48 protein-coding genes and 2 pseudogenes (1 of these 50 only partly in view) are annotated in these 57,671 nt (G+C 67.8%); 16 read left to right on the plus strand and 34 right to left on the minus strand.

The window, feature by feature from the left end:
• Together carB and carA are read right to left on the minus strand one after the other, a co-directional pair.
• Positions 1–2,847, minus strand: partial view of a carbamoyl-phosphate synthase large subunit gene (gene carB, locus F817_RS0106915; protein WP_024326961.1) — the 5' portion only. It extends 387 nt beyond the left edge of the window; 2,847 of the gene's 3,234 nt are visible here — the first part of the coding sequence; its start codon is at positions 2,845–2,847; its stop codon lies off the left edge, out of view.
• A 60-nt stretch (positions 2,848–2,907) separates the two neighbouring features.
• Entirely contained in the window at positions 2,908–4,041 is a 1,134-nt protein-coding gene (gene carA, locus F817_RS0106920; protein ID WP_024326962.1) for a glutamine-hydrolyzing carbamoyl-phosphate synthase small subunit, read from the minus strand.
• Positions 4,042–4,702: 661 nt separating this feature from the next.
• On the opposite strand from carA, the pseudogene F817_RS14835 reads away from it, so the two are divergent.
• Positions 4,703–4,907, plus strand: a pseudogene (locus tag F817_RS14835) (hypothetical protein).
• A 275-nt stretch (positions 4,908–5,182) separates the two neighbouring features.
• Here F817_RS14835 and ruvA read toward each other — a convergent pair.
• The 7 genes from ruvA to F817_RS0106955 all read right to left on the minus strand — a co-directional run bounded on the left by ruvA (position 5,183) and on the right by F817_RS0106955 (position 10,832).
• Complete coding sequence (ruvA, locus tag F817_RS0106925) at positions 5,183–5,791, minus strand: Holliday junction branch migration protein RuvA (protein WP_024326963.1); 609 nt, start codon at positions 5,789–5,791, stop codon at positions 5,183–5,185.
• On the minus strand, positions 5,788–6,303 hold the full coding sequence (gene ruvC / locus F817_RS0106930) for a crossover junction endodeoxyribonuclease RuvC (RefSeq protein WP_024326964.1): 516 nt from the start codon (positions 6,301–6,303) through the stop codon (positions 5,788–5,790). The genes ruvA and ruvC overlap by 4 nt, the downstream gene beginning before the upstream one ends.
• A gap of 21 nt (positions 6,304–6,324) precedes the next feature.
• The gene (locus F817_RS0106935) at positions 6,325–7,065 is read right to left on the minus strand and encodes a YebC/PmpR family DNA-binding transcriptional regulator (RefSeq protein ID WP_019583966.1); all 741 of its coding nucleotides are present in this window, start codon (positions 7,063–7,065) and stop codon (positions 6,325–6,327) included.
• 288 nt (positions 7,066–7,353) lie between these two features.
• Positions 7,354–7,983, minus strand: a complete 630-nt coding sequence (locus F817_RS0106940; RefSeq protein WP_024326965.1) for a triacylglycerol lipase — start codon at positions 7,981–7,983, stop codon at positions 7,354–7,356.
• Between the two features lie 21 nt (positions 7,984–8,004).
• Entirely contained in the window at positions 8,005–9,789 is a 1,785-nt protein-coding gene (gene aspS / locus F817_RS0106945; protein WP_024326966.1) for an aspartate--tRNA ligase, read from the minus strand.
• A 101-nt stretch (positions 9,790–9,890) separates the two neighbouring features.
• On the minus strand, positions 9,891–10,541 hold the full coding sequence (locus tag F817_RS0106950; protein WP_024326967.1) for a DUF502 domain-containing protein: 651 nt from the start codon (positions 10,539–10,541) through the stop codon (positions 9,891–9,893).
• Positions 10,542–10,544: 3 nt separating this feature from the next.
• Positions 10,545–10,832, minus strand: a complete 288-nt coding sequence (locus F817_RS0106955; RefSeq protein ID WP_024326968.1) for an FmdB family zinc ribbon protein — start codon at positions 10,830–10,832, stop codon at positions 10,545–10,547.
• A 173-nt stretch (positions 10,833–11,005) separates the two neighbouring features.
• On the opposite strand from F817_RS0106955, the gene F817_RS0106960 reads away from it, so the two are divergent.
• Genes F817_RS0106960 through F817_RS0106970 form a run of 3 tightly spaced genes read left to right on the plus strand, consistent with a single transcriptional unit; the run spans position 11,006 to position 13,644 of the window.
• A complete protein-coding gene (locus F817_RS0106960; protein WP_024326969.1) occupies positions 11,006–11,383 on the plus strand; it encodes a DsrE family protein in 378 nt (125 codons plus the stop codon).
• Positions 11,384–11,393: 10 nt separating this feature from the next.
• On the plus strand, positions 11,394–12,248 hold the full coding sequence (locus F817_RS0106965; RefSeq protein WP_024326970.1) for an SDR family NAD(P)-dependent oxidoreductase: 855 nt from the start codon (positions 11,394–11,396) through the stop codon (positions 12,246–12,248).
• Between the two features lie 19 nt (positions 12,249–12,267).
• Complete coding sequence (locus tag F817_RS0106970) at positions 12,268–13,644, plus strand: nucleoside recognition domain-containing protein (RefSeq protein ID WP_024326971.1); 1,377 nt, start codon at positions 12,268–12,270, stop codon at positions 13,642–13,644.
• Positions 13,645–13,694: 50 nt separating this feature from the next.
• On the opposite strand, the gene F817_RS0106975 is transcribed toward F817_RS0106970, so the two are convergent.
• The 5 genes from F817_RS0106975 to F817_RS0106995 all read right to left on the minus strand — a co-directional run bounded on the left by F817_RS0106975 (position 13,695) and on the right by F817_RS0106995 (position 22,452).
• Positions 13,695–17,486 (minus strand): PAS domain-containing protein, encoded by a 3,792-nt coding sequence (locus F817_RS0106975; RefSeq protein ID WP_024326972.1) that lies wholly within the window; start codon positions 17,484–17,486, stop codon positions 13,695–13,697.
• Positions 17,487–17,514: 28 nt separating this feature from the next.
• Positions 17,515–17,721, minus strand: a complete 207-nt coding sequence (locus tag F817_RS0106980; RefSeq protein ID WP_018143899.1) for a hypothetical protein — start codon at positions 17,719–17,721, stop codon at positions 17,515–17,517.
• 42 nt (positions 17,722–17,763) lie between these two features.
• Positions 17,764–17,982, minus strand: coding sequence for a hypothetical protein (locus F817_RS0106985; protein WP_024326973.1), 219 nt, complete (start codon positions 17,980–17,982; stop codon positions 17,764–17,766).
• A 142-nt stretch (positions 17,983–18,124) separates the two neighbouring features.
• The gene (locus F817_RS0106990; RefSeq protein ID WP_024326974.1) at positions 18,125–21,430 is read right to left on the minus strand and encodes an efflux RND transporter permease subunit; all 3,306 of its coding nucleotides are present in this window, start codon (positions 21,428–21,430) and stop codon (positions 18,125–18,127) included.
• Positions 21,427–22,452, minus strand: coding sequence for an efflux RND transporter periplasmic adaptor subunit (locus F817_RS0106995; protein WP_024326975.1), 1,026 nt, complete (start codon positions 22,450–22,452; stop codon positions 21,427–21,429). The genes F817_RS0106990 and F817_RS0106995 overlap by 4 nt, the downstream gene beginning before the upstream one ends.
• 266 nt (positions 22,453–22,718) lie before the next feature.
• Between F817_RS0106995 and F817_RS0107000 the strand changes: the two genes are divergently transcribed.
• The 5 genes from F817_RS0107000 to F817_RS0107020 all read left to right on the plus strand — a co-directional run bounded on the left by F817_RS0107000 (position 22,719) and on the right by F817_RS0107020 (position 28,323).
• Positions 22,719–23,060: a phenylpyruvate tautomerase MIF-related protein gene (locus F817_RS0107000; RefSeq protein ID WP_024326976.1), complete on the plus strand. Its 342-nt coding sequence runs from the start codon at positions 22,719–22,721 to the stop codon at positions 23,058–23,060.
• A 33-nt stretch (positions 23,061–23,093) separates the two neighbouring features.
• Positions 23,094–24,806: a proline--tRNA ligase gene (locus F817_RS0107005; protein WP_024326977.1), complete on the plus strand. Its 1,713-nt coding sequence runs from the start codon at positions 23,094–23,096 to the stop codon at positions 24,804–24,806.
• 197 nt (positions 24,807–25,003) lie between these two features.
• Positions 25,004–25,702 (plus strand): DUF3800 domain-containing protein, encoded by a 699-nt coding sequence (locus tag F817_RS0107010; protein ID WP_024326978.1) that lies wholly within the window; start codon positions 25,004–25,006, stop codon positions 25,700–25,702.
• A gap of 76 nt (positions 25,703–25,778) precedes the next feature.
• Positions 25,779–27,641 carry an SLC13 family permease gene (locus F817_RS0107015; protein ID WP_024326979.1) on the plus strand — a complete coding sequence of 621 codons (1,863 nt, stop codon included), beginning with the start codon at positions 25,779–25,781 and terminating at the stop codon, positions 27,639–27,641.
• Positions 27,642–27,708: 67 nt separating this feature from the next.
• Positions 27,709–28,323, plus strand: coding sequence for an Hsp20/alpha crystallin family protein (locus F817_RS0107020; protein ID WP_024326980.1), 615 nt, complete (start codon positions 27,709–27,711; stop codon positions 28,321–28,323).
• An 11-nt stretch (positions 28,324–28,334) separates the two neighbouring features.
• Here F817_RS0107020 and yccX read toward each other — a convergent pair whose 3' ends face one another.
• Positions 28,335–28,625 (minus strand): acylphosphatase, encoded by a 291-nt coding sequence (yccX, locus tag F817_RS0107025; RefSeq protein ID WP_024326981.1) that lies wholly within the window; start codon positions 28,623–28,625, stop codon positions 28,335–28,337.
• Between the two features lie 23 nt (positions 28,626–28,648).
• Here yccX and arsC point away from each other — a divergent pair, with 23 nt between their 5' ends.
• The 3 genes from arsC to F817_RS0107040 are packed head-to-tail and all read left to right on the plus strand — an operon-like array spanning position 28,649 to position 29,966.
• The gene (arsC, locus tag F817_RS0107030) at positions 28,649–29,005 is read left to right on the plus strand and encodes an arsenate reductase (glutaredoxin) (RefSeq protein ID WP_024326982.1); all 357 of its coding nucleotides are present in this window, start codon (positions 28,649–28,651) and stop codon (positions 29,003–29,005) included.
• Positions 29,002–29,613 carry an NAD(P)H:quinone oxidoreductase gene (gene wrbA / locus F817_RS0107035; protein WP_024326983.1) on the plus strand — a complete coding sequence of 204 codons (612 nt, stop codon included), beginning with the start codon at positions 29,002–29,004 and terminating at the stop codon, positions 29,611–29,613. The genes arsC and wrbA overlap by 4 nt, the downstream gene beginning before the upstream one ends.
• The gene (locus F817_RS0107040; protein ID WP_024326984.1) at positions 29,610–29,966 is read left to right on the plus strand and encodes a DUF2069 domain-containing protein; all 357 of its coding nucleotides are present in this window, start codon (positions 29,610–29,612) and stop codon (positions 29,964–29,966) included. Before wrbA ends, F817_RS0107040 begins: the two co-directional genes overlap by 4 nt.
• Before the next feature lie 385 nt (positions 29,967–30,351).
• Here the strand turns inward: F817_RS0107040 and hda are convergent, their stop codons facing one another.
• The 4 genes from hda to F817_RS0107060 are packed head-to-tail and all read right to left on the minus strand — an operon-like array spanning position 30,352 to position 33,840.
• Positions 30,352–31,086, minus strand: a complete 735-nt coding sequence (hda, locus tag F817_RS0107045; protein WP_024326985.1) for a DnaA regulatory inactivator Hda — start codon at positions 31,084–31,086, stop codon at positions 30,352–30,354.
• Positions 31,083–32,201 (minus strand): AI-2E family transporter, encoded by a 1,119-nt coding sequence (locus F817_RS0107050; RefSeq protein WP_024326986.1) that lies wholly within the window; start codon positions 32,199–32,201, stop codon positions 31,083–31,085. The genes hda and F817_RS0107050 overlap by 4 nt, the downstream gene beginning before the upstream one ends.
• On the minus strand, positions 32,198–32,788 hold the full coding sequence (locus F817_RS0107055) for a CDP-alcohol phosphatidyltransferase family protein (protein ID WP_024326987.1): 591 nt from the start codon (positions 32,786–32,788) through the stop codon (positions 32,198–32,200). The genes F817_RS0107050 and F817_RS0107055 overlap by 4 nt, the downstream gene beginning before the upstream one ends.
• A gap of 20 nt (positions 32,789–32,808) precedes the next feature.
• Entirely contained in the window at positions 32,809–33,840 is a 1,032-nt protein-coding gene (locus tag F817_RS0107060; RefSeq protein WP_024326988.1) for a DUF2066 domain-containing protein, read from the minus strand.
• A 234-nt stretch (positions 33,841–34,074) separates the two neighbouring features.
• Between F817_RS0107060 and purM the strand changes: the two genes are divergently transcribed.
• The 4 genes from purM to F817_RS0107080 are packed head-to-tail and all read left to right on the plus strand — an operon-like array spanning position 34,075 to position 38,051.
• On the plus strand, positions 34,075–35,133 hold the full coding sequence (gene purM / locus F817_RS0107065; RefSeq protein WP_024326989.1) for a phosphoribosylformylglycinamidine cyclo-ligase: 1,059 nt from the start codon (positions 34,075–34,077) through the stop codon (positions 35,131–35,133).
• Positions 35,130–35,858: a phosphoribosylglycinamide formyltransferase gene (purN, locus tag F817_RS0107070; RefSeq protein ID WP_024326990.1), complete on the plus strand. Its 729-nt coding sequence runs from the start codon at positions 35,130–35,132 to the stop codon at positions 35,856–35,858. The genes purM and purN overlap by 4 nt, the downstream gene beginning before the upstream one ends.
• A 7-nt stretch (positions 35,859–35,865) precedes the next feature.
• Positions 35,866–36,639, plus strand: coding sequence for a DUF3108 domain-containing protein (locus tag F817_RS0107075; RefSeq protein WP_029681057.1), 774 nt, complete (start codon positions 35,866–35,868; stop codon positions 36,637–36,639).
• Positions 36,640–36,644: 5 nt separating this feature from the next.
• Positions 36,645–38,051, plus strand: coding sequence for an NAD(P)/FAD-dependent oxidoreductase (locus F817_RS0107080; RefSeq protein WP_024326992.1), 1,407 nt, complete (start codon positions 36,645–36,647; stop codon positions 38,049–38,051).
• Between the two features lie 30 nt (positions 38,052–38,081).
• On the opposite strand, the pseudogene F817_RS13750 reads toward F817_RS0107080, so the two are convergent.
• From F817_RS13750 to F817_RS0107155, 15 genes and pseudogenes are all read right to left on the minus strand, one after another.
• Positions 38,082–38,653 (minus strand): annotated as a pseudogene (locus tag F817_RS13750) (diguanylate cyclase); the annotation flags it as partial.
• A 67-nt stretch (positions 38,654–38,720) separates the two neighbouring features.
• A complete protein-coding gene (locus tag F817_RS0107090) occupies positions 38,721–41,081 on the minus strand; it encodes a bifunctional diguanylate cyclase/phosphodiesterase (protein ID WP_196801208.1) in 2,361 nt (786 codons plus the stop codon).
• A 67-nt stretch (positions 41,082–41,148) separates the two neighbouring features.
• Positions 41,149–41,574, minus strand: coding sequence for a rhodanese-like domain-containing protein (locus F817_RS0107095; protein WP_024326996.1), 426 nt, complete (start codon positions 41,572–41,574; stop codon positions 41,149–41,151).
• A 237-nt stretch (positions 41,575–41,811) separates the two neighbouring features.
• Positions 41,812–42,015 carry a cold-shock protein gene (locus F817_RS0107100; protein WP_018140642.1) on the minus strand — a complete coding sequence of 68 codons (204 nt, stop codon included), beginning with the start codon at positions 42,013–42,015 and terminating at the stop codon, positions 41,812–41,814.
• 365 nt (positions 42,016–42,380) lie between these two features.
• Entirely contained in the window at positions 42,381–44,297 is a 1,917-nt protein-coding gene (locus F817_RS0107105) for a M48 family metallopeptidase (RefSeq protein ID WP_024326997.1), read from the minus strand.
• Positions 44,298–44,438: 141 nt separating this feature from the next.
• Positions 44,439–45,827, minus strand: a complete 1,389-nt coding sequence (gene pmbA, locus F817_RS0107110) for a metalloprotease PmbA (RefSeq protein WP_024326998.1) — start codon at positions 45,825–45,827, stop codon at positions 44,439–44,441.
• Between the two features lie 90 nt (positions 45,828–45,917).
• A complete protein-coding gene (locus F817_RS0107115) occupies positions 45,918–46,181 on the minus strand; it encodes a hypothetical protein (protein ID WP_024326999.1) in 264 nt (87 codons plus the stop codon).
• Between the two features lie 40 nt (positions 46,182–46,221).
• Entirely contained in the window at positions 46,222–47,664 is a 1,443-nt protein-coding gene (tldD, locus tag F817_RS0107120; RefSeq protein WP_024327000.1) for a metalloprotease TldD, read from the minus strand.
• A 153-nt stretch (positions 47,665–47,817) separates the two neighbouring features.
• Positions 47,818–48,648, minus strand: coding sequence for a carbon-nitrogen hydrolase family protein (locus F817_RS0107125; protein WP_024327001.1), 831 nt, complete (start codon positions 48,646–48,648; stop codon positions 47,818–47,820).
• Positions 48,649–48,704: 56 nt separating this feature from the next.
• Positions 48,705–52,634 carry a YhdP family protein gene (locus F817_RS0107130; protein WP_042799109.1) on the minus strand — a complete coding sequence of 1,310 codons (3,930 nt, stop codon included), beginning with the start codon at positions 52,632–52,634 and terminating at the stop codon, positions 48,705–48,707.
• A gap of 129 nt (positions 52,635–52,763) precedes the next feature.
• Positions 52,764–54,296: a ribonuclease G gene (gene rng, locus F817_RS0107135; protein WP_024327003.1), complete on the minus strand. Its 1,533-nt coding sequence runs from the start codon at positions 54,294–54,296 to the stop codon at positions 52,764–52,766.
• Between the two features lie 103 nt (positions 54,297–54,399).
• The gene (locus F817_RS0107140; RefSeq protein WP_024327004.1) at positions 54,400–55,497 is read right to left on the minus strand and encodes an AI-2E family transporter; all 1,098 of its coding nucleotides are present in this window, start codon (positions 55,495–55,497) and stop codon (positions 54,400–54,402) included.
• The gene (locus tag F817_RS0107145) at positions 55,494–55,982 is read right to left on the minus strand and encodes a hypothetical protein (protein ID WP_024327005.1); all 489 of its coding nucleotides are present in this window, start codon (positions 55,980–55,982) and stop codon (positions 55,494–55,496) included. The genes F817_RS0107140 and F817_RS0107145 overlap by 4 nt, the downstream gene beginning before the upstream one ends.
• The gene (locus tag F817_RS0107150) at positions 55,979–56,725 is read right to left on the minus strand and encodes a type 1 glutamine amidotransferase (protein WP_024327006.1); all 747 of its coding nucleotides are present in this window, start codon (positions 56,723–56,725) and stop codon (positions 55,979–55,981) included. The genes F817_RS0107145 and F817_RS0107150 overlap by 4 nt, the downstream gene beginning before the upstream one ends.
• 42 nt (positions 56,726–56,767) lie before the next feature.
• The gene (locus F817_RS0107155; RefSeq protein ID WP_024327007.1) at positions 56,768–57,661 is read right to left on the minus strand and encodes a LysR substrate-binding domain-containing protein; all 894 of its coding nucleotides are present in this window, start codon (positions 57,659–57,661) and stop codon (positions 56,768–56,770) included.
• Positions 57,662–57,671 lie beyond the last annotated feature (10 nt).

The following is a 57,671-nucleotide window of genomic DNA, read 5'->3' on the forward strand; positions in this document are numbered from 1 at the left end:
GCGCACCGACACGAAGGCCTTGCCGGTGGACGGCAGCAGCACGCCCGCACCCAGCTGGCTCTTGGCGAAGGCCTCGGCGAAGCTGCGGCCGACCCCCATCACCTCACCGGTGGATTTCATCTCCGGCCCCAGGATCGGGTCCACGCCCTGGAACTTGGCGAACGGGAAGACCGACTCCTTCACCGAGTAGTAGTCGGGGTAGACGGCGTCCCCCACGCCCTGGTCGGGCAGGGTCTGGCCGGCCATGCAGCGCGCAGCGATCTTGGCCAGCGGGCGGCCGACACTCTTGGAGACGTACGGCACGGTCCGCGAGGCGCGCGGGTTCACCTCCAGCACATAGATGTCGTCGCCCTTGATCGCGAACTGGGTGTTCATCAGGCCCACGACTTTCAGCCCCAGTGCCATCTTGCGCACCTGCTCGACCATCTCGTCCTGCAGCGCCATGGACAGCGAGAACGGCGGCAGCGAGCAGGCGGAGTCGCCCGAGTGCACGCCGGCCTGCTCAATGTGTTCCATGATCCCGCCGATGATCACGTTCTCGCCATCCGAGATGGCATCGACATCGACCTCGATCGCGTCATCCAGGAAGCGGTCCAGCAGCACCGGGGCATCGTTGGAGACGGACACCGCGTTTTGCATGTAGCTGCGCAGGTCCTCGCGGTCGCGCACGATCTCCATCGCGCGCCCACCGAGCACGTAGGACGGGCGCACCACCAGCGGGTAGCCGATCTCCTCGGCCAGCTTCTCCGCCTCTTCCTCGCTGCGCGCGGTACGGTTCGGCGGCTGCTTGAGCCCCAGCTTGTTCAGCAGGGCCTGGAAGCGTTCGCGGTCCTCGGCCAGGTCGATGGAATCCGGGCTGGTGCCGATAATCGGCACGCCGGCGGCCTCCAGATCGCGCGCCAGCTTCAGCGGGGTCTGCCCGCCGTACTGCACGATCACGCCGGCCGGGTTCTCGGTCTCCACGACCTCCAGCACGTCCTCCAGCGTCAGCGGCTCGAAGTACAGCCGGTCGGAGGTGTCGTAGTCAGTGGAGACGGTCTCCGGGTTGCAGTTGACCATGATGGTCTCGTAGCCGTCCTCGCGCATCGCCAGGGCTGCGTGCACGCAGCAGTAGTCGAACTCGATGCCCTGGCCGATGCGGTTGGGCCCGCCGCCCAGGACCATGATCTTCTGCTTGTCGGTCGGCTCCGCCTCGTTCTCCTCTTCATACGAGGAGTACATGTAGGCGGTGGTGGTCGCAAACTCGGCCGCACAGGTATCCACCCGCTTGTACACCGGGCGCACGCCGAGGCCATGGCGATGCTTGCGCACCGCCTTTTCGGTCTCGTTGAGGATCGTTGCCAGGCGCAGGTCGGAGAAACCGCGCTGCTTCAGCCGGTACATCTCCTCGGCCTTGATGTCGCCGAGGATGCGGTCGCGCAGACCCTTCTCGACGTCCACCAATTCCTGGATCTGCGCCAGGAACCAGGGGTCGATCGCCGTCAGGTCGAAGATATCCTGGATCGAGAAACCGGCACGGAAGGCGTCGGCCACGTACAGCACCTGCTCCGGGCTGGGGTTGGCGAGCTTCGTGCGCAGCTGATCCACCACGTCGGCAGCGTCCAGGTCAATGCGTTCGTCGAGGCCGTCCATACCGGTCTCCATCGAGCGCAGCGCTTTCTGGAACGACTCCTGGAAGGTGCGGCCAATGGCCATGGCCTCGCCCACCGCCTTCATCTGCGTGGTCAGGCGCGCCTCGGCCTGCGGGAACTTCTCGAAGGTGAAGCGCGGGATCTTGGTGACCACGTAGTCGATGGACGGCTCGAACGAGGCCGGGGTCAGCCCGCCGGTGATCTCGTTTTTCAGCTCGTCGAGGGTGTAGCCCACGGCCAGCTTGGCGGCGACCTTGGCGATCGGGAAGCCGGTCGCCTTGGACGCCAGCGCGGAGGAACGCGACACCCGCGGATTCATCTCGATCACGATCATGCGCCCGTTTTCCGGGTTGATCGCGAACTGCACGTTGGAGCCACCGGTCTCCACGCCGATCTTGCGCAGCACCGCCAGCGAGGCGTCGCGCATGATCTGGTATTCCTTGTCGGTCAGGGTCTGCGCCGGGGCCACGGTGATCGAGTCGCCGGTGTGGATGCCCATCGGATCGAGGTTCTCGATCGAGCAGATGATAATGCAGTTGTCCGCCTTGTCGCGGACCACCTCCATCTCGAACTCCTTCCAGCCGAGCGCGGATTCCTCCAGCAGCACCTGGTTGACCGGCGACAGGTCGATCCCGTTCTTGACGATGTACTCGAACTCCTCGCGGTTGTAGGCGATGCCACCGCCCGAACCACCGAGGGTGAACGACGGCCGGATGATCACCGGGAAGCCGATCTTCGGCTGGATCTCCTGCGCCTCCTCCCAGGAGTGCGCGAGCATCGCCGTGGGAGTATCCAGGCCGATGTCGGCCATTGCCGCCTTGAAGTGATCGCGGTCCTCGGCCATATCGATCGCCGCCTCGTTGGCGCCGATCATCTCCACGCCGTACTTCTCGAGCACGCCTTCGCGCGACAGGTCCAGCGCGCAGTTCAGCGCGGTCTGCCCGCCCATGGTCGGCAGCACGGCGTCCGGGCGCTCCTTCTCGATGATCTTGGCGACCGTCTCCCACTCCACCGGTTCGATGTAGGTGGCATCCGCCATCTCCGGGTCGGTCATGATCGTCGCCGGGTTGGAGTTCACCAGGATCACCCGGAAACCCTCCTCGCGCAGGGCCTTGCAGGCCTGGGCACCGGAGTAGTCGAACTCGCAGGCCTGACCGATCACGATCGGGCCGGCCCCGAGGATCAGGATGCTCTGGATATCGGTACGCTTGGGCATGTGACGGCTCTCGCAGGCTGTCGAAATCGGAAATTCGGTCGTGAAAACGGGGGGAAGGCGTTAGCTGCGCGCCGTGCGCATCATCTCGACAAAGTCGTCGAACGCCGGGGACACGTCATGCGGACCCGGACTCGCCTCCGGATGGCCCTGCAGGCTGAAGGCCGGGCAGTCGGTGCGGGCGATGCCCTGGAGCGTGCCGTCGAACAGCGAGCGGTACGTCGGCGTCAGCGTCTCCGGCAGGTTGTCCTCGTCGATCGCGAAGCCGTGGTTCTGCGACGAGATCATCACCCGCCCGCTGGCCTCGTGCCGGATCGGGTGGTTCGCCCCGTGGTGGCCGAACTTCATCTTCACGCTCTTGCCGCCACTGGCGATACCCAGCAGCTGATGCCCCAGGCAGATCCCGAACAGCGGCAGCTTGCGCTCGCAGAAGTCGCGGATCGCATTGATCGCATAGGTGCAGGGCTCGGGGTCGCCCGGACCATTGGACAGGAACACGCCATCCGGCTTGAGTTCCATCACCTCGTCCACCGGCGTCTCGGCCGGAACGACGGTCACGCGGCAGCCGCGATCCGCCAGCATGCGCAGGATGTTTTGTTTCATGCCGAAATCGTAGGCCACCACATGGTAGTCGGCGGCCTTCGCATCAACCCGGGCCGGCTCCTCGCCCAGCTGCCAGGTCCCCTCCAGCCACTCGTAGCGGCTGCGCGTGGTCACCTCGCGCGCCAGGTCCATGCCCTTGATCCCGGGAAACTCGCGGGCCGCCGCCAGGGCCGCAGCCTCGTCCACGTCACCGGCCTGGATGCAGCCGTTCAGCGCGCCCTTCTCGCGCAGGATGCGGGTCAGCTTGCGGGTATCGATCCCGCTGATCGCCACGATGCCGTGACGCAGCAGATAGTCGGGCAGCGACTCGCGCGAGCGCCAGTTGGACACCAGCGGCGGCAGATCACGGATGATCAGCCCTGCGGCATGTGCCCGCGAGGATTCGTCGTCCTCCGGGTTGGTCCCGGTATTGCCGATATGCGGATAGGTCAGCGTAACCATCTGCCGGTGATAGGACGGATCGGTGAGGATCTCCTGATACCCGGTCATCGCGGTGTTGAACACCACCTCGCCAACCGTCTGGCCCAGGGCGCCAATCGCCTGACCATGAAACACAGTGCCATCTTCCAGGACGAGCAGAGCAGGCGCGGACACGGGGGACCTCCGGATGGTCTGGGTCGGGGCCGCCAGGCCTTTGCCGGCGGCGATACTGCGATTCATTCGGGATCTTCGACCCGGCCTTTCCCGCACCGTTTCACCGGGGGACTGGACCCCGTTCACGGACAACGGTTCGGAGCTTCAGGACGGGTACGGATACGCCCTCAAGTGTACGCGAGCGCCGCGCGCGGCGTCCAACGAGATCCCCGCTTTCGGCGTCATCCGCCTCTCCGCCCCAGGCTGGCAATCGCTCACCCTTGGGCGTTGATGGCTGGTCCCCGTTCGTCGCCCGGTGTTTCGCCTGCCTTCGGCCCGCCGCCTGCCTCGTGGTGGCTGGCCCTGGTTCGGCATCGGTGTTTACGTGCCTTCGTCCGGCCGCCTGCCAGGCGCTGACTCGCCAGCGCGCCGCGAGGCACTTCTTTGCTCGTGCAAAGAAGTGCCCAAGAAACACGCCCGACTGCCGCGACCCCGGCCCGCTGTGCGGGCCGGGGTTTCCCTCGCTCCGAGGGTTTTCGCGGGCGGCGCTGAACTCGCTGCGCCTACGGCTCCGCTCAGACATCCAGCCCCTTTTCTCCCGCGAAAACCCTCTCCACTCGGCGCGACGACAACGGGGGGTTCAAGGTCAAGACAACGGCGATCCACACGTGCGCGCCAGTAGATGAAGGCTGGGTCTTCCGGCATCTGGGCACGCTCGGCCTGCGGCCATAGCGTGCCGCGCCCGCAAGCGGGCGCCGGGGGCTTTCGGGCGGCGATGCCTATGGTTAGGCAGAAGCGTGAGGATACGTTCGGTTTTGACCTTCCTCTCCCGTATGGAGCCCCTTGCGGAAGGGTTCTCGGGCCGGGAGAAGGCGCTGGATGTCTGAGCGGAGCCGAAGGCGTAGCGAGTTCAGCGCCGCCGGCCCGAGGGCCCTGGAGCAAGGTTCCTGGGCGGAATCCGGGTGCCCTTCTTTGGGTCCTTTCTTGGACAAGCAAGAAAGGACCTCGCGGTGCGCTGGCGAGAGAGCGCGTGGCAGGCGGCAGACCGGAGCCACCGTAAACAACCCAGGACGAACCGGGGCCAGCCTGCATGGGGCGAGACAGGACACTGAAGCAAAAGGCTCGTGAAACGGTAGCCAGCGAGCGCGCAGCCGGGTGTGCGCTAGCGCTTGACGGTGGAGCGCAGGGCGAGCCGCACCAGCGTCTCCACCGAATCCGCCTGGTCGCGGACCGCCGCGACCATCTTCTCGGCGCTGGCCCGCGGATAGCCCAACGACTCCAGCGCGGCCAGTGCCTCGCCCTCCATCGCGGCGGCGGGCGTCGGCTCGCTGCCGGCCACGCCCCCGGCGGGTGCAGCGGCAAAGCCCATCTCTACGAGACGCTCGCCCAGTTCCAGCACGATGCGCTCGGCCGTGCGCTTGCCGATGCCCGGCACCTTGGCCAGGCCCGTGACGTCACCACCACTGATCAGACCCGCCAGCTCGTCGCCGGCATAGGTGGAGAGCATCGCGAGCGCGAGCTTGGCGCCGATGCCGTTCACCCGGATCAGGCGCCGGAACAGGTCGCGATCGCGCTTGTTCAGGAAGCCGAACAGCTGGTGGGCATCCTCGCGCACGACGAGGTGGGTGGCCAGCACGACGGTTTCGCCCGGCTCTGGCAGGGCCGCCAGCGTGGACAGCGGGACATCGACCTCGTAGCCGACCCCGCCGGTGTCGATCACAACACCACCCACCTCGCGGCTGATCAGCCGGCCTTCCAGCCGGGCAATCATGGACGCCCCCCGATCATGGCGGAGGCCGAACCCAGCAGGCGCGCCTCATTCTGCTGGGTGTGGGCATGGCAAAGCGCGACGGCCAGGGCGTCGGCGGCATCGCTGCTGGCCGGTTCGGCCAGGCGTAGCAGTTGCTGCATCATGTGCTGGACCTGTTCCTTGTCCGCCCCGCCGATGCCGACCACGGCCAGCTTGATCGCGCGCGGGGCGTATTCGTGTACCGCAAGGCCGGCCTGGGTGGCGGCGCAGATGGCCGCGCCCCGGGCATGCCCCAGCTTGATCGCGGACTGGGCATTGCGCGCGACGAACACCGATTCGATGGCCAGCACGTCGGGCTTGAGCTCGTCGATCACCTCGACCACCCCCGCGAAGATCTCGCCCAGGCGCTCGGGAAAGGCCTTCGCCTTCGGCCGGATCACCCCGTGGCCGCAGGAACGGCCGCGGCTTCGGTCATACTCGATCACGGCGAAACCGGTGACCCGGGAACCGGGGTCGATCCCGAGGATGCGCACGCCGCTCACACCGCGTCCGGATCAGTCACCGCTGACCTCTTCCGGGAAGTCGGCGTTGGTGTAGACGTTCTGCACGTCGTCCAGGTCATCGAGCATGTCCAGCAGCTTGAGGACCGACTCAGCGGTTTCCGCATCCAGCGGTGCGAGGGTCTCCGGACGCCAGGTGACTTCGGCGTTTTCCGGCTCCAGGCCGCGCTCCGTCAGCGCGGCGCGCACGTCCTGGTAGGTCTCCGGCTCGGTGATCACCTCGATGGCACCGTCGTCCTCGACCTGGACGTCCTCGGCCCCGCCCTCCAGCGCGGCCTCCATCACCACCTCGTCATCCAGCCCGGGGGCGAAACGGATCACGCCCTTGTTCTGGAACAGGTAGGCGACCGAGCCGTCGGTGCCAAGGTTGCCGCCCATCTTGGAGAAGGCATGACGGACCTCGGCGACCGTGCGGTTGCGGTTGTCGGTCATGCAGTCGACCAGGACCGCCGCGCCGCCCGGGCCATAGCCCTCGTAGCGGATTTCCTCGACATTGTCGCCATCACTCTCGCCGGCGCCGCGCTTGGCGGCCCGCTCGATGGTGTCGCGGGTCATGTTGGAACCCAGCGCCTTGTCGATCGCCAGGCGCAGGCGCGGGTTGGTCTCCGGGTCCGAGCCACCCTGGCGCGCGGCGACGGTGATCTCGCGGATCAGCTTGGTGAAGAGTTTGCCGCGCTTGGCGTCCTGGGCATTCTTGCGATGCTGGATGTTCGCCCACTTGCTGTGGCCTGCCATTCGGTCACGACTCCTTGGGTTGGGTTCGGTTATACCGACCCGGCATGCCGCCGGGCACCGGAATGCGCACAGTCTAATCGCTGGGGCCGTGCTAATCACGGATGCGCGTGGCGGCATGCCCACCCCACCGTCACCGTCGCCCTGTCATTGCGAGACACTCAGCGGCGAAGCAATCGCCTGACGAAACCGTAGCGTTCGCATCGTCGCCGGGGCACCCTGGGAGATCGCCACGGCGCTGCGCGCCTCGCGATAACGGTTCTTGTTGCCCCTGACCGGGCTAGCCAGGCGTCAGGGCAGGAACTCGCCCGCCTCCAGAAAGTGCAGGGTCTCGTGCGCCACCACGGTGTCGAACAGCATGCCCATGTGCGTGACCGGAAGGGTCAGGTGGCGCGAGACGTCGGGGCCCTGCGTCTCGTCCACCGCAATCAGGCCGTCATGCGGATGCGGCAGACGCGCGATCAGCGGGCCCGGCCCGAGCGAGCGGCTGCCGGCCAGCATGCCGATGTCGCGCCCGCGCAGGATCGGGCTGCCCCCGAGCAGGCCGCGATCCAGCGCCGCACCCAGCCACCAGCGCCCGGCCCGGTTCCGCGCCAGGCGTGCCGCCACGCGGCTTCCAGCCAGGGGGGAGCCGAGCATCACGATGCGACCGGGGCGTTGCACAGGAGCGGCCTCGAACAGGTGGCGCACCACCACGCCGCCCAGGCTGTGTGCCACCAGGTGCACCAGGTCCCCGGGGACCTGTTCCAGAAAGGCCGCCAGCGCGCGAGCCGCCTGCTCCGGCGTCTGCCGCTGCGAGGCGTAGCGAAACGGGTACACCGCGTGGCCCCCGGCGCGCAGTCGACGCCGTAACAAGGCCATCTCCAGGCCGGACATATGCCAGCCGTGGACGGTAACAACGCTGGTGCGCATGCCGGCCATGATGCGCGACCGGCCGGGCCGTTACCCGGCCTGTTGCGTAGCGCTGGGGCGCAGGCGGATGCCCAGCTCACGCAGCTGCTTCTCGCCGACCGGGGCCGGGGCATCGGTCAGCAGGCAGGCGGCGGTCTGGGTCTTGGGGAAGGCCATCACGTCGCGGATCGAGTGGGCGCCGCTCATCAGCATCACCAGGCGGTCGAGGCCGAAGGCCAGGCCGCCGTGCGGCGGGGCGCCGAAGTTCAGGGCATCCAGCAGAAAGCCGAACTTCTCGCGCGCCTCTTCCTCACCGATGCCCAGGGCCTCGAACGCGGCCTGCTGCATCTCGGGGTTATGGATACGGATCGAGCCGCCGCCGACCTCGGTGCCGTTCAACACCATGTCGTAGGCGCGGGACAGCGCCTCGCGCGGGTTGGCGCGCAGCGCCTCCGGACTGTCCACCGCCGGGGCGGTGAACGGGTGATGCAGGGCGTACAGGCGCTTGTCCTGGTCGTCGTATTCGAACATCGGGAAGTCGACCACCCACAGCGGCTGCCAGCCTGCCTCGACCAGCTCCAGGTCGTGGCCGATCTTCACGCGCAGCGCACCGATCGCCTCGTTGACCACCGAGGCCTTGTCCGCGCCGAAGAAGATCAGGTCGCCGGCGGCGGCCGCGGTCTTCTCCAGGATCTGCCGGGTCACGTCCTCCGGCAGGAACTTGAGGATGGGCGACTGCAACCCGCCCTCGATATCAGCCGGGTCGTTGACCTTGATGTAGGCCAGGCCCTTCGCGCCGTAGCGACCGACATACTCGGTGTAGACGTCGATCTCCTTGCGCGTGAGCTTGGCACCGCCCGGGACGCGCAGGGCGGCCACACGACCCTCGGGGTCGTTCGCCGGGCCGCTGAAGACCTTGAATTCCACCGCCTGCATCACCTCGGTCAGCTCGGTGAACTCCAGCGGGATGCGCAGATCCGGCTTGTCGGAGCCAAAGCGGGCCATCGCCTCGGCATAGGCCATGCGCGGGAACGGATCCGGCAGTTCCACGCCCTGCACCTCGCGGAACAGGTGGCGAATCAGGCCCTCGGTCACCTCCATCACGTCCGCCTCGTCGACGAACGCCATCTCCATGTCCAGCTGGGTGAACTCCGGCTGGCGGTCGGCGCGCAGGTCCTCGTCACGGAAGCAGCGGGTGATCTGGTAGTAACGATCCATGCCGGACATCATCAGCAACTGCTTGAACAGCTGCGGCGACTGCGGCAGGGCAAAGAAGCTGCCCGGATGCGTGCGGCTGGGCACCAGGTAGTCACGCGCACCTTCCGGTGTGGCCTTGGTCAGCATCGGGGTCTCGAGGTCGAGGAACTCGCGGTCCTCGAGGAAGCGGCGCATGGCCGCGGAGACCTGCGCGCGCAGGCGCAGACGCTGCTGCATCAACGGGCGGCGCAGGTCCATGTAGCGATAGCGCAGGCGGGTGTCCTCGCCGACGTCCTCGTCGTCCAGCGGGAACGGCGGGGTCTTCGCGGCGTTCAGGACCTCCAGCTCCAAGCCCAGGATCTCGACCGCGCCGGTGGTCAGGTCCGGATTCTCGGTGCCTTCGGGGCGCCGGCGCACACGGCCGGTCATGCGGATCACGTACTCGCTGCGCAGCTGCTCGGCGCGCGCGAAGACCTCCTCGCGGTCGGGGTCGAACACCACCTGCACCAGCCCCGCGTGGTCGCGCAAGTCGACGAAGATCACGCCGCCGTGGTCACGCCGGCGGTTGACCCAGCCGCAGAGGGTCACCTCCGAGTCGAGTTCGTTCTCGGTGACACGTCCACACAGATGAGTTCGCATTGCGCTGTTCCAGCCGAAGGGCACGCCCGCCAGGGGGCTGCACGGTTAGTCGGGAAAACGGGGCGAACATGCCGCTCGCGCCCGCGAAAAGGCCGGAAATCTTACGATTTGCCCTGCTCCCGCGCAACCGGAGCCGGGGCATCCTCGGGGCTTTTCAGGGGGGTGACGACCCCCATGGACATCACGAACTTGAGGCCGTCCTCCACCGTCATGTCCAGCTCGATGGCCTCCTCGCGCGGGACCATCAGCACGAAGCCGGAGGTCGGATTGGGGGTGGTCGGGACAAACACGGTCACCACGTCGTGCTCGGTACGGTCCTGCACCTCGCCGACCGCGACCCCGGTCATGAAGCCGACCGACCACAGGCCGCGCCGTGGATACTCGATCAGCATCACCTTGCGAAACGCCTGTCCACCGTCCGACAGCACGGTCTCGGTGACCTGCTTGACCGCCCCGTAGATCGAACTGACCAGCGGGATGCGGCGGACGATCGATTCGCCCACCGACACCAGCTTGCGCCCGACGATATTGGCCACCACCACGCCTGTCACAAACACGACCACGACCGCCAGCACGATGCCGGCACCCGGGATGGAGAAACCAAGAATGGCCTCCGGCCGCCAGGCCGGCGGCAGGAGGAGGATGGTGAAATCCAGCAGGTCGACCAGCAGCTTGATAATGAAGCCGGTGACGATCAGCGGCAGCCAGACCAGCAGCCCTGCAATCAGGTAGCGGCGCAGGGAGACCAGCATTGATCAGGTGCCGGTCGCGGCGGTACCGGTCTTGGCGCTACCGGACGACTCGGACTTCGGCGCGCTGCTGGCGCTCGAACCGCTACCCTCCTTAAGGTTGCGCTTGCCGTCCTTCTTGAAATCGGTCTCGTACCAACCACCACCGGCCAGGCGAAATCCGGCCGCGGAGACCTGCTTGGTCAGGGCCTCGGCCCCACACTCGGGGCAGATGGTGGCCGGCGGATCGGAGATCTTCTGCAGGATCTCGGAGATCTCGCCGCAGTCCTTGCACTGATATTCGTAAATGGGCATGGCAGGAATCCTCGGAATGTATCCGCGAAAACACGGGTTGAGGCGTATTATGCGGCCGTTTCCCGGGAATAAAAGGCCTTCCCTGCCGACAATCCGTGTTTGCGCCCGGAAGCCGCAGCGCGGATCATTCCCCCGAGTAAAGAAACGACGAGACGACCGCACAAGGACCCGTCATGGCCGAAAAGATCGTGATCATGCTACTGAACCTGGACCTGGACCGCCCCGGCACCCTGGGGGCCCCGTTCTTCCAGGCCACTGTCGCCGCCGCGATGGACCTGGAAGTGGAGATCTACTTTGCAGCCGGCACCACGCGCCTGCTGCGCCAGGGCGTGGCGGACAATATTTACCCCGGCGAGGCGAAGGAAAAATCCGTCTACAGCTTCATGCAGGATGCTCACGCGGCGGGCTGTCGTTTCTACGCCTGCGCGGGGGCCATGGACGAAAACGGACTGACCCTGGACAACGCCGTGCCCGAGCTGGACGGGATGCGGGGCGGCGGGGCCTTCATCGGCGAGGTCGTCGAGGACGATGTCGCCACTCTCACCTACTAATCCCGCCGCCATGAGCGAATCTCCCGCGCGCGCGGTCCTGATTACCGGCTGCTCCAGCGGCATCGGGGCCTGTACCGCGCGCGTGCTGCGGGATCGCGGCTACCGCGTGTTCGCCACCGCCCGGCGCGGCGAGGATGTCGCCCGATTGAAGAAGGACGGCTTCGAGGCGCTGCAACTGGATCTCGACGACTCCGCCAGCATCCATAGCGCGGTCACCGAGATCCTGCACCGGACCGACGGCCACCTGTATGCCCTGTTCAACAACGGTGCCTACGGCCAGCCGGGCGCCGTGGAGGATCTGAACCGCGCCACCCTGCGTGCGCAGCTGGAGACCAACGTCCTCGGCTGGCTGGAACTGACCAACGCCGTCCTGCCCGCCATGCGCCGCGCCGGCGAGGGCCGCATCATCCAGAACAGCTCGGTCCTGGGCCTGGTCGCCCTGCGCCTGCGTGGCGCCTACGTGACCTCCAAGTTCGCGATCGAGGGCATGAGCGACACCCTGCGGCAGGAACTGCACGGGACCGGCATCCATGTCGCCCTGATCGAGCCGGGACCGATCCGCAGCGCGTTCCGTGCCAACGCGCTGAAGGCCTTTCGCTACCACGTCCAGCGCGAACACGGCCCCTGGCAGGAGACCTACCGAGCGGCCGAGGCCCGCATGGCGAACGCCGAGGCCGATGCACCGTTCACGCTGGGGCCCGAGGCCGTCGCGCGCTGTGTCGTGCACGCCCTGGAGGCCCGCCGCCCGCGGGTGCGCTATCACGTGACCTTCCCCACGCGGCTGTTCGCCTTCCTCAAGTGGCTGCTGCCGGCCCGCGCGATGGATGCCGTGCTGCGCGGTGTATCACGCGGGGAGAACCGCTGACCGTGGCACACGGTACCGCATGAACCTGATCTTTCTCGCGCTGATCGTGATCGCCGTGGCGACCGCCGCGATCCGCGAGATCCGCTCCACCGATCCCGACGAACAACCGATGCAGGCCCTGTCCGAGGGCGCGATCGACGCCGCCGGCTCCGCGGTGGAACTGGCGCTGGGGCTGGTCGGGGTGATGGCCCTGTTCCTGGGCCTGATGAAGATCGCCGAGGCCGGCGGCCTGCTGACCGTGCTGGCGCGGCTGCTGCGTCCACTGATGGTGCGCCTGTTCCCGTCGGTGCCGCCCGAACACCCGGCGATGGGCGCGATGATCCTGAACTTCTCCGCAAACATCCTGGGCCTGGGCAACGCCGCCACGCCGTTCGGCATCCGCGCGATGCAGGAGCTGGAGAAGCTCAACCCGCACCCGGGCACCGCGACCAACGCGATGGCGCTGTTCCTGGCGATCAACACCTCCAGCATCACGCTGCTGCCCACCGGTGTGATCGCCCTGCGTGCATCGCTGGGTTCCGAGGCCCCGGCCGCGATCCTGCCGACCACCTTGTTCGCGACCCTGTTCGCCACCATCGCCGGGATCGCCAGCGCGCTGATCCTGCAGCGCTACTTTCTGGCACCACCGGCGACCCGCAGCATTGATCCGGACCAGACGTCCGCGGATGCCGCGAGCGAGCTGGACGACACCATGCGCGAGGCCGGCCGGGACGCGACCGCCGAGTCCACCCAGGACGCCGACCCGACAGCGGACACGACCAACCAGCAACCGATGAACATCGAGGTCCCCACCGAGGGCTATCCCGCGTGGGTCTCGCTGACCGTGCTGGCCGGAGTGCTCGCAATCATCCCGCTGACCATCCTCTACGGTCAGGCCATCGCCCCGTGGATCATCCCCGGGCTGGTGGTCGGCTTCCTGTCCTACGGCGTCATTCGCGGCGTACCGGTCTACGAGGTGTTCGTGGAGGGGGCGAAGGAGGGCTTCAATGTCGCGCTGCGCATCATCCCCTACCTGGTCGCGATCCTGGTCGCGGTGGGCATGCTGCGCGAGAGTGGGGCACTGGGGATGTTTGTCGGGCTGGTCGGGCCATTGACCACGCCGTTCGGCCTGCCGGCCGAGGCGCTGCCGATGGCGCTGCTGCGCCCGCTGTCCGGCTCCGGCGCCTACGGCATCATGGCCGGCATCATGCAGGATCCGGCCACCGGGCCGGACACGCATGTCGGCATCCTGGTCTCGACCCTGCAGGGCTCGACCGAGACCACCTTCTACGTGCTCGCCGTGTACTTTGGCGCCATCGGCATCAAGCGCGTGCGCCACACCCTGGCCGCCGCGCTGACGGCGGATGCCGTCGCGGTGATCGCGGCGGTCGCGATCGTCGGCTTTCTCTTTCTTTAGGCCAACGCTGACCCAGAAGGGAGGCGGCACCGCGCATCCCCTTTGGCGGTTCAGTCCGTCGGGCGGCTGGTACGGCAGCCTTCCAGCGCCCGCAGGAGCGAACTCGCTCCGATCGGCTTGGTGAGCAAATCGTTGAACCCGGCCTGTTCGACCCGCTGGCGCGTGGCATCCGTGGCATCGGCGGTCACCGCAATCACCGGAATCGCGGCCAGCTCCGGCTCGGCCCGCAACGCACGCAGCACCTGAAAGCCGTCCATTACCGGCAGGTTCAGATCCAGCAGGATCAGATCGGGTGGATCCCGCAGGGCCATGTCGAGGCCCTCGGCGGCGGATTCCGCCATTCGGCAATCGGCCGCGCCCTGCTGTTTCAGCATCTCGCGCATCAGACGCTGGTTGGCATCGTGGTCCTCGATACAGAGCACGCGGCACTCGCCCTTCGCATGGGCGCCGTCAGGCATCGCCGCATCATCCCCCGCGCCCGGCAGCAACCGGCCTCGAGCCCGGGGCAGACGGAACCAGAAGGTACTGCCCTCCCCCGGCACACTGTCGACCCCGATCTCGCCTCCCATCAGGTCGACCAGATTGCGGGTAATCGCAAGCCCGACACCGCTGCCCTCGATCCCTTGCTCCTCCGCCGCCAGCCGCTCGAACGGCTGGAACAGCCGCCGGCACTGTGCCTCGGTCAGGCCCGGCCCGCTGTCACGTACAGCGATCCGCACATCGGCCTCCCTGACCTCGCCATTCACACGCACGCGACCGCCGGGCCGGTTGTACTTGATCGCATTGGAGAGCAGGTTCAGGAGCACCTGCTTCAGCCGCCGCGGATCGGCCTGCAGCATCACGGCCGGCAGATGGTCCGGCTCGAGATCCACGCGATACTCGCGTGCCATGGGCTCCAGCAGGGACAGACACTCCTCCAGCACGGGCCCCGGCGCCACCGGTTCCGGCTCGACCTGCATGCGACCGGCCTCGATTCGGGCAAGATCCAGGATCTCGTTGATCAGGTCCAGCAGGTGCCGGCCCGCGCGCGTGATCTCCTCCAGGTGGCCACGCTGGTGTTCATCCAGCGCCGAATCACTCTCCAGCAACTGGGCAAACCCGAGAACGGCATTCATCGGCGTGCGCAGTTCGTGGCTCATGTTGGAAAGGAAGTCGGATTTGGCGCGGTTGGCCGCCTCGGCCGTCTCGCGTGCCCGATGCAGCTCCGAGCGACGGCGCAATTCATCGGTAAAATCACTGAAGATATTGAAGCCGTATTGCGGCTCGCCACGGGCATCGCGCAACACGCCGATAGTGCTGGCCGTAATAAACACGGCCCCGTTGGCACAGCGCTGGGGCAGCTTGCCCGTCCAGGCCCCGCCCTCGGCCAGCACCTGGTCGATCTCCTGCTCCTCCTTCTTGTTCTCCGCCGGGATGATCCCCAGCTCGTGGAAATCCCGGCCCAGCAACTCCTCCGAACGGTAGCCCAGCATCTCCAGAGCAGCCAGATTGACGTAGACGAAGCGGCCCTCGCGATCCACCACCTCGATCCCCTGTTCCGAGGCTTCGAAGATGCGCTGGAACAACGCCAAGTGCTCCTGCGCCTGGTGCAGCTCGGTGATGTCCTGCAAGCTTCCGCCGACGTGCGTCAATCGGCCGTCGCTATCGAAGCGCCCACTCGCGATCATGTGGACAAAGCGGATGCGTCCGCCGGGCAGCTCCACCCGGTGGTTGATCTCGTGGTGCCGACTCTCGCCAACGCCAGACAGGAAGCTCGCGACCTGATGGCGGTCCTCCGGGTGCACCAGGTTCAGGTAATCATCGCGTTCGAGCGGCGCGTCTTCGGCATCCAGCTCGAAGATCTCGCGGAGCACCCGAGACCAGGTGATCCGTCCATCAAGCGCATCCATCTCCCAGTTGCCGATACGCGCGAGCCGTTGCGACTCCAGCAGGCGGGTGGACAGGTCGGACAGCGCCAGCTCGGAATTCTTGCGCTTGGTGATGTCCTGCATCACGCCCAGCATGTACAGGATCTCGCCGTCCTGACCACGCACCACGTCGCCGCGTTCCAGCAGCCAGTGTTCCGACCCGTCCGGCCAGATCACCCGGTGTTCCAGCTCGAGGTAGGAACCGCGGCGCAGACTGCTGGCGATGGCGGCGCGTACCCGGGCGCGATCATCGGGATGCACGGCGTCCAGGAAATTGGAGACCGTCGGCTCCAGGCCGCCCTCGGGGTAGCCCAGAAGCGGCGGGATGCGCTCCGACCAGCCCAGCGCCTCGCGGGCCGGCGCCCACTCCCAGGTCCCCATGTTGGCGAATATCTGGCTCGAGCGCAGGCGATGCTCCTGACGCTTCACATGGGTGATCTCGGTACGGATGGACACGTACTGATAGGGACGACCGTTGCTTCCGAGATACGGGACGATGGTGGTCTCCACCCAGTACAGCGATCCACTGCGCGCCCGGTTGCACACCTCGCCCCGCCAGATCTGGCCGGCGGCAATGGTCTCCCACAAGTCAGCGTAGAACTCCGGCGGATGTTGCCCGGACTTCAGGATCCGGTGGTTGCGCCCCATAAGCTCGGACACGGCGTAGCCGCTCACCCGCGCGAACCGCTCGTTGGCGTAGATGATATTGCCGGCGATATCGGCGATGCTGACCAGGGAGTGTTCGTTGACCGCCACGTGCTCGCGCTCGCGCTCGTACAGCGCATCCCGATAGGCCTGGCTGACCCCGTCAATCTGGCGCATCTGGCGCGCCCGCGCGGTGATGGTTGCCGCGACTCGCGCCGGCTCCACCGGCTTCAGGAACACCCCGGAAACCCCTGGATGCAACGTCATCAGGTGATTGATCCGACTGGGATCCTCGGTCAACAGAAGCAGCGGGATCGCGCCACCATTGTCCCGGGTGCGCAGCAACGCGACAAACGACTCCACCGGTTCGGCCAGCCCCTGCAAATCCAGGACGACCACATCCGCGCCGGCCTCGCGCAGGTGACGTCGGACGACCTCCGGATCGGAGGCGCTGGCGACACCCAGACCGGCGCCAGTCAGGTACGACTCGAGGCCGCCGTCGGCCGCATCATTCTTGACCAGCAGCACGCGGTAGTCCGAATCGACGATCAGGCCGCCGATCTGCATCAACTGCTCGATCAGGGTGTCCGTGGCCAGCGGATGATCGAGACAACGCGCCACGCCTTGGCGAACGCATTCCAGACGCGCCCCGGACCTCCAGCTGCGCGCAACAGCCAGCACCGGCAGGCCGCTACCCAACGCGGCCCCCAAACCGGGCAACCCGCCACCGTCGGTGGCCACGGTATCGGCGCACAGCACTACGGCGGATAAAGGGGCGTCGTCAGGGGCACTATCGGTCCCAGAGCCACCCATTTCACCCCGCGTCACGCGAAAGCCCTGCTCGTCGAGCATGCGAGCGATCTCGTCACCGGCCTCGCCACCGTCGTCGATCAGGCACACCCGCGTTTCGGCCGGGCGCCCGCCCAAGGGCTGCATGCGGGCCTGCGCGACCGGACGCGCACGCTGTCGGTAGGCCTCAACACTCATCGCGAGGCGCCGAACCCCGGCATGGATCAGGTCGCGATCCGGCCCGATCGGGGCACGACGAACGCCGGCCAGGGCGGCGCACAGCGATTCAGCCACCCCGCGAATCAACCCGATATCGAAAATCTGGGCGGCCTGCGCCAAGGTCTGTGCCTCGCGGTACAGGGTGGCTAGCCGGTCGCTATCCGCCCCGGTGCCGTCAAGGGCCTGAGCAAGCATTTCCAGCTCCGCGACGCGCTCCGCGAGGGACTCGAGAAACTCGCTGCGCAAGCGAGCCAGCCCCGGCGATGCCGGGGCTGGCTTCACGGCCGTCGGATGTGCCGAATGCACCGGTTCAGTTCGGGGGACCGCCCGGATTGATATCCTTGTCCTTGACGATGAAGTAGACCCCGATGGCGGCCAGCCCCATCCACATGAGCAGCGCGAACACCCCGAGGACCTCCCAGAGCGTCACGAAAAAGAACAGCATGATGGCGGCGGCGCCAAGAAAGATATTGCCGATCACGAAATTGGACGGTCGGCGGGAATCATTATCGGGCATGAAAGACTCCGGTGCGGGCGCCAGGGAAGGCGCCGGATGGGCCTATTGCTTCTTGTAGGGGGCGAAGTCGAACTGCCCGGCGGTCATGTCATCCCAGAGGTCGCTCTGCAGCACGGCCAGCAGCTTGAACAGCTTGCGCAGTTCGGGGTCCTCCATGAAGCGCTGGTCCTCGCTGGCCTTCAGGACCTCCACCAGGGTGGCACACTGTTCGCGGCTGATCCCGAGGACATTCAGGCCCTCTTCTCCCATCTCGACATCCATCGAGCGTCTCCGGTTCGGTTCGATGGCGTCGATTGTAGCCGGTCGCGCACCGATGGCGAAAACGCCGGACTCCGGCCACGTCATTCGGGGCCGCCCATGGAGATCGCCACGTCGCTGCGCTCCTCGCGATGGCCGGTATGGCTTACGCCGCCTGGGCGCGGATCAGGTCGACCCGGGTGCGCACGTACAGGTAGTACAGCACCGGGATGATCACCAGCGTCAGCAGCGTGGAGACGAACACCCCGAAGATCAGCGAGATCGCCAGGCCGGAGAAGATCGGGTCGTCCAGGATGAACCCGGCCCCGACCATCGCCGCCAGGCCGGTCAGCACGATCGGCTTGGCGCGCACCGCGCCGGCGTGCACCACCGCGTCGATCACGTCGACACCGCGGCGGATCTCCTCGTTGATGAAGTCCACCAGCAGGATGGAGTTGCGCACGATGATCCCGGCGAGCGCGATCATCCCGATCATCGAGGTCGCGGTGAACTTGGCGTCCATGAAGAAGGCATCCATGAAGGCATGCCCCGGCATCACCCCGATCACGGTCAGCGGGATCGGCGCCATGATGATCAACGGCACCATGTACGAGCGGAACTGCGCCACCACCAGCAGGTAGATCAGGAGCAGCCCCACCGAGTAGGCGATACCCATGTCGCGGAAGGTCTCGTAGGTCACCTGCCACTCGCCGTCCCACTTGAGCGAGAAGTTATAGGGGTTGTCCGGCTGACTGATAAACAGCTGCTCCAGCGGCTCGTCGTAGGCCATCGGCTGGTCGCGCAGGCCGAAGAACATGTCGAACATGCCGTACAGCGGGCTGTCGAGCCCGCCGGCCAGGTCGCCCATCACGTAGACCACCGGCAACAGGTTCTTGTGGTGGATCGAGTGCTCGAGACTCGAGTCGACGACATTGACGACCTCGGACAGCGGCACCAGCGTGCCGTCGCGCGCGCGCACCTTGAGCCCCAGGACCGGGTCCAGGCTGCCCTTCTCGGCCTGCTCGAATTCCAGGCGCACGGGCACCGCGTACTTCACGTTGGTGCCGTACAGGTAGGTCACGTCCTCACCCGACAGGGCGGTCTCGATCGCCTGCACCACCGCCTGTTGCGACACACCCAGGCGTGCGGCGCGTTCGCGGTCGACCTGCAGGATCTTCTTCTGCCCCGGATATTCGACCGAGTCATCGATATCGGTAAGGCCATCGGTGTTTTCGAAACGCTCGCGCACCTGCCGGGCGATCTCGATCTGACCGTCGTAGTCCGGCCCGTAGATCTCGGCGACGATCGGCGACATCACCGGCGGCCCCGGCGGGACCTCGACCACCTTGACCGCCGCGTCGTGGCGATCGGCGATCGCGTTGATTGCCTCGCGCACGCCAAGGGCCACCGCGTGGCTCTTGCGATCGCGCTCGGAGGCATCGACCAGGTTCACCTGAATGTCGCCAACATGTGACCCCTCGCGCAGGTAGTACTGGCGCACCAGGCCGTTGAAGTTGATCGGCGCCGCGGTGCCCGCGTAGGTCTGCACGTTGTGCACCTCGGGGACCGTCTTCAGGTAGTCCCCCATCTCCGCCAGCACGCGGGAGGTCCGCTCCAGGCTGGTCCCTTCCGGCATGTCCAGCACCACCTGGAACTCCGACTTGTCGTCGAACGGCAGCATCTTCATGACCACCAGCTGGAAGTACGCCAGCGATACCGAGGCCAGAATCAGCACCAGAGTGCCCACCCACAGCGCCAGGCGGTTGACCTTCTTGCGCCCGCCGCTGCCAAGGAAAGGCAGCAGCAGCGTGTTGAAGATCTTCATTAGCCCGGCCGAGGCGCTCTCGTTCTCCGCGCTGTGGCCGCCGCCGGCGGGCGCCGCATGCTCGTGCTTCTCGGCCTGGCGCCGCAGGACCTTGTAGGTCAGCCACGGCGTGACCACGTAGGCCACCGCCAGCGAGATGATCATCCCCATCGAGGCGTTGATCGGGATCGGACTCATGTACGGGCCCATCAGGCCGGTCACGAAGGCCATCGGCAGCAGCGCCGCGATCACGGCAAAGGTCGCGAGGATCGTCGGCCCGCCGACCTCGTCCACCGCCAGCGGGATGGCCTCGAGGAATTTCTTGCCACCCTTGGCCATGTGCCGGTGGATGTTCTCCACCACCACGATGGCATCGTCCACCAGGATCCCGATGGAGAAGATCAGCGCGAACAGCGACACGCGATTGAGCGTGAACCCGTAGGCCCAGGAGGCGAACAGCGTGATCGCCAGGGTGATCACCACCGCCACGCCGACGATAAACGCCTCGCGCCAGCCAAGCGCGATCCAGACCAGAATCACCACCGAGGCGGTCGCCAGGATCAGCTTCTGGATCAGGGTGTTGGCCTTGTCGTCCGCGGTCTGCCCGTAATTGCGGGTAATGGTCGTCTCGATCCCGTCCGGGATGTAGGTCCCGCGCAGCTGCTCCAGGCGCTCGACCAGGGCATCGGCGATATCCGGGGCATTGGTCCCCGGCTGCTTGGCGATCGCCACCGTGACCGCGGGATGGCTGTCGCCCAGGCGCGCGCGGTCACCGGCCGCGGCCCCATGGGCAAAACGGACGTGCTCGGTGGCATAGGCCGGGCCCTGCACGACCTCGGCCACATCCTCTAGATAGACCGGACGCCCGTCATGCATCCCCACGACCAGGCTGGCGAAGGCCTCGGGCTCGGTGATGAAGTCGCCCGCCTGGACCAGGATCTCCTCGTCGTCGTGGTACAGCCGCCCGGCGTCGCGCGAGAAATTGGAGGCCTGCAGGCTGGTGCGGAGATCTTCCACCGACAGGTTGTAGGCCGCCAGTGTCTCCGGCTTGAAACGCACATGGACCACGTGATCCGGCCCGCCGACGGTGTAGATGTCGCGGGTACCGGGCACGCGCTTGAGTTCGGCCTCGATCCCGTGCGCCACGCGCAGCAGGTCGTGCCCGCCGCGCTCGGGGTCCTCGGTCCACAGGGTCACGTTGACGATGGGCACGTCATCGATACCCATCGGCTTGATGATCGGCTCGCCGACCCCCAGCCCCGCCGGCAGCCAGTCCTGGTTGGAGAACACCTGGTTATACAGACGCACCAGGGCCTCGGTGCGATCCTCGCCGACCTTGAACTGGATGGTGATCTGCGCCATGTTCGGGCGCGAGACGGAATAGATATCGTCGATGCCCTCGATCTCCGAGAGCACCTGTTCGGCCGGGGTGGCCACCAGCTGGGCCACCTCCTGCGCACCCGCCCCGGGGAACGGGATGAAAACGTCGGCCATGGTCACGTTGATCTGCGGCTCTTCCTCGCGCGGCGTGACCAGGATCGCGAACAACCCCAGCAGCAGACCGATCAGGGCCAGCAGCGGGGTGATCTGGGTGGTCAGGAAGGCCTTGGCAATGCGCCCGGAGATGCCCATGCGGGCGGACGCCCCGTCCGTGGTGGCATCGCTCATCGGTTCACCTGCTGATGTTCCTTCAGATAGATCTGCGCGTGCACCGGATCCAGCGCCACGCGTTCGCCGTCGTCCAGGCCACCGTGGATCTCGATCATGCCGTCATGCTGACGCCCGACCCGCACCTGGCGAAACGCCACCCGGTTGTCCTCGTCAACCACATAGACCGCGATCACCTCGCTGCGATACACCACGGCTTCCACCGGCACCAGCAGGCGTTCGACGTCCTCCACCACGAACGCGGTCTTCACGAACATGCCCGGGAACAGGCCCAGGTCCTGTTGCTCCGGCAGATTCACACGGATGCGGAAGGTGGAACTGGCCGGATCGGCATAGGGGAAGATGGTCAGACTGTCGGCCGTCACCCGGTCACCGTTCAGCAGGACCTCGGCGCTGCGTCGCTCGCGCACGTTGTGGATCAGGCGCTGCGGGACGTCCACCGCAACCCGCAGCTGATTCAGGCTGATCCCGGACAGCAGCGGTGAACCCGGGCTGACCGACTCGCCCACCTCAACATGCCGCTCCGTGACAATACCGGAATACGGGGCATACACCTCGGTGTAGCCAAGCTGCTCACGGGCCTCCTCGACCCGGCCTTCGGCCGAGCGAAGGCGGGCGCGCGCCGATTCCAGCGCGGCCTCGGCTCGATCGAACTCCGAACGCGACACCACGCCGCGATCGAACACGTCGCGGATGCGCTCGAACTCCGACCGCGCCTCGTTGAACCGGGCACGGGCCTCGGCCAGATCGCCTTCGGCCTGGCTCACGCGGGCCTGCTGCTCGGTGTCGCTGACCCGGACCAGAAGTTCATCGGTCTCGACAAAGTCGTCGACGTCCACGTAGATCTCGCGGATGCGCCCGGAGGTCTGGGCCGAGATCGTGGAGCGCTGCACCGCCTCCACCCGGCCGTCCAGGATCCGTTCCTGGGCAATGGTCTGGCGTTCCGCGGTCGCCGTTTCGAACGGCAATTCGGCCTGGGCCGCGAACGGCAACAGCAGCAGGCCCCACAGGGCGTGGCGCATCCGGTTTCGTGTCATGAGGCGTCTGTCCTTGCTTGATGAGGTCACCGGGGCGCGCGGTCTGCTCGCCGGCCGGCTCCATATATTAGCTTTTTCTAATTTATTATTTCCTGATACTGAACGCAATCCGTCCTGGACGGTGCGCCTCCCTCGCAGCGAGTATAGCCACCCTGACAAGGGTTTCACCCCGCCCCGGCCAGTTTGCACGCTGCACCGATGACGCGCTCCCCGTATCATGGCGACCTTTCTGGAACGACCGGGAGGATGCCATGCCACTGCTGCACGTCGAGACCAACACCGCCCTGCCCGACGACACCACCGGCCTGTGCCAGCGCCTGTCCGCGGAGGTCGCCGACTGGCTGGGCAAGCCCGAGGGCTACGTGATGGTCGCCTGCCGGCACAACCCGGCCATGTGCCTTGGCGGCTCGACCCAACCGCTCGCCTACTGCGAGCTGAAAAGCATCGGCCTGCCCGAGGGCCTGACCCGCGATCTGTCGCGCAAGCTGTGCGACGCCCTGCAGGCAGAGCTGGGTATCGAACCCGCCCGCGTGTACATCGAATTCGCCGACGCCCCGCGCCACTTCTGGGGCACCAACGGCACCACGTTCTGAACCCTTTCCAGCCATCAACCACGGATGCCCCCGATGCGCGTCTCGCAATTCCCGCTGAACACCCTGAAGGAAACCCCGGCCGACGCCGAGATCGTCTCCCACCAGCTGATGCTGCGCGCCGGCTACATCCGCCGGCTGGCCTCCGGGCTGTACACCTGGCTGCCGCTGGGGCTGCGCGTGCTGCGCCGGGTCGAGGGCATCGTGCGCGAGGAGATGAACCGCGCCGGCGCACTGGAAGTGCTGATGCCGGCGGTGCAGCCCGCCGAGTTGTGGCAGGAATCCGGCCGCTGGGACTTCTACGGCGCCGAGCTGCTGCGCCTGAAGGACCGTCACGACCGGGACTTCTGCTTCGGCCCGACCCACGAGGAGGTCATCACGGACCTGGTACGCCGCGAAGTCCGCAGCTACCGCCAGCTCCCGATCAACTACTATCAGATCCAGACCAAGTTCCGCGACGAGCGCCGCCCGCGCTTCGGGATCATGCGCGCGCGCGAGTTCCTGATGAAGGACGCCTACTCCTTCCATATCGACGGCGACTCGCTGGCCGAGACCTACCAGCAGATGCACACGGCCTACACCCGCATCTTCGAACGCTGCGGGCTGGACTTCCGCGCGGTGGAGGCCGACACCGGCGCCATCGGCGGCAACGCCTCGCACGAGTTCCACGTGCTCGCCAGTTCAGGCGAAGACGCCATCGCCTTCTCCCCGGCCGGCTTCGCCGCCAACGTCGAGCTGGCCCCCTGCCCGAAGCCGACGCCGGCCCCGGCTCCCGGCGCGGAGATGGAAAAGATCGCCACGCCCGACGTACACACCATCGACGAGCTGGCGGGGTTCCTGAACATCCCGACCGAGCAGACGGTGAAGACCCTGGTGGTCGCCGCCTCCGACGAAATCGACGCCGACCTGGTCGCCATCGTGCTGCGTGGCGACCACGAACTGAACGCGGTCAAGGCCGAGAAGCACCCCTGGATCGCCGAGCCGCTGCGCATGGCCGAGGCGGCGGAGATCCGTACCGCGTTCGGCGCCGACCCCGGCTCGCTGGGCCCGGTGGGCAGCCCGATCCCGGTGCTGGCCGACCAGGCAATGCTGGGCATGGCCGACTTCGTGGTCGGCGCCAACGCGGACGGCCACCACCTGACCGGCGTGAACTGGGGCCGCGACCTGCCGCAGCCGGAGACCGCCGACCTGCGCAACATCACCGAGGGCGAACCGGCCCCCGACGGCTCCGGTCCCATCGAGATCCGTCGCGGCATCGAGGTCGGTCACATCTTCCAGCTGGGCGACAAGTACAGCCAGGCCCTGGGCGCCCGGGTGCTGGACGAGGACGGCCGCGAACAGGTCGTGACCATGGGCTGCTATGGCATCGGCGTCTCGCGCGTCGTGGCGGCGGCCATCGAGCAGAACTCCGACGAGCGCGGCATCTGCTGGCCCACCGCCATCGCGCCCTTCGACATTGCGCTGTGCCCGATCGGTGCGAAGAAATCCCAGCGCGTGCGCGAGGCGGCGGAGAAGCTGCACGATGATCTGCAGGCGGCCGGGTTCGAGGTCCTGCTGGACGACCGCGAACAGCGCCCCGGCGTGATGTTCGCGGACATGGAACTGATCGGCATCCCGCACCGCATCGTCATCGGCGAACGCGGCCTGGACGCCGGCGAGCTCGAATACCAGGCGCGCACCGCCAGCGAGGCCGAACACCTCCCGATGGACGGCCTGCTCGACGCCCTGCGCCAACGCCTCGGAATATGATCCGAGCAATCCGGAAGCCCCTGATGTCAAGAGGAGATTCACACTTGACCCCCAACAACAGCCATGTGCTAATCTCTAGCGAGTGAGTCGGGTACGCTGCCTCTCGCGGTGTGCGAAGTCGTTACTTCCCCGGCTCCCTTCATTTTTCAAAGGCTACCTCCGGGTAGCCTTTTCTGTATCCAGGGAAGGATCAGGTCATGCATCTTCTTTATCTCGATGAATCCGGGAGCGTTACCAACAAGAACGACAAGTACTTTGTTCTTGCAGGCATCAGTGTGTTCGAGCGCCAGGCCCATTACATCGAACAGGATCTCAACTCGATTGCCGCCCGCTTCAATCCCGACTCACCCCACGAGATCGAACTCCACGGTTCCCCGATGCGCAGCGGGAAGAACAGCTGGCGCCGTTTCCCCAAGGAGATGCGTCACGCCGCCCTGATCGACGCCCTTCGGGTCATACCCGGACGGACCTCCCGGGGTGTCCGGCTATTCGGGGGGGTGGTGAAAAAATCCGCCATTCCGGACGAAGACCCGGTAGAACATCTGTTTGAACAGCTTTGCAACCGTTTCGACCTGTTCCTGCGGCGGTTGTACACAAAGCATGACGACGCACAACGCGGACTCATCCTGCTGGACAAGTCATCCACGGAAACCCGAATTCAGACTCTCGCGCGTGATTTCAAGCACACAGGGCATACTTGGGGACGCACTCGGAACTATGCAGAGGTACCTGTATTTCTGGACTCTCAGGCCTCGCGCCTGATTCAGCTTGCCGATCTGGTCGCCCATGCCATTTACCGCCACCATGAACACCAGGACAGCGAGTTATTCCGAGAAATCGCGGGGTGCTTCGACCAGGAAGGGCCCACGGAACATGGCTACTATTTGCGCTGCTGAGCCTCGGGTTACCAGCACAACAACACTCACATGGCAGCACTCCACCCATCATCCTACCTAGGTTCTAAGTCTCGTCATTGACAGCATAAGCTTCACACTTGAGATGGGAATCGTGTTCGGCCTGCTGGGGCTGACGATCCTGCTGTTCGTCACGGAGGTGATCCGGATCGACCTGGCGGCGCTGAGCGTGCTGTTCCTGCTGGGCATGGTCGCGCTGGTGCCGGGGGTCGCGCCGATCGTCGAGGGCGAAGCGCTGTTTTCCGGCTTCGCCTCGAACGCGGTGATCGCGATCATCGCGGTGATGATCATCGGCAAGGGGCTGGACCGCTCCGGCGTGATGAACCGCCTGGCGGACCTGATCCTGCGCTTCGGCGGGCACACCGAGCGCCGGGTAATGGCCACGACCTCGGGTGCGGTGGGCATCATCACCAGCTTCATGCAGAACATCGGCGCGGCCGCCCTTTTCATGCCGGTGATCAACCGCATCGGCGCGGCGGCAAGCATCCCGCGTTCGCGCCTGCTGATGCCGATGGGCTTCGCCGCGATCGTCGGCGGCACCCTCACGCTGGTCGCCTCCAGCCCGCTGATCCTGCTGAACGACCTGCTGCCGGAACATGTCGAGGGGTTCGGGCTGTTCGACGTGACGCCGGTCGGGCTGGCCCTGCTGGCCATGCTGATCCTGTACTTCGCCCTGTTCGGCAAGTGGGTCCTGCCCGCCCGCGATCCGCTGGGCGAAGACCCGGACGAGAGCCGTGTGCAGACCACCTCGGCCTGGTTCCGCGACGTCTACGGGATGGACTTCGGCGTGCGCGAGGCGCGTCTCGGCGAGGACAGCTCGCTGGCCGGGCGCAGCGTGGGCGACTTCGAGGCGGCCTTCGGCGTCCACGTGGTCGGCGTCACCACGGGGGACGAGACCCGCATCGAGCCGAACCGGGATGTCGAGCTGGAACGCGGCGCGCACCTGGCGATCCTCGGTCCGGTCAGCACGATCGACAAGACCTGTGACCAGACCGGGACGGTCCTGAAGGACGAACTGGACGTGTTCGCGCGCGCCCTGTCCGCCCGCCATGGCGGGATCGCCGAGATCATCATCCCGCCCGGCTCCGACCTGATCGGGCAGACCGTTCGCGACAAGGGCATGCGCCGCACCTACGGCATCTCGGTGCTGCGCATCCAGCGCGGCGACGACCTGATCATCGACGAAGTCCCGGATACCGCGCTGAAGGCCGGCGACACCCTGGTCGTGCACACCCCGTGGGAGAACCTCCAGGCACTGGAGGACGACCGCGCCTTCGTCGTGGTCACCAGTCGCTACCCGCGGCGCAAGCAAGAGGCCTCGAAGACCCACCGACCGCTGGCCGCGCTCGGCTCCCTGGCGCTGGGGCTGGGGCTGGTGCTGTTCACCGACCTCCCGCTGGCGCTGGCCCTGCTGGGCGGCGCGCTGGGAATGATCTTCAGCGGTGTCATCAACATGGACGAGGCCTACCGCGGCATCAGCTGGAAGACCGTATTCCTGCTCGCCTCGCTGATCCCGCTGGGACTGGCGGTGGAGAACTCCGGCGCCGGCGAGTGGATCGCGACCAACGGCATGCAGCAGCTGGAGGGGATGCCCGTGTGGGTGCTACAGGTCGCGGTCTTCCTGCTGACCACCTTCTTCACGCTGGTAATGTCCAACGTCGGCGCCACCGTGCTGCTGGTGCCATTGGCAGTCAGCTTTGCGAGCGTCGCCCAGGGCATGGGCATCGACGCCGATCCGCGGGTATTCGCGCTGATCGTCGCGATCGCCGCCTCCAACTCCTTCATCCTGCCCACCCACCAGGTCAATGCCCTGATCATGGACCCGGGCGGCTACCGTGTAGCCGACTACCTGCGCGCCGGGGCCGGCGTGACGGTGCTGTTCATGGTCGTCTCGCTGATCGTCATCAACCTGCTCTTCTGAACGCGGTTCAGGTTCGGTACAGCCTCGGTGGAGAGACTGACGGCATCGCCCTAAACCGGAACCCGAGATGTCTGAAACCCTCCGTGGAATGTTGCCCCTGGCGGTTGTATCCATGGCGTTGCTCCTGGCCGCCTGCAGCCCGCGGATCTACGGAGTAAGCGAGGAACAGTGGGACGCGATGGGCGAGGCCGAGCGTGTCGAGGCCATCCGCGCCTGGGAATCGGTGCAGAAGGCGCGCGAGGCCCGCCTGCAGGCCGAAGCCGAGCAGGAGACGGCCCTGGCGGCCGAACGCGCGGCGCAGGTCGCCGCGATCCGCAGCGGCGATGCGGGGCTGCCGGGGGACCTGATCCGCGTCAGCCTGCGCGACGGGACCCTGCGCATCGGCGGTCGCGAACGGGCGCTGGAGCCGACAAGCTTTACCCTTGCCAATGGCGAGACCCGCAGCATCGAGGTCCACGCCGAGCGCTATCGCAGCGAGCTCGACGTCGCCTATGAAGACGGCCTCTTGCTGATCGACCTGCCGCGCCATTCCCGCACCGGGGCAGCACGCGTCACCTGGGACGGCGACTGGATGCACGGAGCCGAGACCCGCATCCAGTCGGACGGGCCGCACCGACTGCGCAACGTGCGGGCCTTCGTTCAGGTCATTCCGCCACCGGGCCACCCGCTGCGGCGCTACTGACCCCCATCGGCTCAACCCGTGGAGAAGTCGCCCGGCGCCGGGTCGGGCGGTGGCAACTCCTCGGCCTCCACCGCGTCCACCCGCGCCATGCGCGGGCCGTCCGCCAGCCACTCCTCCAGCGCGTCCAGCGCCTTGCGCGGGCCCACGGCCAGCACCTCGACGCTGCCGTCCGGTTCGTTGCGGGCATAACCGGTCAGGCCCAGACGTTTCGCTTCGTCGCGAGTGGATGCGCGGAAGAACACGCCCTGTACCCGGCCGCTGACACGCCAGCGGCGGGCATGGTTATCATTGGCCTCCGTCATTTGTTGTCCTCCGGAGTGGATTCATGTCCGATGCCCCTACGCTGTACCACAACCCGCGCTGCAGCAAGTCGCGCGCGACCCTGGAGCTGTTGCGCGAGCAGGGCGTGGAGCCGCAGATCGTCGAATACCTGAAGACCCCGCCGGATGCCGCCACCCTGCGCGCCATCGTCGACCGGCTGGGCATCGCCCCGCGCGATCTCCTGCGCACCGGCGAGGCGGAGTACCGCGAACTGGGCCTGAAGGATGCCGAGCTGGACGACGAGGCACTGATCCAGACCATGGTCCAGCACCCGAAACTGATCGAGCGGCCGATCCTCGTGTACGGCGACCGGGCCCGCGTCGGGCGCCCGCCGGAGCAGGTGCTGGAGATCCTGTCGTGAGCGCGGCCCCCGAGGTCCTGGTGCTGTACTACAGCCGCTACGGGGCGACCGCCGAGCTGGCCCGCCACGTCGCCAGCGGCGTGGAACGGGGCGGCGCGGTTGCCCGCGTGCGCACCGTCCCGCCGGTCAGCACCCGCATTGCTGGTGACACCCCGGCGGTTCCCGCCGACGGTCCGCCCTACGCGGAGACCCGCGACCTCGAAGAATGTGCCGGGCTGGTGATGGGCTCGCCCACCCGCTTCGGCAACATGGCCGCGCCGCTCAAGCACTTTCTCGACGGCACCAGCGGACTGTGGGCCAGCGGGGGGCTGGTGGACCGACCGTTCGGGCTGTTCACCAGCACCGCCACCCAGCACGGCGGCCAGGAAACCACCCTGTTGACCATGGCCCTGCCGCTGATCCACCAGGGAATGCTCTGGGTCGGCGTGCCCTACACCGTGCCGGAACTCAGCACCACGACCTCGGGCGGCTCGCCGTACGGCGCCAGCCACGTCGCCGGTGGCCAGGGCGAGCACCCGGTCACGCGGGAGGAGCAGCGTATCGCCGCGGCCCTGGGCGAGCGGGTCGGCCGGATCACGCGACGCCTGCAGGCCGGGGATCCGGCATGATCCTCGCGGCACGCGGGCTGGCGCTGATCGCCTATCTGGTCCTGATCGGACTGATCCTGGTCTGGACCACCTGGATCGACCCGCCGGAGATCGTGCCGATCTCGGTGGCGCTGGTGATCCTCGTCCTGCCGCTGCTGTTCCCGCTACGCGGAATGCTGCACGGACGCCGCTACACCCACGCCTGGTCCAGCCTGCTGGCGCTGGCCTACATCACCCTCGGCATCACGCTGGCCGCCGCGGCGGACGCCCGGATCTACGGCGTGCTGATGACGGCCGCCAGCCTCGCCTGGTTCGCCGGCTGCCTGCTCTACGTCAAGCTGGATGCCCGCCGCGCCCGCCAGGTGACGTCCTGATCGTTTCATTCGCCACAAAGCGCACGAAGGCACGAAGAAGGGTCAGGTCAAGGTCAAGGGTGATTCACAGGAAGATAGGAAGGATGGAAGAAAGGCAATTTATTGGTTGGAACGGATAGCCCGGAACACCATAGCGGTGCGCAGTGCCTCGCCTACACTCGTCATCCCGGACACCGCGCAGCGGTGATCCGGGATCTCCCCACAGTGGTTATCCTGCGCCGGAGATCCCGGCTCTGCGCTGCGCTCCGGACGGGATGACGAGCGGCCTGGAGGCTACCCCTGCAAGTCCTTACGCGCTCGGCACCCATATAGAACCTTCCCGTCTTCCTACCTTCCTGTAGAACGCCCTTGACCTGGCCCTTCTCCGGGCACTTCGTGGTGGACGTCAGGACCGCGCGAGCTGATCGCGGACGAAGGGGATGGTCAGGCGCCGCTGCTCGGCCAGGGCGGCCAGGTCCAGGCGGTCCAGCAGCTCCAGTAGCGCCACCAGATCGCGGCGGTAGTGGCGCAGCAGGTATTCGGCCACCGCCTCCGGCAGCTCCAGGCCGCGCAGCACCGCGCGCTGGGCGAGGATACGCTTGAGGTCTTCCTCCTCCGGTACCTGCATGCGGAAGACCGGCCCCCACGCGAGGCGCGAGGTCAGATCCGGGAGACGGCTGCCGAGACCATCCGGCGCATGGGTCGCCGCCAGCAGGACCCGGCAGCCTCCATCGCGCAGCCGGTTCAGCAGCCCGAACAGGGCCTCGTCCCAGTCGCCCTGTCCGACCACCGCGTCGAGATCATCCAGCGCCACCAGGCGCGCACGCTCCAGCCCGTCGAGAACGGCCAGCGGGGAGACATCGGCAACCTCTGCCAGCGGCAGGTAGACCACCGGCTCGCCGCGTTCGTGACCCTGATGACAGGCCGCCTGCAGCAGGTGGGTCTTACCCACGCCCGGCGGGCCGTGCAGCAGGATCTGCGGCTCGGTCATCCCGACCCCGACGGCCAGGGCCTCCACCGCGTCCCGCGCCAACGGGTTGCCACCGGGGTAAAAGCCGGCAAAGCGCGACGTATCCCGCAGGCGCAGGTCCAGCGGGAGCTGGCGCTGGGGGGCGGCCTCGCGACCCTGGCCGGCACTCATTGGGGGGGTGCCTCCGGATTCGAGGGCGCTTCCCCGGCATTCAGGCGCCGGTAATGCACCAGAAGATGCCGCACGCCAACGGCCAGGATCGCCGCCACCGGCAGCGCCAGCAATACACCGAAAAATCCGAACAACTGCCCACCGGCCAGCACGGCAAAGATCACGGCGACCGGATGCAGGCCGGTCCGGTCCCCCACCAGCCAGGGCGTCAGGACCATGGACTCCAGCACCTGGGCGACGGCAAAGATCGCCAGCACGATCAGCAGCAGAGTCCAGCCATCGCCCTGCACCAGCGCCGCGGCACTCGCCAGCAGCACACCGACGATGACACCGACATAGGGGATGAAGCTCACCACGCCCGCGATCAGGCCGATCGCCAGCCCCATCTCGACCCCCGCGACCGTCAGGGTGACCGCATAGAACAGACCGAGCGCCAGCATCACCAGCAACTGCCCGCGCAGGAAGGCCCCCAGTGTCTCGTCCGACTCCGCGGCAAAGGTCAGGACGGGAGGGCGCCAGGCCTGCGGCAGCAAGTCGCGCAACCCGTCCAGCAGGCGCGGCCAGTCACGCAACAGATAGAAGCTCACCACCGGGATGAGCACGACGTTCAGCACCCCCAGCACCAGCGCGCCGGTGGAACTGCCGATCCATTGCAGCACACCGCCGGCCAGCCCGCCGGCCTCGCGCCAGTGTTCCGCGACCAGCCCCTGCAACGCGCCGGCGTCCAGCGGCGGCAGGGTGTCCCCGGCGAGGTCCTCCAGCCACGGACGCACCTGCTCGTCGAACCAGCCGAGGATCTGCGGCATCGCCAGCGTGAGCCGCTCGAACTGGGCGATGGCCAGCGGGATCAGGATCAGGATCAGCGCCGCCAGCCCCAGCATCACCAGCAGGAAGATCACCACGGTGGCCAGGGTGCGGGAGCGCCCAGTGCGCGCGGCCAGCCGCGTCACCAGCGGATTGAACAGATAGCCGATCAGCAGCGCGACGACAAAGGGCGTGAGGATGGGCGCGAGAAGATACAGTGCCCCGCCCAGCACCAGCAGCCCGACCAGGGCGGCGAGTGTGGCGGCCGAAACCGGCCCGACTCGCTCGCGAAGCTCGGCACTCGTCTTCATGGTGTCCTCCGGTTCGAGGCGTCCGCTCCATTCGGATCGCGCAGGCGACGCCACGCATCCAGCCCCCATTGCACGGTGTAGGCCAGGCCACTGGCGAGGGTCGTGAACGCCACCACGATCATCAGCAACTGCACCCAGATCGGATCCAGCGCCAGCAGGCCGACCTTCACGATGGCCACCAGCACCAGCGTGATTTGCAGGAAGGTGTTCACCTTGCTGATCAGTAACGGCCGAATGGCCAGGGGACCGACGAACATCCGGTACAGCGCGGAGCCAACGGTCAGCCAGACATCGCGCCCCACCACCAGCAACAACAGCCATAACGGCAGCAACCCCGACAGGGTCACGGCCACATAGATCCCCAGCATCAACAGCTTGTCCGCGGCCGGGTCCAGCCAGGCGCCAAGCCGCGTGTGCCATCCATAGCGCCGCACCAGCCAGCCATCCAGGGCATCACTCAAGCCCGCGATCGCCAGCAGCACCACCGCCACCAGGTAATGCTCCAGCGCCAGCAAGGTGACGATCGGCGGGATCAGGAGGATCCGGCCGATCGTCACCGCGTTGGGAATCTGGTGGCGGGGCAGCATCCGGTACGCCGCGGCGGCGCTCAGCGCCGGCCCAGCCAGGCGTCGGCCTCGGTCCCCTCGTCGGGCGCCTCGGCCCGGGCAAAGCCGGAGCCGCGCAGCAGGTCGACCAGATCATCCCGGCCCAGCCCGGAGCGCACCTGCAGCACCACACTGTCACCAGCCAGGGAGTCCAGGCGCGCCGCCTCCACCGCCTGCAGCCGCGTCAGCTCCGCGCGCAAACGTTCGAAGGCCGCGTAGCCCTGAACCCCGGAAAACCCCAGACGCAGCCACTCCGGCTCGTCCGCGACCCGCGCGAGGCGCCCGGCTACCTGGTCCAGCCCCTGGGCCACCGCCTCGCGCGCCGCCGCCGCGGGGCCCTCGCCGCTCGCGGAACTGCGGTACTCCCGGGCATCGTGCACCGCGATCACGCGCGCCTCGGCGCCGCGCGGGGTCTCCCGCACGTGCAGCAGCAGGACCCCGTCGGCATCGTAACGGCGGGCGGCCTCCACCAGCGGTTCGGTCACCCCGCCGACGATGTCGGAGGGCTGGGCGGCGCGACGATCCTGCAGGTCGCCCAGCGGAAACAGCAGGGGCATGTCGCGCGCCTCGGCCAGTTTGCCCAGCGCGGCGAGGATCCCCGGACCATCCACCGCATCCCCGAGCAGCTCGCGCTGTCCGCCCGCATCGTGGACGGCCCAGACCAGTAGCGCCGGGCGTTCCCCCAGCACGGCCGGCACCCCGGCATCACGCAGCGCGGTACGCAGGCGAAAGCGATCGAATTCCAGGCGATAAACGTCGTCTTCCACCTGCTGGCGGCGTTCCAGCGCCGCGATCCAGCCCTCGTCGTCCCGCGCCTCCAGCATCTCCCCGGCCAGATCCAGCACCGGCTCCGAGCGCAGCCCGGCCAGCCGCACCAGTGCCTGCTCCAGGCCCTGTTCCAGCGCCTGCGTCTCGTCTTCGGCCGGGACCGTCACCACCAGCGGGCCATCGGCGGCGGCCGACGGCGCCAGCATCAGGAAAATGAGGCCCAGCAGCAGGGCCAGGCGCGAACGGGCTCGGGGATGCAAGGACATGTTCTCGTTCCGTCACTCGACAGGCGCCACAAAATACCACAGCCACCCTTGCCAGAAAGGCCGGCCGAAAGGGCCGGGGACACCCCGTTGCATCCGCACGCAAGGCCGGTTGGGGGGTATCCGTGGTGAAAGGCCAGCTTTGCACGGCCGCACCCGGCTCGCTACCATGCCGGGTTCTGCGAGACCGCCGCAGGGCGCGGCCTCCACCCGCGCTCATTCAACATCGGGGAACCCATGTCCGAATCCCGTTCAGGCCTGACCTACCGCGAGGCCGGTGTCGACATCGAGGCCGGTGCCGAACTGGTCGAACGCATCAAGCCGCACGCGGCGCGCACCCGGCGTCCCGGCGTCATGGCCGGACTGGGTGGCTTCGGCGCCCTGTTCGAGCTGCCGATGGACCGCTACAAGCAGCCGGTTCTGGTGTCCGGCACCGACGGCGTTGGCACCAAGCTGCGCCTGGCCCAGGAGACCGGTCGTCACGACAGCATCGGTATCGATCTGGTCGCGATGTGCGTGAACGACATCGTCGTTCAAGGCGCCGAGCCGCTGTTCTTCCTCGACTACTACGCCACCGGCCACCTGGACGTGGACATCGCCGCCGACGTGGTCACTGGCATCGCCGAGGGCTGCGAACAGGCCGGTTGTGCGCTGATCGGCGGCGAGACGGCCGAGATGCCCGGGATGTACCAAGGCGAGGACTACGACGTGGCCGGCTTCGCGGTCGGGATCGCCGAGAAGGCCGCCCTGATCGACGGCAGCCGGGTCACCGCGGGCGATGTGATCCTGGGCCTGGAGGCCAGCGGGCCCCACTCCAACGGCTATTCCCTGATCCGCCGCGTCCTGGAACACGCCGGCGCGAGCCTCGACGCGCCCCTGCCCGGTGCCGACGGCATCACCCTCGGCGAGGCCCTGATGGCCCCCACCCGGATCTATGTGCGTCCGCTGCTGGAGCTGCTGGAAGAGTTCCCGGTGCACGCGATGGCCCACATCACCGGCGGCGGCCTGACCGAGAATCTCCCGCGCGTGCTGCCAGACACCCTCGGCGCCCGTATCGATCCGGACAGCTGGGCCCGCCCGCCGGTGTTCCGCTGGCTGCAGGAGGCCGGCGACATCGCCGACGAGGAGATGCTGCGCACCTTCAACTGCGGCATCGGCATGGTCGTCATCCTCCCCGAGGATCGGGTCGAGGCCGCGAGTTCCCAGCTGGCACGGGCTGGCATCCGCAGCTGGCCGATCGGCCTGATCCGCGAACGCGACGAGTACCAGCCCGGCGTCACCTACGCCACCGCATGAGCGAATCCACCGGGCAACCGAACACGGCCCCGCGCCGCCTGGTGGTGCTGATTTCCGGGCGCGGCAGCAATCTGGGCGCGCTGATCGAGGCCTGCGAGCAGGGCCGCATCCCGGCCCGGGTGGTCGGCGTGATCAGCAACCGCCCGGATGCCGCGGGGCTGGACTTCGCCGAACGCCACGGCATCCCGCATCGCGTGCTGAACCATCGGGACTACCCCTCGCGCGAGGCCTTCGACGCCGACCTGGCCGATGCCATCGAGGACTACAGCCCCGACCTGGTCATCCTGGCCGGGTTCATGCGCATCCTGACCCCCGGTTTTGTGGACCGTTTCACCGGCCGCATGCTGAACATTCATCCCTCTCTGCTGCCCAAATACCGCGGTCTGGACACCCATGCCCGCGCCCTGGCCGACGGCGAGTCCTTACACGGCGCCAGCGTCCACTTTGTCACCCCGGAGCTGGACGGCGGCCCGGTGATCATGCAGGCCCGCGTGCCGGTGGCACCCGACGACACGCCCGAAACCCTGGCCGCCCGCGTGCAGCGGGCCGAGCACCGGCTATACCCCGAGGTCGTGCGGCGGGTGTGTTCAGGCGAAATTCAGTGGTCCGGGCGGATCCTGCAGGGCGACGGCACGCCCCTCGCGGCACCGCTGCAACTCGACGAGGACACCCATGATGTTTCAGGCCCTGACGACCGGAGCCAACCGCCACGCACAGCCGGCTAGCGGCGCGATGACCCGGCGCGCAGCCCCCGTGGCACTGACCCTGCTGCTGGCACTGCTCACGACCCTGCTGGCCACCCCGGCGAGCGCGGAACGCGACCTGCGGCCGATCCCGCCGTACACCGCCAGCTACGAGGCCAGCGCCATGGGCAACACGCTCAAGGCCCGCATCACCCTCAACCACGAGGACGTCCAGACCCGCATGGCGATGGACGCCCATGTCTCGGGCTTCCTGCGCATCCTCGGACGTTTCGAGCTGAGCCGCGAGTCCCTGATGAACAGCCGCAACGGCGATCTGCAGCTGGTACAGTCGCGCAGCCAGCAGATCACCCCGCGCCGCGAGCGCAAGGTCGAGACCCGCTTCGACTGGGAGACCAACCGCGCGATCGGCACCATCAACGGCGAACGCTTCGACCTCGAGGTGCCGGAACAGACCCTGGACTTCCTCGGCTCGCTGTACCTGATGATGCAGCGTCTCGAGACTGGAGAACTCTCCAGCGAAGGCGATCGCGAAACCATCCAGGCCCTGGAACGCGACCGCCTGCGCGAATACCAGTTCGAGTACGCCGGGCGCGAAACCATGGACTCCCCGATCGGCCGGGTGGAAACCATCCGCATCGACCGTCGCACGGACGACAGCGATGTCGCCCTGTCTGCCTGGTTCGCCCGCGAACTCCGCCATGTCCCGGTGCGTTTCGACTACGAGGCCGACGGCCGCGTGTTCGAGCTGAACCTCACGCAGCTGGAATGGCACGACCCGATCATTGATCTGACCGACGAGTAACCACCATGAGCGAAACCTTTGACCTGGCCATCATCGGCAGTGGCCCCGGGGGCTATCGTGCCGCCGTCCTGGGCGCCCTGCGCGGACTGAACGTCGTCATCATCGAGAAGGGCGACTGGGGCGGCTGCTGCCTCAACCGCGGCTGCGTGCCCAAGAAGGACTGGTACCACACCGCGCGCACCGTCGCCGCCCAGCGCCACTTCGCCGGCCGCGGCATCAGCGGCAGTCTCAGCGCCGACATGGGCCAGGCCTGGGACCACCAGAAGGACGTGGTCACCGAGGTGCGCAACTCCTACCTCGGCTACATGAAGCACCTGAAGATCCAGTACCGCCACGGAGCCGCAAGCTTCCGTGATGCCGAGACCCTGGAGGTCGTGACCGACGATGGCACCGAGACCGTGCAGGCCCGGCACACCATCATCGCCACCGGTGCCACCGCCAGCGTCCCGGAGCCGTTCGCGGCCGAACCGGGCCGCGTGCTCACCACCGACATGCTGTTCGACGACAAGCCGCCGGCGGGCCAGCGCGTCGCCCTGATCGGCTCCGGCGTGGTCGCCACCGAGTTCGCCTGGATCTTCCACCACCTCGGCAAGGACGTGACCTGGCTGAGCCGCTCGAAGCCGCTGTCCGGCCAGAAATTCAGCCCCCAGGCGCTGGGCACGCTGAAGGGCCGCCTCGCCGAGGACGGCGTCGAGCCCACCCGCGTCAAGGGCTACGAAAGCGTCGAGACGTCGGATGACGGCGTCACCATCACCGACAGCGAGGGCAACACCTTCGAGGTCGACTGGGTCCTGCTGGGCACTGGCCGCACGCCACACACCGAGGGCCTGAACCTGGACGCGATCGGGGTGAAGACCGATGGCCGCGGCTTCGTGAAGCGCCGCCCCACCCTGCAGACCGACGTCGACAACATCTACGTCATCGGCGACGTCGCCAGCGAGTGGCAGACCGCCAACCACGCCCTGGCGGACGCCACCATCGCGGTCGAGAACATCCAGAACAGCAACACCCGCGAACAGGACGAACGCTTCGTCCCGATCGCGATCTACTCCGCCGTCGAGATGGCCCGCCTGGGCATGGACGAGGACGATGCCGAGGACGATGAACTGGAGCCGGCGGTCGGCTTCGCCGCCTTCGAGACCTCCCCGCGCGCCCTGGGCCAGGATGAGCCAGAAGGCTTCGTGCGCCTGATCGGCGACATGGACAGCGGGGCCCTGCTGGGCGGCGAGGTGATCGGCGCCGACGCTGGCGAATTGATCCACATCCTGTCGCTGGCACCCGACCGCGACACCGCCCTGGCCTGGATCGCCCAGGGCCAATGGAACCACCCGACCCGCGCCGAGGAGTTCCTCAACGCCACCGAGACTCTCGCCTCCAAGTGGAACCTCAAGTCCGAGATCTTCGGCCTCTGACCCGGCCTGAAGCCGCCCGTTGGTCCTGAGCTAGCGTTCGGCCCGGGCGCGCTTGGCAGCCAGGAGCTCGGTGTCCGCGCGCTGGACCAGGGGGTCGAGATGGGTGTCGTCGGCGTGGAAGCCGGCGCCCCCGATGCTGATCGAGACCCCTACCTCGTCCTGAAGCCGGGCCTGCAGGCGCTCGCCGGTCCGGCGCGCGTCGGCCAGGGCCGTGTGCGGCAGCAGGATCACGAATTCGTCGCCTCCGAAACGCCCCAGCAGGTCCGCGTCGCGCGCAGCGTCGCCTGCGTGGTGGCGGTAACCCGCTTGAGGATCGCGTCGCCCGCCGCATGGCCGGATTCGTCGTTGATCCGCTTGAAACCGTCCAGGTCAAAAATCAGCAGTGAAAGCGGGCTGCCATGGCGACGCGCCCGTTCCATCTCGCTGTCGGCCCGCGCCTGGAAATGCCGCCGGTTGCCGATGCCGGTGAGGGGGTCGCAGGAGGCGAGCGTCTCCAGCCGCCGGTTCGCCTCCTGGAGCTGCCGATTGGCCTGATTCAGGGCCTGTGTGCGCTCCTCGACCACGGCCTCGAGATCGCGGTTGTAACGTTCCAGGCGGGCGCGGCCAGCGCCCCGATCCATAACCCGGTGATCAGCAGCGCGCGCCATCTCCCCGGTGCAGTGTTCCGTGTCATCCCCCTTCTCCTGCCGGATCATCCTGCTCGCGAGGGCCCCCACCGCCCCGCTGCAGGACGAGCGTCTCGAACTCGAACACCGGCATCGCATGGTGATACAGGTAGCCCTGGAAGCGATGGCAGCCGTGACGCACCAGGAAATCGCGCTGCGCCTCGTTCTCGACACCCTCCGCGATCAGGCTCAACCCCATGTTGTGGGCGATGGCCGCGATCGTCGCGACGATGTTGGCGTCGTCCGCGTCGTGCTCGATGTCCTGGACGAAGGAGCGGTCGATCTTGAGCACATCCAGCGGCAGGCGCTTGAGATAGCCCAGCGACGAATACCCGGTACCGAAGTCGTCCAGCGCGAGCGCGACCCCCCGCCCCCGCAAGGCCTCCAGGTTGGCGATCAGCTGCGGCGAGGCATCCGCCATCACGCTCTCGGTAACCTCGACGTGCAGACACTGTGCTGCGGCCCCGGTGGCATCCAGGATGGACGTCACCTCCTCCATCAGGCGGGCCTTGCGCAGGTGATGCGGCGACAGGTTCACCGAGATCGGCAGGTCTTCCAGCCCGGGGCGCCCCTGCCAGCCATGCAGAGTCTCGCAAGCCTGCTGCAGCGCCAGACGGCCAACCTCGAGGATCTGGCCGGTATGTTCCGCCACGGGGATGAACTCGCCCGGCGAGATCCAGCTCCCGTCCGGCTGCGGCCAGCGCATCAGGGCCTCCGCGCCCAGGATCCGCCCTTCCGGATCGACCTGGGGCTGCAGATGGATCACCAGTTCCTCGCGCGCCAGGGCATGGCGCAGTTTGCGCTCCAGTTCCGCCTCCCGCAGCAGGGTCCGCTGCATGGCGGGGTCATAGAAGCGCGCCGCGTTGCGGCCCTGGTGCTTGGCCTGGTACATCGCGAAGTCCGCCTGCTTGAGCAGTTCCTCCGGGGTATCGTAGCCGCGCGGGAACAGGGTAATCCCGATACTGCCGGACATCACGTGTTCGATGTCGTCGATACGCACGGGCTCGCGCATCGCCTTCAGCAGCTCGCCGGCGATGCGCTGGGCATCGGCGCCGGCCTGCGAGCGATCCGGGCTCAGTTCCTCCAGCAACGCCACGAACTCGTCGCCCCCCAGACGCGCCACGATGTCCTGCTCGCGCAGGCGCGCGGTGAATCGCTGCGCCAGCGCCTGCAGCAGACGGTCGCCGGCGGAATGGCCACAGGTATCATTGAGCGTCTTGAAGTTGTCCAGATCGATCAGCAGCAGCGCGGCGTGCCGTCGGGTGCGGTTGACCGTGTGGATGGCATGTTCCAGATGCTCCAGCAACAGCCGCCGGTTGGGTAGATCGGTCAGCGCGTCGCGGAAGGCCAGCCGGGCATTCTCCTCCTCGATCTCGAGGATGTGCCCGAGCCGGCCCGCCATGGTCTGCGTCACTTCCTGCAGACGGGCGATCTCGGCCACCCGGGAATCAACGCGCAGATCGGTCTGGAACTCGCCGTGCCCGATCCGCTCGAGGGTCTTCATCGCGTGTTGCATGGGCCGCAGGGTCCGACTCAACCACAGGTACAGCCCGCCCGCGATCAGAACGAGCATGAGGAAGGCCGCGGCGTAGGTCGTCGCATTGATCAGGTTCTGGGTCGCCACCGATTCGGTCAGATCGCGCGCGAGGACCACCGTGGCCGTCGCCTGCTCCGAGCCATAGGGCGTGAGCGGCAGGTACACCAGTTGCGAATGCCGGTCGTCCATGTCCACGCGTCCCGCTGTAGCCTGCTGGTGCAGGCGCTCGTCCGGGGCCAGCGACATCAGGAACGGTGCGGTGAGCGCCAGCGGACCGCGCTTGTCCAGCAGGGCCGCGCGCCCTCCCATCGCCTCGGCCATGGACTCGAGCGCCGAGGTCGAGAGATCGCGCAGCTGAACCACCGCGCCAATGGGACTGCCCCCGCGGTAGACCGGGATGGCGAGCCCGGCGTAGACCCGCTCGCCGGGCACATGGTGCAACCCCTCGTGGAAGCGTCCGTCCGCCAGCGCCGCATGTGCCAGCGGGACGGGTTCCCCGCGGTTGCCGTCGGAGTCATAGCGCACACTGCCCTGGGCATCGAGGACCACGATCCGGTCGGCGACCCCGCCGGCCCGCAGGCGGTTGTACAACGGGTCGGCGTAGGTACTGATGCCCGCATCGTCGCGCATCGCGCCGATCAGGGCCTCGTTGCGTGTCACGGCCGTCGTCTCGGTCCGCATGCGCTGCCATTCGTTCGCCAGGGTCTGGCGCCAGGCGGCGGACTGCCCCTCCACGCCAAGCCGGTCCAGGCGCTGCTCCGCCTGCCCCACCGCAAGGTGGGTACCTGTCGCCAGGGTCCCGGCCAGCACCAGCAGCCCGGCGAACATGACCACGGTCAGTATCGTCTGGAGCCGGATTCGCCCGCCGAAGCGTGAGCCTGCAGAAACCACGCGGCTATTCGAAGGGATAGCCCGAACGGATCCATTCGGGGAAGCCGCCGGGGAAGTAGTAGAGATGGGTGAAGCCCCATTCCAGGGCCCGGCGGGTGGCCGTCTCGGTGCGCCAGCAATCGCGCTCGTTGCAGTACACCACCACCGGGGCGTCCAGGTCGCCGACGAACTCCAGCAGATTCTCGCGGGTGAAGCGATTCCGCTCGTCGTCCGGATCCCGCATGATGGTCAGATTGCGCGCCTCGGGTACGCGTCCAGCCTCGTAATCCGCACGCAGCCGGGTATCCACGAAGGGCACGCCCTCGCGGAACAGCCTCCAGGCCTCGGCAGCCTCGATGGTCTGGGTTCCCGGGATCGCCTCCGGTGCACGATAGGGCCCCTGGGCCGCCGCCTGCTGCGCGAGCAACAGCGCGCCCAGCACCAGCAACATGGCCCGGACAAGCCATCCGCACCGCCCCCGCCAAAGCGCCTGGTGAAATGCAGCATTCATGCGCGAACCGTAGCACGGTCCGGGCCTTTCGCCACGCGAAGCGGCCCCGTGCCGGGGCATTTTTTCGGCAGGGGGCAATGCTGCAGCACCCAATCCCAGACAGCGTTCCCCAAACGGAAAAAGCCCCGCACAAGGCGGGGCCCTCCGGCAACCTGGCGCTTGCGCGCCGGGGTTGTCTTACTGCGCTTCGACGTTCGCGGCGGCCGGACCCTTCTGGCCCTGCTCGACGTCAAACGAGACGCTCTGACCTTCGGCCAGCGACTTGAAGCCGCTACCCTGAATGGCGCTGTGATGGACGAACACGTCCTTGGAGCCATCGGTCGGGGTAATAAAGCCAAAGCCTTTTTCGTCGCTAAACCACTTCACTGTACCTGTAGCCATTTCGGTTACCTCTGATTGTTCATAGTAGATTGGGTGTTTCGAGGAGGAGAGACTGGAGGGCAACCGAACGACGGTGAAGATTGATCGTGATTCTCTTCGGCCCCAACCGGGACCGGAACTGCGAATCTGAACGCCCCTTGCGGGGTGTCGCCTGGTGCTGCATGGAGCCTGTTACCGTTACCTCGCGGCCATTGTCCGCCCAAACCGCCATGCATTGATAGTGTTTTTTTCGGTTTTTCTCGTACGCCGCGTCGAAACCCCTTTGATATCCATCGCTTGGGAACGAATTTAATTTCGGACCGGCACCCGTCGGAGCGATTTCGAGCCGACAGCGGCGGGAAAAACGGCTGCGGCCGCCGTTCGCCTCAGCCAGCCCCCTCCCCGCCCGGCGGGGTTGCGACGAATTCATCCAGCGCCAGCGGCAGCGGAACATGCAGCGATGCCGCCATCACCCGCAGCAGCTCGACCTCCGCCGCGACCACCTGCCCGCCATGGCCCGCGGTGGCCACCATGGCCCGGATCAGGCGGTCCTTGTCGCGCATGCGCAGGGCGTCCAGTTGTTCCAGCACGCGGTCGAGTACGCTGGCCCAGGCGCGCGCGCCCGCCGCGCCGGTCAGCGCCTCCGGGATTTCGGCCGCCAGCGGCAGGGCCCCGGTCAGCACACCGATGCCGGCCGTCAGCGCCGCGCTTGCCGCGCGGGGGTCGTCCGGATGACCGTGATGCGCCAGCACCGCGAGCAGGTAGTGCGCGTTTTCCTGATGGTCATCCAGCGTGGCACGCCGGGGACGGGACGCGGCCGCCGGGTCCTGAACGTCGCGCAGCTGCCGGTCCAGCAGGCGCCCCAGCGCGTATTCGAACACCGCCACCCGACCATCGGCATGAATCAGACGATCGACCAGTGTCCGCAGGCGGGTTCGCTCGTCCGGATCAAGCCGGCGCAGTGCCGGAAACCCGAGTTCCAGAAGCGGCAGGCGCAGATCCTCGCGCAGCACCGGTTCCGCGGCCCGCAGGCGCCGCACGGCCTCCTGGCGCTCGCCATCCAGCGCCTCGCCAATCATCGCCAGCTGACGCTCGCGCACCTCCCGGTCCGCGTGCAGTACCAGGTACATCACCACCTCGATCACCCGCGCCTCCGAGCGCGCCGCCCAGGCCAGCGGCCCCGGGAGGGCGGCGAGCAGCATGCCGGCCCCCAGGATATGGGTAAGCGCCGGGTGCCCGCCGAGGGCATCGCCCACGGCCTCTGCACCCGGCAGGCGCCCCTCGCGCTCGCGCTGCATGCCGTCCACCGCACGCTCGCGTGCGCCTTTGCGTACCCGGGCATTGAGCCGTTCGCGCAACCCCTTCAGCTCTTCGGGGTCGAACTGCGGCTGGAGGATTCGCACGCGGTCCAGCAATGGCGGGTGGGTCTCGAAGATCTGCCCGATCGCGTCGCTGGCGAACAGCATGTGGGTGATCTCCTCGGTGTTGCCGTTCAGCCCGGCATAGCGCGCCGCGACCTTCTTCAGCGCCCCGGCCAGGCCATCCGGCTCGCGGGTGAACTGCACGGCGTGGGCGTCCGCCAGGTATTCGCGCTGACGCGAGATGCCCGCCCGGATCCAGCGCGCCAGCGCCAGCCCGGCATAGCCGACCACGATCAGGGTGACGCTCAGCACCCCGGTCCCGGTTTCCGCGCCGTCGCCCTTGTGCCGGCGCCGGCGCCGCGCCAGCCCGCCCTGCCCCAGCAGCGCCAGGATCTCGATCCCGTAGAGGATGCCGATCAGGCGCATGTTGAGGCGCATGTCCCCATTGAGGATATGCCCGAACTCGTGCGCGACCACACCCTTCAGCTCGGCGCGCTCCAGGCTGTCCAGCGCACCGCGGGTCACGGCGATCACCGCATCGTTCGGCGCAAAGCCGGCGGCGAAGGCATTAATGCCCAGATCCTGCTCAAGCACGTAGATCTCGGGCACCGGCACCCCCGAGGCGATCGCCATCTCCTCGACTACGTTGCGCAGCTGCCGCTGCTGCGGGTCCACCGGATGGCCGCCGACCCGGACGCCGCCCATCTCCAGTGCGATCAGGGGGCCACCGCCCTCACGCAGCCGCCAGGTGCGGTAGAGGCTCGCAAGGACAATCAGCCCAGCAGTGAGGCCCATGGTCCAGGCGATAGCCTCGACGCCACCCCCGATGGCCCAGACAATCAGCCCCAGGGACCCGACGATCACCAGCACCGCCAAGGCGAACAGCATCAGCAACCAGCGGGTCCTGCGCTGCACCTGGTCCTGCTGCTGGAAGAAGTTCATGGCCGGCCCTCGCCACCGGGAAACGGCCACGGGCACAAGCGGCCGCGGAGCCAGGCGGCCCCGAGCCGAGCGTAGCAGGGCAGTGGGTGCGGGGGAATCGGTCGCCCGCGCCTGAGGCGAAGCCGGGCGACCGGAGGCGGCTCAGTCGCCGGCGACCGTCATGGACTCGATCAGGATGGAACCGGTGTGGATGTTGCCACGGCGATCGACGTCGGTGCCCACGGCCGCCATCCGCTGAAACATGTCCTTCAGGTTGCCGGCGATGGTGATCTCCTCCACCGGGTACTGCAGCTCGCCGTTCTCCACCCAGAAACCGGCCGCGCCCCGCGAGTAGTCGCCGGTAACCATGTTCACTCCCTGGCCGATCAGCTCCGTGACTAGGAATCCGGTCCCCATCTCCGCCCGCAGGGCGGCGAAGTCCTTGTCGCCCGGGGCCACCGTCACGTTGCGCGCACCCCCGGCGTTGCCGGTGGTCTCGAGCCCCAGACGGCGCGCGGCGTAGCTGTCGAGGGTATAGCTGTGCAGCACGCCGTCGGCGATCAGGGGGCGGTTGCGGGTGCGCACGCCCTCCCCATCAAAGGGCGCACTGCCCAGCGCGCGCGGGGTCAACGGGCGTTCCTCGATCTGCATCCAGGCGGGAAACACCGCCTCGCCGACGGCGTTCAGCAGGAACGAGCTCTCGCGGTACTGCGCCGGGCCGGAGATCGCCCGGGTGAAGCTGCCGATCAGGGTTCGGGCCATCTCCGGCGCGAACAGCACCGGGCAGTTGCGGGTGGAGAGCTTGCGCCCGCCCAGCCGGCGCACGGTTCGCTCGGCGGCCTCGCGCCCGATCTGTTCGGCGGCGGTCAGGTCGTCCGCGTGACGCGCGACGGTGTAGGCGTAGTCGCGCTGCATGCCGGCGGCGTCGCGCGCCACCAGCGCGCAGGACAGCGAGTGCCGCGTACTGCGATAGCCGCCCATGAACCCCTGGCTGTCGCCCAGAAAGGCGATGGCCCGCCGGGTACTGACGCTGGCGCCCTCGGAGTTCTCGATGCGGTCGTCGGCCGCGAATCCGGCGGCCTCGATGGCACGCGCCAGCTCGGTGGCATCGGCGGCGCCGCAATCCCACGGGTGGTCCAGATCGAGGTCGTCCCAGTCGGCCGCCTTGAACGCGGGGTCGGGCATCCCGGCGTACGGGTCCGGCTCGGTATAGCGGGCAATGCGACAGGCCGCCTCGACCGTGTCGATCAGGGCCTGGTCGCTGAAATCGGTGGTGGAGGCGGCGCCCTTGGATTGCCCGAAATAGACGATCAGCGACAGGCTCTGGTCGCGCTCGTGCTCGAGCGTCTCGATCTCGCCCTTGCGCACGCCCAGTTCCAGCCCGACGCTGTGGCTGACCACGGTCTGGACGTCCGAGGCACCGCGCTCGCGCGCGGCCTCCAGCGTGCGCTGCACCCGCGCCTGGAGGGACTCCGGCGAATGGGACAGGGACTGGACCTCGCCTTCCTGGGACACGGGTTCCGGGATCGCGCGTTCGGGAGATGTACTCATTCAGGGTTCCGCTACTCGATGACTGATCGGGGATCTTGAGGAAAAGGCCCCGGGGCGTATGGCCCGGGGCGGGGGCCGGTCGAGGGCCTTCTAGTCGAACCGGGTGCCGTGCTTGTGGACCGCGCCGGCGTTGCCCCAGCGCGCCAGGTCGTCGACGTGCACGCCGACCCAGTAGAGCATGCCGACGCTGTCACGCGTCCAGCCACCCACCAGGTCCTGGCCTTCGCCCAGCTCGATGTGGTGGGCGAATTGCTCGGCCTTTTCACGCGCACGGAAGACATGCCACTGCACGATCTGGTCGTGGCCGTTCCCTTCCGGCAGGGAACGCTCCTGTTCGAGGAAATCGAGATTCATTCTGCTGCCTCCTTGTCGCCGTTTTCCGGTCCCGCGGCCCTCAGGCCGCCTGGGTACCGCCCACGGTCATGCCGTCGATGCGAAGCGTGGGCTGTCCCACGCCGACCGGCACGCCCTGGCCCTCCTTGCCGCAGGTGCCAATGCCGGTATCGAGCTTCATGTCGTTCCCGATCATGGACACCCGGGTCAGGACATCCGGGCCATTCCCGATCAGGGTCGCACCCTTGACCGGGTACGTCACCTTGCCATTCTCCACTCGGTAGGCCTCCGAGGCGGAGAACACGAACTTGCCGGAGGTGATATCCACCTGGCCACCGCCAAAATTAACCGCATAGAGGCCGTCGTCCACCGAGGCCAGGATCTCCTCCGGATCGGCGTCGCCGCCGAGCATGTAGGTATTGGTCATGCGCGGCATCGGCAGCCGGGCATAGGACTCGCGGCGGCCATTGCCAGTGGACTGCGTGCCCATCAGCCGGGCATTCATCTCGTCCTGCATGTAGCCACGCAGCACGCCGTCCTCGATCAGGACGGTCTGCTGGGTCGGGTTGCCCTCGTCGTCCACGTTCAGCGATCCGCGACGGCCCTCCAGGGTGCCGTCGTCGACGATGGTGATGCCCCGGGCCGCCACCTGTTCGCCGACGCGCCCGGCGAACGCCGAGGTCCCCTTGCGGTTGAAATCCCCCTCCAGCCCGTGGCCGATGGCCTCGTGCAGCAGCACGCCCGGCCAGCCGGGGCCCAGCACCACCTTCATGGTACCGGCCGGGGCCTCGCGCGCCTCGAGGTTGACCAGGGCCTGGCGCACCGCCTCGCGGGCATAGCCGGCGGCACGGTCCTCCTCGCGGAAGTACTGGTAGCCGAAGCGACCGCCACCGCCGGACGTACCGGACTCACGCCGACCGCCCTGCTCGACGATGACCTGCACATTCAGGCGCACCAGCGGGCGCACGTCGGTCGTCAGTTCGCCCCGGGCATTGAGTACCAGCACGACCTCGTGCACCCCGGCCAGCGAACACATCACCTGGGTCACGCGCGAATCCTCGGCGCGGGCCACGGCGTCCACTTCCTTGAGGAGATCGATCTTGGCCTGCTCGTCGAGCGAATCCAGCGGGTTGTCGGGGACATAAAGTGCCGGGCGCGAGGGCGAACGCGAGGCCACCGCGATGCGCCCGCTCTGGCCAGCGCTGGCGATGCTGCGCGCGGTCTTCGCGGCCTCCAGCATGGCCGGCATCGCGATGTCGTCGGAGTAGGCGAACCCGGTCTGCTCACCACGCACCACACGGATGCCAACGCCGCGCTCGATATTGAAGCTGGCGGATTTTACGATGCCGTCCTCCAGCGACCAGCCTTCCTGGCTGGCGAACTGGAAGTAGCAGTCACCCCCGTCGATACCATGTCCGAAGGTGGTGCCCAGAAGGGTGCTCAGCTCGCTGTCGCCGAGACCGGCGGGGTCGAGCAGGGTCTGTTGCGCAAGGCGGTCGATCATGGAGTCCTCTCGGGTTCCGGAGATCCGCTGCCCCGTCTGAATCGAGGACGGAACAGCGTTCGGGCGTTCAGTATGGAGCTTGGGGCGCCGCGCGCGCTTTCAAGCGCGCGGGCGTTGCGGGTTTAGCCGGCGCCACGGCCAATCGACAAGCCATCAGGTTGTTCCGGGGCATGGCAGGCGGCGGTGCTCCACCGCCGGGAAGCTGTTGCGGATGCGCTCGGCCTGGGTATGGTCCAGATTCGTCACCAGCACCCCGGGGTTGCGCTGCAGCTGCCCCACCACCCGCCCCCACGGGTCCACCAGGGCGCTGTGTCCGAAGGTCTCGCGGCCGTTCACGTGGAAGCCACCCTGGGCCGCGGAGAGCATGTAGTACTGGTTCTCGATGGCGCGGGCACGCAGCAGGACATCCCAGTGTGCCTGTCCGGTCTGCGCCGTGAAGGCCGCCGGCAGGGCCACCCATTCCGCGCCCTGGTCCAGCAGCGCCCGGAATAGCTCGGGGAAGCGCAGGTCATAGCAGATCGCCAGGCCCATGCGCCCCACCGGGGTATCCACGACCACCACCCGGTCACCGCGCTCGAAGACCTTCGATTCAGTGTAGGCCTCGGTGCTGTCCGGCAGGCGCACATCGAACAGGTGGATCTTGTCGTAGCGCGCCACCTGCTGCCCCTGATCGTCGAACACCAGACAGGCCGAGCGCGCGCGCTCGCCGTCCTGTGTCCGCAGCGGGATGGTCCCGCCGACGATCCACAGCCCCAGCCGCCGGGCCTGCTCCGCGAGGAATGCCTGCAGCGGACCGGCACCGTCGGCAACCTCCGCGATCCCGAGGATGTCGGTCTCCTGCATGCCCATGAAGGCAAAGTTCTCCGGCAGGACGGCCAGGCGCGCGCCCTTGTCGGCGGCCTCCTGCAGCAGTCGCTTCGCCTCCAGCAGGTTGGCCTGGGGCTGTGGTCCGGAGGCCATCTGGATGGCCGCTACCTGAGTCATGTTGCTCCGCTCGTCCGTTGCGAGACAGGCCAGGGCTATCGACGCCCTGCCCGGTGTCAGTCGTTGTCGGTCCCGTCGGTATCCGCGGCCGGCTGTACCAGCACGCGCACCTGCGGGTCATCCCAGGGGCCCGTCACCGCGTACTCGACACGGGCCGCCTCTTCTATCTGATCCCCGATCCCCAGCACACGTTCCGCAAGCAGCACCACGACCCCGGTAACGGGCCCGCCCACCAGCGCCCCGACGATCGGGAGCGCGGTGCGCAGGCTGGGCACGACCACGATCTCGTGATCGTAGTCGCGCGCCACCAGCCCGGTGCGCCCGCTCAGGCGCACCCGCGCCGACGGCCCCTCCATACGCAGCGCCGGCACGTAGAGATCCCCGTCACGCAGGGTGGCATCCGCGGTCAGCTCGCCGAAGGTCAGGCCCTCGGTGAACACGTCGCGGAAATCCAGCCGCAGCCGGCGCGGCAGTACATCCAGGCTGACCAGCCCCAGCAGGCGCCCGGCCCCCGGCTCGACATCCGCCAGACGCCCATCCTCCAGGGCCAGCTCTATGGAGCCCGCCAGTTGCGCGAGCCGCGGGGCATACAGCGGCCCCGGCCAGGTCAACGACAACGAGCCCTCGCCGGAGCCACCGAACAGTGCCCGCGAGAGCCCCGCCGAGCGCATCGCGGCACCCCAGTCAACACCGGACAGGGTCGCATCCAGGCGCGTCTCCGGCAGGCCATCGGCGTTCACCCGCCAGACCCCGACGGCATCCACGTGCAGGTCGCCCTCTGGGGCCCGCAACTCCAGGTCCCGGATGACCAGCCCTTCCGTCTGCGGCTCCAGCCCCAGTTCGATGTCCGCGAAACGGTAATCGCCCAGCGTCAGGCTGTCGAGCGTCAGGTCCACCGCCGGCCATATCCTCGGATCCTCGAATGCCCCGTCCGCGACGGGTTTCACTTCGGGATCGGACTCCGCGGCTCCATCCCACTCGAGATCTTCCAGAGTCAGGTGGCTCAGATGCGCCCCCCAGCGATCTCGCCCCCCCACCGCCATCGGGCGCCAGCGCGCCTCGCCCGCCAGCCAGTCGGAGGCCACTTCCAGATCCCAGCCGGCATCCCCGCGCCGGCCCAGGAAGCGCAGACCGGGGAGCGCCCGCTCGCCCCAGCGGATCCGCTCGCGGATATCCAGCTCCAGGCGGTTCAGCGCCACGGCTCCGACCGCCTCGGCGGCATCCTCGCCGGCCGCGCCCAGGTCCACCTCACCACCCCAGGGTGCCTCGCGCAGGGCCTCCAGCCACGCTCCCGCATCCAGTTCAGGCAGGTCGGCGCGCACCGAGACACCGGCCCCCGGCAGGGCCAGGGCACTGGCCCGGGGGGCCCCGATCTCCAGGGCCATGGCCTGCAGCCCGATCCCGCGCGCCGCCGTACGGGGCTCGGCACCGCGCACCGCGGGATCCTCGGGTGCGGCCGTCGGCGACAGGCGCATGTGGGCGCGCAGGACCGACCCCAGCGCCAGGTGGCCAATACCGGCACCGTCATGTCCCAGCGGGAGGGTCAGCTCCAGACCGCGAGCCTCCTGCGCCGATTTGCCGATGGGCGCCGGCCAGTCGATCGCAACCCCGACCAGATCCGAGGCGAGCTCCAGCCGCACACCGTCCACTGCCGGTCCGAGGCGCAGCTGAGCCTCCCAGTGCGCCGAACCATCCAGATAGGGGGCCAGCTCCGGAAAGTCGTCCAGCCACGGGTCCAGGGGTTGCTCACCGCGCGCCGTCAGCCGCGCGGTCTCGCCATCGAGTGGCCAGTCCGCCCCCAGGGTTACGACCTCGCCATGGACCCGCGCCGAGACCTCCTCGGCGACGATACGGTCGTGGGTATCGAAGCGCACCCGACCATCCACGGCCTCCAGCACTGCCGGCCAGCCCGGGACCTCGGCGCGGATGCCCCGCAGGCCCAGGTCCCCGACAACCCGAGTCTCGTCCAGCCGGCCTTCCTGCAGCGGCAGGGTCAGGGAGAGCCCCAGCCGGGAGGGACCATCCAGGCGTGCCCGGTCGCGCAGTTCGGCCGCGTCCTCCAGCAGCCCGGCCCGCCGCAGGTAGCTCAGCAAGTCCGCGGTATCGCCCTCGGCCACACCTTCCAGCTCGAGGACGGCATTCTCCATGTCCTCGATCCCGATCCGGGTATCGCGGATATCGGTGTCGAGGATGCGTCCGCGCGCCCCCTCGGCCTGGAAGCTCGCGTTGTGGAACAGAAGCCGGCCCGCGAGCTCCTCGGCCCGCGGCCAGTCCTCCTGGTAGTCGAGGATGCCGCCCTCGACATCCGCCCAGAGATCGAACACGCCCTCGCCACCAGCGAACGGGAAATCCTTCCCGCGCCCGCGGTAGACCATGCCGCCGCCCGTGGAGGCACCGGTCACGATGCTGTCCGCCAGCCACTGATAGGTGTTTTCCGGCAGGTGGTACAGCGGCAGGTAACGTGCCGTGCGCTCGCCGTCGGCGCGCAGGATGTCCATCGCGACATCCACCCGGGGACCGGCCTCGTGGCCGTCCAGCCGCATCCGCAACCGGCCGCGCGCCGCGGCATCGGCGTTGGCGGCATGCAGCCCCTCTCCGGCCAGACGCCAGTGACCGGCATCATCGCGCTCGGCACGCAGCCGGCCGCGCGCCGTATCCAGCATCACCGGATCGGCCAGCACGCGCGGGACATCGATTTGCAGGTCGCGGCTGTCCAGCAATAACTCCACGCCCCCGCGGCGCCATTGCAGGTAGCCGGCCGCCCCCTGCACCCCCGGCGCGTAACCGGCCGCGCGCCAGCCGAGATCGTGCACATCCGCCTCGGCCCAGACCGGCTGCAGACGCCCGTCCTCGCGCTGCGCCTCGAAGCGGGCGAGGTCCAGAGTGCCGCGCGGATGCAACTCGGCGATGCGCTCGGCCACCTCGGGGGCCGCCTCCCGCAGAAGCGTCAGCAGCGGCGCGTAGGGCTCGACGTCCACGTCCCGCGCCGCCAGTTCCACCGCGTCCACCACCAGCGCACGCGGCTCGCCCTCCAGACGATACGCCAGGCGCAGATCACCCGAGCCCGGGTGTGTACCGCGCCAGGAAGACTGGTGCCGGCCGTCGCGCACACGCCAGTCGAAACGATGACCGATAGCCGGCCCCACCGGTTCTCCGGCCAGGTTCAGGGTGGTCTCGTGATCCCCTCGCAACCAGGCCATGCGCCCGTCCTCCAGGGCGCCCCACAGGCGCAGCGAGGCCGAGCCCTCGGGGGCGGGCCAGCCGAGGTAGGCGAGCCACGGCTGCCAGGCCGACAGTTCGGGTGCGTCGGCCCGCAGGAAGAAGCGTGCATCGCGCAGGTCCGCGGCCGGCGCCTGCACACCCAGCTCGAACGGTCCGCCCGTGCCCGGTCCGCCTGCATCCAGCGCACCGTCCAGATAAAGCCGCAGCGAGCCGTCATGGGCGGTTCGCAGCGCCGCACGATCCAGCCGCGCGGCGGACTCGAGGCCGGCACCACGGTCTTCCCAGACCAGCCGGATCCCCTCCGCCTCGACGTCGGGCCACTGCGCCACGGGGAACGTGAGCAGCCGTCCCTCGCCCATGCCGACCTCGCGACCGTGGAGGGAAAACTGGCCGTCGGCGTGGCGCACCAGGCGCAGTTCCACGCCCTCGATCCGCACGGCAAAGGCTGGATGGCGGCTGCGCAGGCTGGCCCCGGCGCTCAGGGAGACCCCGAGGCGATCAAGGGCGACGGGCTCGCCGGCCGGCATTTCGACGCGCACGTCCTGCGCCACGAGCGCCGGCGACCAGCCGGCCCAGCCCAGCTCGATACCCGCCGCCGTGACCTCGCGCGCCAGCTGTTCGCTGACGGTTTCCTCCACCCACGCGTGCAGGCCGTCCCAGTGGGGGAGCGCCAGGCGCAATGCGAGGACCGCGATCATCAGGGCCAGCGCCAGGGCCAGGAGGACGCCCAGCGTGACCCGCATATTGCGCGACCGAATACTCATTTTTCCCGCGTCCGGTCACGACGTGGCCCGCCCGGCCAACCGGGACCCCGATCCTTGCTGGGTCCGCACGTGTGATTCACCTTGGCGTCGCTCCCTCCCGGATGGAGACGGGGGTCCGATCCCCCTGGTTCAGACGAAGACCACGTCGAACTGTTCCTGAGTGTAGAGCGTCTCCACCTGGAAACGGATCGGGATACCGACGAAGCTCTGCAGCTCCGCCAGCGCGGCGGATTCCTCGTCCAGCAGCAGGTCGATCACGTTCTGCGACGCGAGCACCCGCAACTCGCGCGCGTCGTACTGACGCACCTCGCGCAGGATCTCGCGGAACAACTCGTAGCACACCGTCTCCGCCGACTTCAGGTAGCCGCGCCCGCCGCAAACCTGACACGGCTCGCACATCTGGTGTTCCAGGCTCTCGCGGGTGCGCTTGCGGGTCATCTCCACCAGCCCCAGCGGCGAGACGTCGCAGATCTGCGTCTTCACGTGATCGCGTTCCAGGGCCTTTTCCAGCGCGCGGATCACCTGGCGCTTGTGCTCGTCGTCCTGCATGTCGATGAAATCGATGATGATGATTCCGCCGAGATTGCGCAGACGCAGCTGGCGACCGATCGCCTGGGCCGCCTCCAGGTTGGTCTTGAAGATGGTCTCTTCGAGCTTGCGATGCCCGACGAAGCCGCCGGTATTGATGTCGACGGTGGTCATCGCCTCGGTCTGGTCGAAGATCAGGTAGCCGCCGGATTTCAGTTCCACCTTGCGTTCCAGGGCGCGGTGGATCTCCTCCTCGACGTTGAACAGGTCGAAGATCGGGCGCTCGCCCGGATAGTGTTCGATCCGGCCGATCAGCTCCGGCAGGTAGCGCTCCACGAAGCTGCAGACCTTCTGGTAGGTCTCGCGCGAGTCGATGCGGATGCGCTCGATATCCACACCCACCATGTCACGCAGGATACGCTCGACCAGCGGCAGGTCGACGTAGACCTCGGTCCCCGGCGGTGCCCCGGCAGCCTGCTCCTGCAGGCCGTCCCAGACCTTCTTCAGGAAGGCCGTGTCGTTGTACATCGCCTCGTAGTCCGCCAGCTCCGCGGCGGTGCGCACGATAAAGCCGTGCTGGGGCGCCAGTTCGTCGCGCAGCTGTTCGATGGACTCGCGCAGCCGGGCACGCACACCCTCGTCCTCAATGCGCGTGCTCACGCCAACGTTGGACTGGTTCGGCATCAGCACCAGGTTGCGCGACGGCAGCGTGATGTAGGTCGTCAGGCGTGCGCCCTTGGAGCCGAGCGGGTCCTTGACCGCCTGCACCAGAATTTCCTGCCCGTCGCGCAGCAGTTCGCGGATCCCCTCGCGGGCCACGGGGGCCGGCGCACCGTTTCCATTGCCATTGCCCGCGGGCGATGCCCCCGTGGAAATGCCCTGACCATTGAGCTCCTCGCGCTCCACCGGGGCCACGTCGGAGGCATGCAGGAAGGCCGTGCGCTCCAGCCCGATATCCACGAAGGCCGCGTCCATCCCCGGCAGCACACGCACCACCCGGCCCTTGTAGATATTGCCCACGATGCCGCGGCGGCGGGTACGCTCCAGGTGCAGCTCGGTCAGGACGCCGTTTTCCACCAGGGCCACGCGGCTCTCCTGGGGCGTCACGTTCATCAGGATCTCGGTTCCAGTCATGCGTTCTTCTTGTTCTTGGGGAAACCCTGATCAGGGTTTCCCTGGGTGTCACGGGCAGACCGCCAGACCCGCGCGCGGGCGGGTCGGCGGCCCGGGATGTCGGCTACTTCGAGATGGCTTCCGCCGGGTCGGTCTCCGCCTCCGGCGGAGGCCGCTGGGCACGTGGCCACGACTTGATTACCGCGTGTACCAGGGTCGCCAGCGGGATGGCGAAGAACACCCCCCACAGGCCCCAGATACCGCCGAACACGAATACCGCGGCGATGATCGCCACCGGGTGCAGGTTGACGACCTCCGAAAACAGCAATGGCACCAGCACGTTGCCGTCGAGGAACTGGATCACCCCGTAGGCGATCAGCACCCAGGCAAACTCGGAGCTCAGGCCGAACTGGAAGTACGCGACCGCAGCAACCGGGATGGTCACCACGGCCGCGCCGATGTACGGGATGATCACCGAGATGCCCACCATGAACGACAGCAGCACTGCGTATTCCAGCCCGAACCAGTTGAAGGTCAGGAAGGTGACCGCCCAGACGATCACGATCTCGATGAACTTGCCGCGCACGTAGCTGGCGATCTTCAGGTTCACCTCGCGCCATACCTGGCTGGCCAGGTGGGTGTCCCGGGGCATGAAGCCGCGCACCCAGCCGAGGATCAGGTCGCGGTCCTTGAGCATGAAGAACACCATCAGCGGGACCACGATCAGGTAGATCACCACGTCCACGATGTGCCGCGCCGAAGACAGCGAGAACGACACCACGCGCTGCCCCAGCAGGGTCGCCTCGGCGCGGATGGCACCCATCAGCTCGAGCACCTGCTCGTCGGTGATCAGTTGCGGATAGCGCTCGGGAAGCTGCAACAGCAGATTCTGGCCCTCGGAGATCATGCCCGGCAGTTCGCGCACCAGCTGGGTCACCTGGGCCGACATCAGCGGGACGACGCTGAACAGCGCCGCGACCGTCAGCGCCAGGAAGGCCAGCAGCACGAAGGTGACCGCAAGGATGCGCGGGATGTGGAAGCGAATGAGCTTTTGCACCGCCCCCTCCAGCAGGTAGGCGATGATCAGCGAGGCCAGCAGCGGCGCCAGGATCCGCCCGGCAAAGATGATAATCAGGAACCCTGCCAGCAGCAGAAACGCCAGGATCACCACCTGCGGATCGGTGAAATGACGCTGGTACCACTGGCGCAGGATGTCGATCATCGCGAGGGCGCTCCCGATTCCGGGTCGTCACCGGCATCGGCCTGGCGCGCCGGATCCTGCGCGACGGCCTTCTCGTAATGGGTACGGAAGACCACCTCGAGCTCGTCGATCACCTCCACCGCGGGGCGCCCCTGCATCACGTGCTGCCCCATCAGGGCCGAGGTCTCGTTCAGCAGCTTGGAGCGATCCAGCATGTGATAGGTCGCGGACAGCCGGCGCATCGCCTTGATGACGGACTCGCTCTCCGGACGCGGGATCGGCTCCGGTTCCGGCACCGGCTCGGGCGCGGGAGTCGGCGACTCCTGCTCCAGGAAGCGGGCAAACTTCAGCAGGCTGGCCTGGTCCTCGGGCGACAGCCGCGCGGCGATCTCGGCGATCGCCCTGGCCGGGTCCTCGCGGCCCTTCTTGCGTGCGCCGCCAAGCACCGACCCGAGATCCCCACCGGGCAGGCCCCCTTCGTTGCCCGTGCCGAGCGGTGGAATCATCCCTCGTCCTCGATCTTCAGGCTGAACACCGGCATCTTGCGGCGCTCCTGCATCAGGCCCAGCGCCTTCACCAGGGCCACGATCACGTCCTCGGTCACCTTCTGCATCTCGCCCCATTCCATGCGCGCCTCGCCCAGGAGTTCGCCCATATTCGGGGGCGGATTGTGGCGCGCCTCCATGATGATGTCCTCGAGCATCCCGGGCTTCATCTCGGGCCGGAACAGCATGCCATAGGTCAGTTCGTCCGGCCGGATCGCCAGCCAGTCGCCGTCGTCGTCCACGAGGACTGGCTGGACGTCGTCCGGCAGGTCCACCCGGCCGTTGACCAGCTGCAGGACACGGCGGCCGTCCAGGGCCTCCGCCAGTTCGTCGCCTTCCCCGGCCGCGGTCTTGTGCGCGGTCACAAAGCGGGCGCGGTACATCGGGTCTTCCCGGGCGGTGCCACCGGCCTGTTCGGCCACCAGCAACGCGCCCATGCCGATACCCACCACCGGACGCTTCGAGCGGCGGAAAATATCGATGAGCGAAAGCTCGTCGGGGACCTGGGGGTTCTCCTCATGATCCGCGGTCGGCCAGGCACCGCCCAGCAGCCACAGCCCGTCGAACTGGGCCGCGGACCCCGGCAGATCCTGCCCCACGAAGGGGCGGTAATAGGAGAACCCGATATCGCGCTTTTCCAGCTGCGACTCGATCAGGCCGAGAAATTCGGAATACGTATGCTGCACCACGCAGTAGTTCTTCATGTCGCGTCAATCCTGTTTGAATTCGGGTCGGGGCGGACGGGTCTAACCGGTGCAGTACCCACGCAGGAACTGCATCAGCACCTCCAGCGTGGGCACGCGGAACTTCTGCCGCGCGTGCACCAGCGAGATCGGCCGTTCCAGCGGCGGCGACAGTGGCAGCGCCACCAATTCGCCGAGGGCCAGTTCCTTGGCCACCACCGCCTCGGACAACACCGAGATCCCCATGCCGGCCACCACCGCACCCTTGATCGCCTCCGAGCTGCCCAGTTCCATGCAGCCGCGCAGGCTGTTGCGGTCGTATCCGGCGCGCCCAAGGTACTCCATGATGACCTCGCGGGTCCCGGAACCCTCCTCGCGGCATATGAATGGGCGTTCGATGAAGTCGGCGACCCGAACGCTGTCGCACCCCGCCAGTTCGTGGTCCGGCGGTACGATCAGGCGCAGCTGGTCCACCAGGCACGGCTGCACCTGCAGGCTGCGGTGGGTCACCGGGGCCTCGACGATGCCGAGGTCCACGCTGCCCTCCTCCACCATCACCACCACGCTTTCGGTGTTGCCCACGCGCAGGCGGATGCCGATATCCGGATGCTCGCGGCGGAACGCGCCGAGCAGGGCCGGCAGCATGTATTCCGCCACCGTGGTACTGGCGCCGATCACCAGGGCCCCGCCGTCCGCACCTTTCATCTCGCGCAGGGCCGCCTCCAGTTCGCCGTAGGTGTCGAAGATGCGTTCGGCATATCGTTGAACCAGGCGACCAGCGTCGGTCAACGTGACCCGATTGTGATTGCGATCGAACAGCCGGGTATCCAGCTGTTCTTCCAGTTGACGCACCTGGAAGGTCACCGCCGGCTGCGTCATATGCAGCACCTCGGCGGCCCGGGTGAAGGACAGCAGCCGCGCCACCGTAAGAAAGACCTGCAAACGCCGATCGGCCATGCTGCCCCGC

The sequence above is a fragment of the Thioalkalivibrio sp. AKL19 genome, from assembly GCF_000420165.1.
Taxonomy (GTDB): Bacteria; Pseudomonadota; Gammaproteobacteria; order Ectothiorhodospirales; family Ectothiorhodospiraceae; genus Thioalkalivibrio.

What these genes read in the sequence shown, in the direction of transcription:
- ruvA (WP_024326963.1), bottom strand. Translation starts at nt 5,791, where the DNA reads ATGATTGCCCGGCTGGAAGGCCGGCTGATCAGCCGCGAGGTGGGTGGT.
- F817_RS0106935 (WP_019583966.1), bottom strand. Translation starts at nt 7,065, where the DNA reads ATGGCAGGCCACAGCAAGTGGGCGAACATCCAGCATCGCAAGAATGCC.
- F817_RS0106940 (WP_024326965.1), bottom strand. Translation starts at nt 7,983, where the DNA reads ATGGCCGGCATGCGCACCAGCGTTGTTACCGTCCACGGCTGGCATATG.
- aspS (WP_024326966.1), bottom strand. Translation starts at nt 9,789, where the DNA reads ATGCGAACTCATCTGTGTGGACGTGTCACCGAGAACGAACTCGACTCG.
- F817_RS0106950 (WP_024326967.1), bottom strand. Translation starts at nt 10,541, where the DNA reads ATGCTGGTCTCCCTGCGCCGCTACCTGATTGCAGGGCTGCTGGTCTGG.
- F817_RS0106955 (WP_024326968.1), bottom strand. Translation starts at nt 10,832, where the DNA reads ATGCCCATTTACGAATATCAGTGCAAGGACTGCGGCGAGATCTCCGAG.
- F817_RS0106960 (WP_024326969.1), top strand. Translation starts at nt 11,006, where the DNA reads ATGGCCGAAAAGATCGTGATCATGCTACTGAACCTGGACCTGGACCGC.
- F817_RS0106965 (WP_024326970.1), top strand. Translation starts at nt 11,394, where the DNA reads ATGAGCGAATCTCCCGCGCGCGCGGTCCTGATTACCGGCTGCTCCAGC.
- F817_RS0106970 (WP_024326971.1), top strand. Translation starts at nt 12,268, where the DNA reads ATGAACCTGATCTTTCTCGCGCTGATCGTGATCGCCGTGGCGACCGCC.
- F817_RS0106980 (WP_018143899.1), bottom strand. Translation starts at nt 17,721, where the DNA reads ATGCCCGATAATGATTCCCGCCGACCGTCCAATTTCGTGATCGGCAAT.
- F817_RS0106985 (WP_024326973.1), bottom strand. Translation starts at nt 17,982, where the DNA reads ATGGATGTCGAGATGGGAGAAGAGGGCCTGAATGTCCTCGGGATCAGC.
- F817_RS0106990 (WP_024326974.1), bottom strand. Translation starts at nt 21,430, where the DNA reads ATGAGCGATGCCACCACGGACGGGGCGTCCGCCCGCATGGGCATCTCC.
- F817_RS0106995 (WP_024326975.1), bottom strand. Translation starts at nt 22,452, where the DNA reads ATGCGCCACGCCCTGTGGGGCCTGCTGCTGTTGCCGTTCGCGGCCCAG.
- F817_RS0107000 (WP_024326976.1), top strand. Translation starts at nt 22,719, where the DNA reads ATGCCACTGCTGCACGTCGAGACCAACACCGCCCTGCCCGACGACACC.
- F817_RS0107005 (WP_024326977.1), top strand. Translation starts at nt 23,094, where the DNA reads ATGCGCGTCTCGCAATTCCCGCTGAACACCCTGAAGGAAACCCCGGCC.
- F817_RS0107010 (WP_024326978.1), top strand. Translation starts at nt 25,004, where the DNA reads ATGCATCTTCTTTATCTCGATGAATCCGGGAGCGTTACCAACAAGAAC.
- F817_RS0107020 (WP_024326980.1), top strand. Translation starts at nt 27,709, where the DNA reads ATGTCTGAAACCCTCCGTGGAATGTTGCCCCTGGCGGTTGTATCCATG.
- yccX (WP_024326981.1), bottom strand. Translation starts at nt 28,625, where the DNA reads ATGACGGAGGCCAATGATAACCATGCCCGCCGCTGGCGTGTCAGCGGC.
- arsC (WP_024326982.1), top strand. Translation starts at nt 28,649, where the DNA reads ATGTCCGATGCCCCTACGCTGTACCACAACCCGCGCTGCAGCAAGTCG.
- F817_RS0107040 (WP_024326984.1), top strand. Translation starts at nt 29,610, where the DNA reads ATGATCCTCGCGGCACGCGGGCTGGCGCTGATCGCCTATCTGGTCCTG.
- hda (WP_024326985.1), bottom strand. Translation starts at nt 31,086, where the DNA reads ATGAGTGCCGGCCAGGGTCGCGAGGCCGCCCCCCAGCGCCAGCTCCCG.
- F817_RS0107050 (WP_024326986.1), bottom strand. Translation starts at nt 32,201, where the DNA reads ATGAAGACGAGTGCCGAGCTTCGCGAGCGAGTCGGGCCGGTTTCGGCC.
- F817_RS0107055 (WP_024326987.1), bottom strand. Translation starts at nt 32,788, where the DNA reads ATGCTGCCCCGCCACCAGATTCCCAACGCGGTGACGATCGGCCGGATC.
- F817_RS0107060 (WP_024326988.1), bottom strand. Translation starts at nt 33,840, where the DNA reads ATGTCCTTGCATCCCCGAGCCCGTTCGCGCCTGGCCCTGCTGCTGGGC.
- purM (WP_024326989.1), top strand. Translation starts at nt 34,075, where the DNA reads ATGTCCGAATCCCGTTCAGGCCTGACCTACCGCGAGGCCGGTGTCGAC.
- purN (WP_024326990.1), top strand. Translation starts at nt 35,130, where the DNA reads ATGAGCGAATCCACCGGGCAACCGAACACGGCCCCGCGCCGCCTGGTG.
- F817_RS0107075 (WP_029681057.1), top strand. Translation starts at nt 35,866, where the DNA reads ATGACCCGGCGCGCAGCCCCCGTGGCACTGACCCTGCTGCTGGCACTG.
- F817_RS0107080 (WP_024326992.1), top strand. Translation starts at nt 36,645, where the DNA reads ATGAGCGAAACCTTTGACCTGGCCATCATCGGCAGTGGCCCCGGGGGC.
- F817_RS0107090 (WP_196801208.1), bottom strand. Translation starts at nt 41,081, where the DNA reads ATGTTCGCCGGGCTGCTGGTGCTGGCCGGGACCCTGGCGACAGGTACC.
- F817_RS0107095 (WP_024326996.1), bottom strand. Translation starts at nt 41,574, where the DNA reads ATGTTGCTGGTGCTGGGCGCGCTGTTGCTCGCGCAGCAGGCGGCGGCC.
- F817_RS0107100 (WP_018140642.1), bottom strand. Translation starts at nt 42,015, where the DNA reads ATGGCTACAGGTACAGTGAAGTGGTTTAGCGACGAAAAAGGCTTTGGC.
- F817_RS0107105 (WP_024326997.1), bottom strand. Translation starts at nt 44,297, where the DNA reads ATGAACTTCTTCCAGCAGCAGGACCAGGTGCAGCGCAGGACCCGCTGG.
- pmbA (WP_024326998.1), bottom strand. Translation starts at nt 45,827, where the DNA reads ATGAGTACATCTCCCGAACGCGCGATCCCGGAACCCGTGTCCCAGGAA.
- F817_RS0107115 (WP_024326999.1), bottom strand. Translation starts at nt 46,181, where the DNA reads ATGAATCTCGATTTCCTCGAACAGGAGCGTTCCCTGCCGGAAGGGAAC.
- tldD (WP_024327000.1), bottom strand. Translation starts at nt 47,664, where the DNA reads ATGATCGACCGCCTTGCGCAACAGACCCTGCTCGACCCCGCCGGTCTC.
- F817_RS0107125 (WP_024327001.1), bottom strand. Translation starts at nt 48,648, where the DNA reads ATGACTCAGGTAGCGGCCATCCAGATGGCCTCCGGACCACAGCCCCAG.
- F817_RS0107130 (WP_042799109.1), bottom strand. Translation starts at nt 52,634, where the DNA reads ATGAGTATTCGGTCGCGCAATATGCGGGTCACGCTGGGCGTCCTCCTG.
- rng (WP_024327003.1), bottom strand. Translation starts at nt 54,296, where the DNA reads ATGACTGGAACCGAGATCCTGATGAACGTGACGCCCCAGGAGAGCCGC.
- F817_RS0107140 (WP_024327004.1), bottom strand. Translation starts at nt 55,497, where the DNA reads ATGATCGACATCCTGCGCCAGTGGTACCAGCGTCATTTCACCGATCCG.
- F817_RS0107145 (WP_024327005.1), bottom strand. Translation starts at nt 55,982, where the DNA reads ATGATTCCACCGCTCGGCACGGGCAACGAAGGGGGCCTGCCCGGTGGG.
- F817_RS0107150 (WP_024327006.1), bottom strand. Translation starts at nt 56,725, where the DNA reads ATGAAGAACTACTGCGTGGTGCAGCATACGTATTCCGAATTTCTCGGC.
- F817_RS0107155 (WP_024327007.1), bottom strand. Translation starts at nt 57,661, where the DNA reads ATGGCCGATCGGCGTTTGCAGGTCTTTCTTACGGTGGCGCGGCTGCTG.